Source organism: Streptomyces sp. NPDC005962 (assembly GCF_040629205.1).
Taxonomy (GTDB): Bacteria; Actinomycetota; Actinomycetes; order Streptomycetales; family Streptomycetaceae; genus Streptomyces.
The window spans coordinates 55,356-97,146 of sequence record NZ_JBEXVE010000037.1; the positions used below are offsets into that span (position 1 = coordinate 55,356).

Genomic DNA, 41,791 nt, shown 5'->3' on the forward strand with positions numbered 1-41,791 from the left:
GCCGCGCGGCGCGACGGGGAAGGGCGACCTGGTCGTTCCGGCCGGGAAGCGCGGCGCCCCGGCCACGCTGACCGTCTACGAGGACTTCCGCTGCCCCGGCTGCAAGCAGTTCGAGGACGTCTTCCACCGGACCGTGAACCAGCTGGAGGACCGCGGCCGGATGCGGGTGGAATACCACGTCGTCGCCATCATCGACGGCAATCTGGGCGGCACCGGTTCGGTGCGCGCGGGGAACGCGGCCGCCTGCGCCCAGGACGCGGGGAAGTTCCGCGCCTACCACGACGTGCTCTTCCGGAACCAGCCGGAGGAGACCCGGGACGCCTACGCGAAGAACGCCCGGCTGATCCGGCTGGCGGACAAGGTCCCCGGGCTGAACACGGCGGCGTTCCGTAAGTGCGTCGAGGACGGCCGGCACGACGGCTGGGTCAGGAAGTCCCACGCCGACTTCAACCGATCCGGTTTCGCCTCGACGCCGACCGTGCTGCTCGACGGGAAGTCGATTTACGGTCCGAAGACGCCACTGTCGAACAACAAGCTGAAGCGACTGGTCGCGGCGGCGGCGAGGGGCTGAGACCCGTTATCCACACGTTGTGCCGGGCAGTTGCCGCATCCACCGCCCGGCACGGTAGCGTCGACCCTGTCATGGAACTCGCTTACATTCCCAGCCCGTCCTCCGGCGTGATCTACCTCGGTCCGATCCCGTTGCGCGGCTACGCGTTCTGCATCATCATCGGCGTCTTCGTGGCCGTCTGGCTCGGCGGGCGGCGCTGGGTCGCCCGCGGCGGCCAGGTCGGCACCGTTGCCGACATCGCCGTGTGGGCGGTGCCCTTCGGCCTGGTGGGAGGTCGGCTCTACCACGTCATCACCGACTACGAGCTGTACTTCACCGACGGCCAGAACTGGGTCGACGCCTTCAAGATCTGGCAGGGCGGCCTGGGGATCTGGGGGGCCATCGCGCTCGGCGCGGTGGGTGCCTGGATCGGCTGCCGCCGCCGGGGAATCCCGCTCCCGGCGTACGCGGACGCGATCGCGCCCGGTATCGCCTTCGCCCAGGCGATCGGCCGCTGGGGCAACTGGTTCAACCAGGAGCTGTACGGCAAGCCGACCACGCTGCCGTGGGCGCTGAAGATCGACGCCGACCCGGACATCGGGCGCGTCGCCGGTACGTACCACCCGACGTTCCTGTACGAGTCGCTGTGGTGCGTCGGCGTGGCGCTGCTGGTGATGTGGGCGGACCGCCGCTTCAAGCTGGGCCATGGCCGGGCGTTCGCCCTCTACGTGGCTGCCTACACCGTCGGGCGCTTCTGGACCGAATACCTTCGGGTGGACGACGCCCACCACTTCCTGGGGCTGCGGCTCAACGGCTGGACGTCGATCGTCGTCTTCCTGGCGGCGGTGGCGTACCTGGTGATCTCCGCGAAGAAGGCCCCGGGCCGGGAAGAGGTCGTCGAGCCGGTACCGGTGGAGGACGGCCCGGCGGCGGAGGACGGCCCCGCGGTGGCGGCGGCCGAAAGTGAGAACGAGGCCGACAGCGAGGCCGAGGCCGAGGTCGGCGAGGCCGGCGGGGACGAGCCGAAGGCGAAGGCTTCCGCCGAGCCGGAGGCGACCAAGAAACCCTGACGCATACGACCGAAGAGGCCGCCGGAACCATCGAGTTTCGGCGGCCTCTTTACGTTTCCGCAGGTCAGGCGGGTAAGTTCGGCCTTCCTTGCTGGCGGGACAGGGGATCGCGTGTCTACCTTCGAGTCATTGGGGTGCGGGCGGCAGGTCCGCGCCCGCGAAGGGAGCACGTAGACACATGTCCGTCATCGACACCATCGAGTCACCGCATATCGCACACCGCGACAACCACACCCACCGCGATGTGAACGGCGGCTGGCTGCGTCCGGCCGTCTTCGGGGCCATGGACGGGCTGGTCTCCAACCTCGCGCTGATGACCGGCGTCGCGGGCGGGGCCGTGGACCGGCAGACCATCGTGATCACCGGGCTGGCGGGGCTCGCCGCCGGTGCGTTCTCGATGGCGGCCGGTGAGTACACCTCCGTCGCCTCCCAGCGCGAGCTGGTCGAGGCCGAGCTGGAGGTCGAGCGGCGTGAGCTGCGCAAGCATCCGGCGGACGAGATGGCGGAGCTGGCCGCGCTGTACGAGTCGCGGGGCGTGAAGCCGGCGCTGGCCCGCGAGGTGGCCGCGCAGCTGTCGAAGGACCCGGAGCAGGCGCTGGAGATACACGCCCGCGAGGAGCTGGGCGTGGACCCGGACGATCTGCCGTCGCCGCTGGTCGCCGCGGTGTCCTCGTTCGGTTCGTTCGCCCTGGGCGCGCTGCTGCCGGTGCTGCCGTATCTGCTGGGCGCGGTGGCCATGTGGCCGGCGGTGCTGCTGGCGCTGGTGGGGCTGTTCGCCTGCGGTGCGGTGGTGGCCCGGGTGACGGCCCGGTCCTGGTGGTACAGCGGACTGCGGCAGCTCGCGCTGGGTGGTGCGGCGGCGGGTGTGACCTACGCCCTGGGCGTCTTCTTCGGTACGGCCGTAGGCTGACCTCTCCTACGGCTTCTCCCCACGGCCTCTCGTGCGCCCTCCCATGCGAGTAACCGCATAACTACGCTGTTACTCGGCGGTTTCGATCCGTTTACAGCGGGCATAAAGCCGAAGCGCTCGGGCAATGTAGCCCGCTTCGCGCCGGGGCGACGGTGGCCGATCCGTCCCCATCGCCCGACATCACCCCGTGCAGGGGTGTCCGCATGGTGAAACGGAATATCCACTTCCCGAGAACCACCTCATCATGTAACCTGCACGAAATTCTCGCGGAGGGCCAACGTCGTCCCTCGGCACACGCAAAATGCCATGACGACGACGGGAGAGCCGATGCGTTCCGCATCCCACCCCGCCCGCCAGGGGATGTACGACCCGCGCAATGAGCACGACGCCTGTGGCGTCGGCTTCGTGGCGACCCTCACCGGCGAGGCCAGCCACCAGCTCGTTGAGCAGGCTCTCACCGTACTGAGGAACCTGGAGCACCGCGGGGCCACCGGCTCCGAGCCCGACTCGGGCGACGGCGCGGGCATCCTCGTACAGGTCCCGGACGCCTTCCTGCGGGACGTGACCGACTTCGATCTTCCCGAGGCCGGTTCGTACGCCGTGGGTATCGCGTTCCTCCCCGAGAGCGAGGACGACGCGGCCGCGGAGCACATCGAGCGGATCGCCGCCGAGGAGGAACTGACCGTCCTCGGCTGGCGCGCGGTACCGGTCGCGCCCGAGCTGCTGGGCAACGGCGCCCGCGCCACCATGCCCGCCTTCCGCCAGCTGTTCGTCGCGGACGGCACCAGCGACGGCCTGGCCCTGGACCGCAAGGCGTTCGTGCTGCGCAAGCGCGCCGAGCGCGAGGCGGGTGTGTACTTCCCGTCGCTGTCCTCCCGCACCCTCGTATACAAGGGCATGCTGACCACCGGTCAGCTGGAGCCGTTCTTCCCGGATCTGTCCGACCGCCGGTTCGCCACCGCGATCTCGCTGGTCCACTCCCGGTTCTCCACGAACACCTTCCCGAGCTGGCCGCTGGCCCACCCGTACCGCTTCGTCGCCCACAACGGCGAGATCAACACGGTCAAGGGTAACCGCAACTGGATGCGGGCACGCGAATCCCAGCTGGTCAGCGACCTGTTCGGGGAGAAGGGGCTGGACCGGATCTTCCCGCTCTGCACCCCGGACGCCTCCGACTCCGCGACCTTCGACGAGGTGCTGGAGCTGCTGCACCTCGGCGGCCGCTCGCTGCCGCACTCGGTGCTGATGATGGTCCCCGAGGCGTGGGAGAACCACCCCTCGATGGACGCGACCCGGCGCGCCTTCTACCAGTACCACTCCACGATGATGGAGCCCTGGGACGGCCCGGCCTGTGTCACCTTCACCGACGGCACCCAGGTCGGCGCCGTGCTGGACCGCAACGGTCTGCGGCCGGGGCGCTACTGGGTCACCGACGACGGGCTCGTCGTGCTGTCCTCCGAGGTCGGCGTCCTGGACATCGACCCCGCCCGGGTGGTCCGCAAGGGCCGGCTGCAGCCGGGCCGGATGTTCCTGGTGGACACCGCCGAGCACCGGATCATCGAGGACGACGAGATCAAGGCCGAGCTGGCCACCGAGCAGCCGTACGGCGACTGGCTGGAGGCCGGGCTCATCGACCTGGCGGACCTGCCCGAGCGTGAGCACATCGTGCACACCCACGCCTCGGTCACCCGCCGCCAGCAGACCTTCGGCTACACCGAGGAGGAGCTGCGGGTCCTGCTCGCGCCGATGGCCAAGGCCGGCGCCGAGCCGATCGGCTCGATGGGCACCGACTCGCCGATCGCCGCGCTCTCCGAGCGGCCGCGGCTGCTGTTCGACTACTTCACCCAGCTGTTCGCGCAGGTCACGAACCCGCCGCTGGACGCGATCCGCGAAGAGCTGGTCACCTCGCTGATCTCCTCGCTGGGCCCGCAGGGCAACCTGCTGGAGCCGACCTCGGCCTCCTGTCGCAGCGTCAGCCTGCCCTTCCCGGTGATCGACAACGATGAGCTGGCCAAGCTCATCCACATCAACGCCGACGGCGACATGCCGGGGCTCAAGGCCGCCAACCTCTCCGGTCTCTACCGGGTCGGCGGCGGCGGGGACGCGCTCGCCGCGCGGCTGGCCGAGATCTGCGCCGAGGCGGACGCCGCCATCGAGGACGGCGCCCGGCTGATCGTGCTCTCCGACCGCCACTCGGACGCCGAGCACGCGCCGATCCCCTCCCTGCTGCTCACCTCCGCCGTCCACCACCACCTCATCGGCACCAAGCAGCGCACCCAGGTGGGGCTGCTGGTCGAGGCGGGCGACGTCCGCGAGGTGCACCATGTCGCGCTGCTGATCGGCTACGGCGCCGCGGCCGTCAACCCGTACCTGGCGATGGAGTCGGTCGAGGACCTGGTCCGGGCCGGAACGTTCCTCCCGGGCATGGAGGGCGAGACCGCGATCAAGAACCTGATCAAGGCGCTCGGCAAGGGCGTCCTGAAGGTGATGTCCAAGATGGGCATCTCCACCGTGGCCTCCTACCGCGGCGCCCAGGTCTTCGAGGCCGTCGGTCTCGACGAGTCCTTCGTGGACTCCTACTTCCACGGCACCACCACCAAGATCGGTGGCGCGGGCCTGGACATCGTCGCCAAGGAGGTCGCCGCCCGGCACGCCAAGGCGTACCCGGCCACCGGCATCCCCTCCGCGCACCGCGCGCTGGACATCGGCGGCGAGTACCAGTGGCGCCGCGAGGGCGAGCCGCACCTGTTCGACCCGGAGACGGTCTTCCGGCTCCAGCACTCCACCCGCGCGCGCCGCTACGACATCTTCAAGAAGTACACCGAGCGGGTGAACGAGCAGTCCGAGCGGCTGATGACGCTGCGCGGCCTGTTCAACTTCAAGGACGGTGAGCGGCCCTCGATCCCGATCGAGGAGGTCGAGTCGGTCGAGGAGATCGTCAAGCGGTTCTCGACCGGCGCCATGTCGTACGGCTCCATCTCCCAGGAGGCGCACGAGACGCTGGCCATCGCCATGAACCAGCTGGGCGGTAAGTCCAACACCGGTGAGGGCGGCGAGGACTCGGACCGGCTGCACGACCCGGCGCGGCGCTCCTCCATCAAGCAGGTCGCCTCCGGCCGCTTCGGCGTGACCAGTGAATACCTGGTCAACTCCGATGACATCCAGATCAAGATGGCGCAGGGCGCCAAGCCCGGCGAGGGCGGCCAGCTGCCCGGCCACAAGGTGTACCCGTGGGTGGCCAAGACCCGGCACTCGACGCCCGGCGTCGGCCTGATCTCCCCGCCGCCGCACCACGACATCTACTCCATCGAGGACCTCGCCCAGCTGATCCACGACCTGAAGAACGCCAACCCCAAGGCGCGTATTCACGTCAAGCTGGTCTCCGAGGTCGGCGTCGGCACCGTCGCCGCGGGTGTCTCCAAGGCGCACGCCGATGTCGTACTGATCTCCGGCCACGACGGCGGCACCGGCGCCTCGCCGCTCACCTCGCTCAAGCACGCGGGCGGCCCCTGGGAGCTGGGCCTCGCCGAGACCCAGCAGACGCTGCTGCTCAACGGGTTGCGCGACCGCATCGTCGTGCAGACCGACGGCCAGCTCAAGACCGGCCGCGACGTGGTGATCGCCGCGCTGCTCGGCGCCGAGGAGTTCGGCTTCGCGACCGCGCCGCTGGTCGTCTCCGGCTGCGTCATGATGCGCGTATGCCACCTGGACACCTGCCCGGTCGGCATCGCCACCCAGAACCCGGTGCTGCGCGAGCGCTACAACGGCCAGGCCGAGTACGTGGTCAACTTCTTCCAGTTCATCGCCGAGGAGGTCCGCGAACTCCTCGCCGAGCTGGGCTTCCGTACGCTGGACGAGGCCATCGGCCGCGCCGAGCTGCTGGACACCAGCCAGGCCGTGCAGCACTGGAAGGCGCAGGGTCTGGACCTCGCCCCGCTGCTCTACGTCCCCGAGCTGCCGGACGGCGCCGTCCGCCACCAGATGATCGAGCAGGACCACGGTCTGGCGAAGGCCCTGGACAACGAGCTGATCAAGCTCGCGGCGGACGCGCTGAACGCCGACTCCGCCGAGGCCGCCCAGCCGGTCCGGGCCCAGGTCGCGATCCGCAACATCAACCGGACCGTCGGCACGATGCTCGGCCACGAGGTGACACGGAAGTTCGGCGGCGCGGGCCTGCCCGACGACACCATCGACATCACCTTCACCGGCTCGGCCGGTCAGTCCTTCGGCGCGTTCTCGCCCCGCGGCGTCACGCTGCGGCTGGAGGGCGACGCCAACGACTACGTCGGCAAGGGCCTCTCCGGCGGCCGCGTCATCGTCCGCCCGGACCGGGGCGCCGACCACCTCGCCGAGTACTCCACCATCGCGGGCAACACCCTCGCCTACGGTGCGACCGGCGGCGAGATGTATCTGCGCGGCAAGGTCGGCGAGCGGTTCTGCGTCCGCAACTCGGGCGCGACCGTGGTCTCCGAGGGCGTGGGCGACCACGGCTGCGAGTACATGACCGGCGGCCAGGCCATCGTCCTCGGCCCGACCGGGCGCAACTTCGCGGCCGGGATGTCCGGTGGCGTCGCGTACGTCATCGACCTCGACCGGGACAACGTCAACGGCGCTCTCCTCGACGCCGTCGGTGAGCTGGACGACACCGACAAGCAGGCGCTGCACGACGCCGTGCGCCGCCACCAGGAGGAGACCGGCTCCACCGTCGCGGCCGCGCTGCTCGACGACTGGGACCGCGCCCTCGCCCGCTTCAGCAAGATCATCCCCGCTACGTACCAGGCCGTGCTCGCCGCCAAGGACGCCGCCGAGCGAGCCGGACTCTCCGAGTCCGAGACCCACGAGAAGATGATGGAGGCGGCGACCAATGGCTGACCCCAAGGGCTTCCTGACCACCGACCGTGAGGTGGCCGAGACCCGTCCGGTGGACGAGCGGGTCAAGGACTGGAACGAGGTCTACGTCCCCGGCTCGCTGCTGCCGATCATCAGCAAGCAGGCCGGCCGGTGCATGGACTGCGGCATCCCGTTCTGCCACAACGGCTGTCCGCTCGGAAACCTCATCCCCGAGTGGAACGACTACGCCTACCGCCAGGACTGGCGCGAGGCCAGCGAGCGGCTGCACGCGACCAACAACTTCCCGGAGTTCACCGGGCGGCTGTGCCCCGCCCCGTGCGAGTCCGCGTGTGTCCTCGGCATCAACCAGCCCGCGGTGACCATCAAGAACGTCGAGGTCACCATCATCGACAAGGCGTGGGACTCGGGCGACGTCACCCCGCAGCCCCCCGAGCGGCTCAGCGGCAAGACCGTCGCCGTCATCGGCTCGGGCCCGGCCGGGCTCGCCGCCGCCCAGCAGCTGACCCGCGCCGGACACACGGTGGCTGTCTACGAGCGGGCCGACCGCATCGGCGGGCTGCTGCGCTACGGCATCCCCGAGTTCAAGATGGAGAAGCGGCACATCAACCGCCGCATCGAGCAGATGCGCGCGGAGGGCACCAAGTTCCGCACCGAGACCGAGATCGGGCGCGACATCGACGCGGCCAAGCTGCGCAAGCGGTACGACGCGGTCGTCATCGCGGCCGGTGCCACCACCTCCCGCGACCTGCCCGCCCCGGGCCGCGAGCTGAACGGCATCCACTTCGCGATGGAGTACCTGCCGCTCGCCAACAAGGTGCAGGAGGGCGACCTGACGGCGCCCCCCATCAGCGCCGAGGGCAAGCACGTCGTGGTGATCGGCGGCGGCGACACCGGCGCCGACTGCGTCGGCACCGCCCACCGGCAGGGCGCCGCCTCCGTCACCCAGCTGGAGATCATGCCCAAGCCGGGCGAGGACCGCGCGCCGGGCCAGCCCTGGCCCACCTTCCCGATGCTCTACAAGGTCACCTCCGCGCACGAGGAGGGCGGCGAGCGGGTCTACTCCGTCTCCACCACCCACTTCGAGGGCGACGAGGACGGCAACGTCCAGTGGCTGCACCTGATCGAGGTGGAGTTCAAGGACGGCAAGCTGGAGCAGAAGCCGGGCACCGAGCGCAAGATCCCGGCCCAGCTGGTCACCCTGGCCATGGGCTTCACCGGCACCGACCGGGCGAACGGCCTCGTCGAGCAGTTCGGCCTGGAGCTGGACGAGCGCGGCAATGTCGCCCGCGACGCCGACTTCGCCACCAACGTCACCGGCGTCTACGTCGCCGGTGACGCGGGCCGCGGCCAGTCGCTGATCGTCTGGGCCATCGCCGAGGGCCGCTCCGCGGCGCGCGGCGTGGACCGCTACCTGGCCGGGGCCAGCGCCCTGCCCGCCCCGATCCGCCCCACCGACCGGTCCCTCATGGTCTGACCCTTCCACCGGTCCGACACCCGGAACTCCGTCCGTACAACGGCGTACGGACCGGCCGCGCGGCGCCCTCCCCCACCCGACCGGGGGCGGGCGCCGCGTGGCGTTCCCGACCGCTTCAGCCTTCGGGGGAGTCCTCCACCAGCCGGGCGGGGAAGCCGCCGGTGGCGATCGGGCCCCAGCGTTCGGGGGTGACCCGGATCAGGGACTTGCCCTGCTTGCGCATGGCCGAGCGGTACTCGTCCCAGTCGGGGTGCTCACCGGCGATGTTGCGGTAGTACTCGACGAGCGGTTCGACCGAGTCGGGGGTGTCGATCACCTCGGCGGCGCCGTCGATCTGGACCCATGGGCCATTCCACTCGTCGGACAGCACGATCAGGCTGACGGCCGTGTCGCGCTTGGCGTTGCGGACCTTGGCGCGCTCGGGGTAGGTGGACATGACGATACGGCCCGAGTCGTCGACGCCGCAGGTCAGCGGGGACGCCTGCGGGGTGCCGTCGGTCCGGCGGGTCATCAGGATGGCGCGGTGGCGGGGGCGGACGAACTCCAGCAGCTCGTCGAGGGCGACACGGGTGTTGGTGGCGATGGAGGGGCTCATGCACGCGAGGGTACGACGTGGAGCGTGCTCGAACGGCGCCCCGGTCCCGCCCCGGCCGTCAGGTGTCGCACTCCAGGACCGTACGGCACAGTCCGCAGCGTGCCCGCACCCTGCCGCGCACCGGGAGCCGGATGCGCTGGCGGCAGGTAGGACAGGGGAAGGACACGCTGAACGGCGGACCGCTCTCGAAGACGTAGTCGCCACCGGTGGGGGAGGGGTGGCCGGACTGCGCCGAACGGCGGTCCCTGGCGTACCGGCGGCGGCCGGTCCAGCCGGCCGCGGTGAGCGGTGGCTGCCGTTCGTCGCGCAGGGCCAGCTCCCGGCCCTTGGTGTACGCCTCGTACGCCTGCGGGCTGGTGAACCAGGGGGACGGGTCCTCGTCGAAGAGCCGGGCCCGTTTGGCGAGGACGTAGCCGAACTCCTCCGGCGTCAGATAGCCCAGCTTCTGGCTGGTCACCGCGGACTGGCGGTACGCGTCGAGCAGCAGCCAGCCGGTGCCGAGGTAGGCGGCGGTGGTGTCGGTGAGGATCTCGTTGTCGCGGGTGCCGGGGAAGGCCAGATCGAGTCGGTGCAGATAGACGTGGGTGACCTCGTGGGCGAGGGCCGCCCCGATGTCGCGGCGGTGGGTCTTGAAGCGGGAGTTCAGCTCGATGAAGTACTCCGGCCCGGCGGCCAGTTCGACGTTCCCCGCGTGCCGCATCTCGCGGAAGCTCACGATCATCCGGGCGTCCGGCAGCCGCATGTGCCGCACCATCACCCGGGCCACCCGCTGGACGCCCAGGTGCAGGTCGTCCTGGTCGGAGAAGGCCACGTCGGCGGGGACCACGCTGAGCCCGAAGGTGTCCACCGTGTCGCGCGACAGCCGCCGGTAGAGCGCGGTGATCGCGGCCCGGACCATGTCCAGGTGCGGATAGCCGTGTTCGATGTCGCTGCCCGGTGCCGCCACGAGCCCACTGTACGGGCGGGCGGGTGCGGGGGCACGGAGGCCGCGCGGGCCGGTGCCCATGGCCGGAAAGCGGCTCTTGTCATGCCGTTCGCGGACTTCACATAATCGCAGGGCATACGCAGGTCCTTGTCATGTGGGCGGTCATTCGGCGGTCATTTGGCATGGGCCTGACATTTTTGCGCAACCCCCCACGAGAGGACTTCCGTTGCGAAACGCACTGAAGCACCTGAAGAGATCCACGGCCCTCGGCGCCGTCGCCCTCGCCGCGTTCAGCCTCATGCCGGGCACCGCCACAGCCCAGCCCACCGGCCCCGAGCCCGGCCCCTCCGTCGTCGGCGGCACCCGCGCCGCCCAGGGTGAATTCCCCTTCATGGTCCGGCTCTCCATGGGCTGTGGCGGCGCGCTCTACACCCAGGACATCGTGCTCACCGCCGCCCACTGTGTGGACGGCAGCGGCGCCAACACCTCCATCACCGCCACCGCGGGCGTCGTCGACCTCCAGAGCTCCAGCGCCGTCAAGGTCAAGTCCACCCGGGTGCTCCAGGCCCCGGGCTACAACGGCACCGGCAAGGACTGGGCGCTCATCAAGCTCGCGAAGCCCATCAACCAGCCCACCCTGAAGATCGCCGAGACCACGGCGTACAACAAGGGCGACTTCACCGTCGCCGGGTGGGGCGCCGCCAGCGAAGGCGGCAGCCAGCAGCGCTACCTGCTGAAGGCCACCGTGCCGTTCGTCGACGACGCCACCTGCAAGTCGGCGTACAGCGAACTCGTCGCCGGTGAGGAGATCTGCGCGGGCAAGATGGCCCAGGGCGGCGTCGACACCTGCCAGGGCGACTCCGGCGGCCCGATGTTCCGCAAGGACGACGCCGGGCAGTGGACTCAGGTCGGCATCGTCAGCTGGGGCGAGGGCTGCGCCCGGCCCGGCAAGCCCGGTGTCTACACCGAGGTGAGCACCTTCGCCCAGAACATCAAGACCGCCGCGGCCCAGCTCGGCGGCTGACCCGGCACACCACGGCAGGAACGGGACCCGGCGCGGCGGTGCGCGCCGGGTCCGCGTCATGCCCGGGTCCGCGTCATGCCCGGCGCGTCCGTCACGTCCGGCCGTAGTGGTTACCGTGCGTCAGATCTGGCCGTAGCAGATGCAGAACGGGTGCCCGGCCGGATCTCCGATCGCTCCAGAACTAGCGTTCTGGAGGAACCCCGGTCATGGCGGCATCAACGCTGGTCGGCGAGGCAGAGCACCCTGTGCGCTCCCCGGAGGGCATGGGTACGACTACGCGGCTGAGGGGCGTTCGAGCCGTGCGCCTCTCTGTGCACACGGACGAGACCACCTCACCGGAGCGTCAGCGCGACGCAGACGACCGGGCAGCCGAAGCGCTCGGCATCGACTTCGACGGGCGGGAAGCTGTCGACCTGGACGTGAGTGCGTCCAAGGTGGGCCCCTTCGACCGTCCGGAACTGGGCACGTGGCTGGCCAAGCCTGACGAGTTCGATGCCCTCGTCTGGTGGCGCTTCGATCGCGCGTTGCGATCCATGAGCGATATGCACGACCTTGCCAAATGGGCCCGTGAACACCGGAAAATGCTGGTGTTCGCTGAGGGGGTCGGCGGCGGGAGGCTCGTTTTCGACTTCCGGAACCCGATGGACCCGGTTTCGGAACTCATGATGCTCATGTTCGCCTTCGCCGCCCAGGTCGAGGCGATGAGCATCAAAGAGCGTGTTATCGGGGCTCAGGCTGCTCTGCGCATGATGCCGCTCCGCTGGAAGGGCGGGCGGCCCAAGTACGGATACATGATCGCCGACATGCCGCAGGAACACGGCGGAATCGGCAAGACGCTGGTTCCTGACCCCGATGCGGTCAAGGTCATTGAGCGAATCATCCGGGATCTGCTGGATGGGAAGACGATCAACAAGCTGTGCCAGGAACTCAGGGCGGAGAAGGTTCCGACACCGCGCGATAATTGGTCCCTTAAGGCTGGGCGAAAGACCGGAGGAAAGACCGGCGGGGCCAAGGGTGAGACCACGGTACGGGAGCGCTTCAACTGGGTGCCGTCTGTGATCCGTAAGGTACTCACTTCACCGAGCCTTATCGGCTGGAAGATGCACGACGGCAAGCCGGTACGAGACAGTGAGGGCGCGCCGGTCATGCTGACCACTCAGCCCATTCTCACCCGTGCGGAGTTCGATCGTATCGGGGCGCTCTTTGAGGACAGGAAGCTTGGGCCGCACGACCGTCATGATCAGAAATCCAAGCTGTTGCGCGTCATCCACTGCGCGGGGTGTGAAAGCCGTATGTATCACATGGCCAACAAGCGGAAGGGCGTGCAGCGTGCCAGCTATAAATGCACGGCGCACCTGACGGGCATTGTGTGCCCCGCTCCTGTCGTCATTCGGGCGGACTGGGTTGAAGGATACGTAGAGCGGGAGTTCTTGGCGGCGGTTGGCGGTCTTGAGGTCAAAAAGACTGTGATCACGCCCGGCTACGATCCTGCCCCGGAGATTGCGGCCACGCTGGCGGAGTACAAGGAACACCAGCAGCAGGAAGGGCGGCAGAAGTCCAAGGCGGCCCGGGAGGCTTGGCAGGAAAGGGCTGACGCTCTCGACAACAGGTTGGCGGTGCTGGAGAGCACACCGAAGGTTGAGGAGAAGCGCGCACTCACGCCGACTGGCCGCACCATCGCCGACGAATGGGCGGTGGCAGATGACCAGCGAAAGCGCCACATGCTCCTGGACGCGGGCGCCCGGTTGCTGGTGCGGAAGGGGACGCGGGGCGGATGGCGAACGCTGGACGAGTCCCGCGTGAGCTTCGAGATACGTGAAGAGTCCTTCCAGGAAGCAGCGGACGAACTGCGTGCGATCCGCGAAGAGTCCGAGAGCGAGAACCGACAGGTATCGGAGGGAGGCGTGACGCGCCTACGCAAGCGGGAGGTTGTCCTTCAGGCGGCGGCGTAAGCCCGTCTGAGTTCCGTTCGCGGCCCGCTGCTGGGGAAAGCCCCGTGGCGGGCCGTTCGTGCGTCTGGGTGCTGTTTAGGGCAGGGGAGGAGCGCCATACGAGACCCTGTGCCGGATAGGTCCCGGCGTGGGCTTTGAGTCACCCCCAGCCGAAACCGAGTCACGTGAACTGCGTCACAGCGGCTCACCAGCAGCGAAAAGCCGTGCCGGAGGCCAGTCGGCTTGATAGACGGGATCTTTTATACACAGCGTGGCTGTTCGGCCCACCCAGTGTCATTTAGGGGGTGACGAGTGACGAAATGACGGTAGGTCCCAATCGACTCAACAGGAGTCGCACCCTCGGTCTGTGTGAACTCAACCCCGACCCCACCTCTGTTCCGTCACTCGTCACCACTTCCGTCACCAGGTGCCGCATTCCCGTGAACCCCTCCCGCTCCCTCATGAGTGAGGGCAGCAGTCATGCGCCGAACCACTGAGTCAGTCGTGACTGCTGCCATAACCCCACGCGAGAGGAGAGCGAATGTCGGAATACGACGACTTGGATAGGCATGTCTCGCGCATGCTGGCCAGCGTTATCAATGTTGTCGACCGTCGATGGCATCCCGAGTCTGCCCCGAAATCTGCACATGATGCGTGGGACGAGTGGCAGGAGGCCGTAGAGCATTGCGAGGATCTTCATGCCGAATTCATCGAACTCGGCTGGAAGGTGAAAAATCAGGAGGAGGGGCAGCGCAGGGCGCATCTTGAGCACGCCCGAGGCGGACCGAAGCCTAAGGCATATAAGCCTGTCGACTATCAAGCCATGCGGAAGGACAAGGCTTTCGAGATAGAGGCCGCCCGATCAGTAGCTGAGCATGCACGTCGCGCATACCGGCAGTTGGCGGATGATCCGGAGATGCTGCGCGAATGGCGGACCAGCTTGCTTGCCCGGTTCGAAGGGATGCAAGAGGAAGCAAAGATCCACCTGGAGGCAGCCCGGCAGACGTTCAAATCATGGCGGGGAACAATTAACTTCCTTGGGATGACCGCACAGAAGCTGGGGTTTACTGGCCAGCGCGGCGCACCTCCTAATGGGGAGTTCTACCGTTACATAACGGAAGTAGAGAATGCATGGGACTCGCTATTTCGTGTCGTCAACACCAACGACCCCGTTCATTCAGGGCGCTGGGTCACCATGACGGAGGAACAGTTGAGTGTGCATCCCCCGATGTGGGAACGCGAACGCATGTCATTGGGCTATTTCGACGGTGAGGAACGGTGCAAGCTGCGATCCACCGAACTGCGCGAGCGTCGTGAAGGAAAGGTGATCTCTTCCTATGAAGTTCCCGCCGGTATGACCCCAGAGGCAGCGCGCAAGCTGGTGCCGACTTCTCGGGGACTCGTCGAAGGTAAGTAGGAACGGTCGGGGGTGGGGCATACCCCCCCTCGGCCGACCAGCCGGACCGCAAGCGTATAGCAGCCGGAAAACGATGCGGTGCTTAGAAGTCCGTTTTCCCGCTGTCGAAGGGAGTGGCTGAATTGACCAGCGACGACGCTTCAGAATCACTCGGCCAGGGAGGGCGAGCACTCTGGGAGTCGATCACGCGCAATCTGGAATTGCGACCCGACGAACGCGCGCTGTTGAAAGAGGCCGCGCGCACTCAAGATGTGGTCGATGCTCTGTCCGCTGCGTTGGATGAGCACGGTCCAATGACGGAAGGCTCGAAAGGGCAACTGCGCGTCTCGCCTATCGTGGGGGAGTTGAGGCAACAACGGCTCACACTGGTACGTCTGTTGGGTGCGCTGGGCATTCCAGAGAGCGATGACGAGGCGCGACCGGTGACCACAACCACGCGGGCGAGGAAGGCCGCTGCTGCGCGATGGGCAGGGCGCCATGGCTAGACAGAAGAGACGCCGGACGCCCGTCGCGCCGGAGGAAATCCCGGAGCGCTTCCGGAACCTCAATATGGCCGACTACCGCGATGTAGCGGAACAGAGCCTTGTCGAGTGCCCTGGGGACACATTCAGTGCGGGAGTGGCGGTATTCCTCGCGCACTGCCGCGACAAGCACGCATGGGCGGATGCTGTCGGAATACCCAACGACAGGGAGACCCGTTCGCATCTGCTGCCTGCTCGCGCTCCGGATTTCCAGTGGATCGCTGAGGAGTTCGATACGAAAAAGGTACCCATAGCGGCCGGCCGCGAAATGATCAATCCGGTTTAATGGAGAGAGCCCCGCATCATGGCCACTATGGCGCATGGTGCGGGGCTTACTTGTGTGGTTCAGGCTGCCAGTGATGGCGCCGCAAGACGTGCCCGCTCGTAGAGGTCGCGTGCGGTTGAGTTCTTGAGGTGCGGGCGGATCAGTCGAATCATCTCCGTGATGCGCCTATCGACTTTCCAGGATTGGATGGATGGGTACTCGTCCACTACCTTGCCCCAGGTAGCGCACGCTGCATCCAAATGGCCAATTCCTAGCTGGCGCTCGGCCAGCAGTGCACCGAATTGCAAATCACCCCGGCGGGAATCATATTTCGGGTCGCGCAAACTGAAACACAGTTCCAGTGAATCCACGCTTCCGGCCACATCCCCCAGGTAGTACCGGACTTGCGCGGTGTGATATGCCAGCGTAGCCGAATTGTAACCGCCGAAGGTTCCCTGTCGGCTCTGCGCTTTGCTTAGGGCAACCTCAGTTTCAGTGATGCATCGGAGCGCATTGACGCGATCCTTGGCGACGGCGTATGAGTGAGCCTGTTGCCCGCCCATGAAGGCCAGCATTCTGGGGCCAGCGGCAGGAGTCGCCTCACTGATAGCTGCATTGGCCAGGTTCACCGCTGTTGAACCATGTTCCAAATCTACCGATTGAACGGACATCCCACGGAGAATGTGACAGTAAGTCATATGGTCGGCGCTTGCGCCCGCAAGTTCCAGACCCTTCACGTAGTACTGCTGAGCCAGGCCGTGAAATCCTTCATCAACCGCCATCCAGCCTGTGAGGTAACTCAGAAAGGAAGCGGCAGACGTCATAGCTTTACGTACTTCGCTCGGAGCATCCGCTTTGAGGCAGGGGGCAACGACGTTCACCATAAAAGCCGCAGCCATTGGGCGCGCATAGCGTCCACCGAATTCATCGTCAAGGTCGGAAAGTCGATCCGTCATAGCAATGACGGATTCCACTTCCGGCATGCCGATATGTTGCATTCGGCCAGTCTGGACAGCTTCTATGCGACCTACGACGTCCTGCCACCCCGGAATAGCCAAAGCCACAGAGAATAGTTTTGCTCCGGCTCCGATGACGCTGCGGCGTGAAGGGTCCATGTCTTGCATGCCGAGATCTACTAACCCTTCAACTGTGCCGATGCTGCACCCGTCATGAACAGGTGCAGGGAAGCCAGCCTCTCTGTGCGTGACGGGATGCTTGAGGTGACGGGATAGGGCCTCCAAGATCAATGGGCGTACTTCTTCCCTGGGCATGTGCCCGCCCAGCCACTGATGGACCGACGCTGGCTGATACCGCGTCGGCTTCCCCCGCTCGGTCGCGATCTTGTTGACCTCCTGGGCGAACTGACGCAGCGTCCAGTCCGTTGCGGTGTACAGCCTCGTCAGACCCTTGTTCGGTTGTCGGTCGCCCATGCGTGCCACACCTCCGCAGCGCTTAAAGCTCTTAAAAGCCCCGTGCGCTTCAACGGTACCGCTGTGCGTGACGCGCCGGTTGCCTAGAGCAAGACAGACCCCTGACGCGACCGTGCGACCGGTCCGCGATCGGGCCGAGCTGCGGTTTTCTGGGGGAACAAAGACCCCCGCGACCGTGCGACCGGCCCGGGGGCATGGCTAACGCTGGATTGGAGCGTCAACATGCGGAAGAGTACCGCCCGATCGGTGCTGCGGAGACTGCGGCAACTGATCGTCACGTCTCCGGGGAGGCACAGCGCGGCCTACCTCGCTGCCAGCGCCCGGGACTTATCCCCTGGGTTCATGCGGTCGGAGTCGGAGGCTTACCACTCCTGGACCTCCTCAACCGGGGTGCCGCTTGTGCCCATTCCGCCGCCGGCGTCCTACCTGATGCGTGCCCCTCGCGCATGGTTTGACGTGAACGATGACCGTCCCACCGTCCCGCTCCCGCGCGTCCCGGTTGAGGATCGCGTTCCGATCTTTTGGGACACCGACCCTGCACCGCCGTACGTGCCCCGCTTCTTCCACGCACATAGGGGGACGGACCGGTGATGGTGGACTACCCCGAGAACGGCGAGCCACCGATTCGGTCTGTTCTCTCCTGGCCCGCGTGCAACTGCGGTCACCCGAAGTGCCCTGACGCCGCCGGTCCCGACGGCGGCATCAGGGCAGACCAGGACGAGGACGGCGAGAGTCCCCTGATGGCTCAGCTTCGGGAGCGTATGCGCGAGGACATCAGGCGGCGACATCAATTCGGCCCGATGGGGCGGATGCTATGACCGAAGAGACGAGTAAGAGCGCCGCAAACCAGTTCGCGGACACGCCGTATGAGGACTCACCGAAGGGTTGGTGGACAGAGTACGGCGGTGTGAAAGACCGGGAGACCGGGGTTGTTTACCTGCCTCGCGCTGAACACCCGCACTGTCCTTTCGAGTGTCACATCTGCGAGGCCAGCGAAGAACTGCGCATTGCAAGACGCCAGTTGTTCAGGCGGTTTCAACGGGCCTTGGGTGGCCACAGTAGCCGTCATGCTGGCCAGTGATTAGCTCCGTCCCTGCCGGACGTACTGAATTTGGGGCTCCCCCGTCCTATTCAGAATCCCGGCAGGGACGGTTACCACCAGAAAGGATCTCGCGCAGTGCACTCCCCGTCCGGTCTGCTCGAACCCCAAAGCGGTCCCATTGATCCCAACTCTTGCGAGCAGTGCGCCGCGCTGGTGTCCAGGCTTGAGGAATCTGGCCGCAAGAAAAGTCTTGAGCTGCTTCATGTGGTCATAAATGACATGGACCTTCACGCGACCTTCGGACACCCAGAGGACTCCCGGTATCCGAGGCAGGGCGCTTCCAGTGCAGGGGTAGAGGTGCATTCGCAGGCAAAAAAGAGGAAGTTGATTCATCGCGCCGCCCGATGGCGCAGGGTCTTCCGATGCAAGGTGTTACCTCGTCGGCAATGAGGCCCTTCCGATCGACCGTTGCTGGTAAGTGAGTAAGGAAGGGCTGACGTGCTGGAGTGCACTGGTGTGAATCCCCTCCCGTTGGAGGGTGTTTTGGTGGAATTGGTGAAGTCCAGTTATCCGCCCGAGAAGCCGCTCGAAACGCTGCGCGACCTTGGTCCGTACGCCATGTGCGAGTTAGGCGAAGGCCACGAAGGTGAGCACGCCGACCACATTTGGTCTGAGGACCGGGACGGTGCAGCCATCTGGATGCTGTGGGACGACGACGGGCATCGGTTCGAGCATCCGCAATGGTGCGCTGTCGCCACGGATGACGGGAATGACACCTGCCACCTGTACCTGGGTCATCCCGTCAACCACTCATGGGAAATCACCGATCCGTCACGCGAAGCACTGCGGGAACAGGTAATGCGCGATTTCGGGCACTGGTTTCGCTAGACCACCCAGAGTCACCGACCGAGCATTCCGACGAATGGCCGAATAGGCCACAACGCACTGAAGACGAACAGGAACGAAGTACATGACCACCAGGCGACACACTCTCAATGCGGCCACGAACAGCAGGGACGTGCGCCCGTCGAGCACTCCGGCGACACGTCAAGGTGACTTGGCCGATCGGCACGTGCGCCAGAACACGCACAACTGTGACGACAGTTGCGAGAACCCCTGCGTGCACGCCGACGGCAACCCGTAGGCCCCCGCTCTGGGCGACCGCCCCCCCCGAAGCGGGACGAGGAAAGCCGGGCCCCTCAACTCCTGCCCGCGCGCATCCCCCGTATCGCCGGGTAGGGAAATCCCGTCCTGGTCGCCCGTGCTACAGGAAGGGCTGGGCGATCAGGGCGGGTCCACAACGATGAATAGCGCGCCATGGCGGCCGTCGTGTTGAGGCCGTGGAGAACCAGTAGATTCCCGTCCGGGCCTGACCCTGGGTGGTCCCAGTGGCCCTGTGGGTCCGACACTCAAACTCTTGGGAGCTGTCATGCGCGCTCTGCCACTGCGTCCGCAATTCGCATGGTTAGAGATCACCGGTTTCTGTAACTTGAACTGTCGTCACTGCTACGCCAGTTCGTCGCCGCAGGGTGATCACGGGGACATGGTGGATTCTGATTGGACTCGCGTAATCGATCAGCTCAACGCCCTGGGTGTACGGGACGTGCAATTCATCGGTGGGGAGCCGACGCTTCACCCGGGCCTGCCCGCGTTCATCCGGCATGCGCACAAGTACGACATGCGCATCGAGGTATTCAGCAACATGACCCACATCAGGCCGGAAGTCTGGGAAGTCCTCAAACTGCCCGGGGTCCGTCTCGCGTTCAGCTACTACAGCGACGATGAAGTCGACCACGACGAAGTGACCGAGGTGCGAGGATCTCACGCGCACACGCGGGCCAACGTCGAAAAGGCGCGGGAACTCGGAATCAAAATGCGTGGAAGCGTGATCCACGTCCTTGACGGACAGCGCGAGGCGGGTGCGCATCACGAGCTTCTGCAACTCGGAATCCGAGACGTGCGAACCGACCGCATCCGACCGTTCGGGCGAGGTGCTGAGGGGGCATTTCCGAGTATCGGAAGGCTCTGCGGCAGGTGTGGGCGCGCAAAGTTCGCCGTACTGCCCAACGGGCAAGTCACCCCGTGCGTATTCTCGCGCTGGATGAACCTGGGAAATGTGCACGAACAGAGCCTTGAGGAGATCTATCAGGGTGAAGCGATGCGGGAAGCTCGCACCGAACTGGAGAGGGTTTTTCCGCACACCACTGTGAGTTCCGCGCCGGTCTGCAACCCAGACTGCAATCCGGCATTTGATACGTGCTCTCCTCAACTGGCTTGCGCCCCGGATGCGGAATGCGGTCCCACGAATAGCGGAGACGACGTTGCTCGCAGCAGCGTGGCCCCGCGTATGTCCCCGCGCCGTTCCGTCCGGTATGCGAATCCCGCTGTATCCGGCACTGACTGTTGACCACACAAACGGGGGGACATATGGCTTTCGGGGACAGGCGCGGGGTTTGAGTGAGTAGCGTGGCGTTGCTGGACTTCAACGGATGGAGTAGCGCCATGCACGATGCGTCTGTGATCTCGCTCTACCTTGCACGTCGTGACGCGTTCGCTGAGTTGCTGAACGCAGTTGACGCTGAATCCCAGGTCGCTTGGCACCGCAGCGACGGGCGGTTCACGACGGCGGACGGGAAACCTGACGAGGTAGCGGCGGTGAGTGCTGTGGACGCGGCATACCTCGCCAGTCGCGCCGCGTTCAATGTCATCGACCTGATGGGAGTCGGCCCCGTGAAGGAGGCTCGCGCCCTGGTAGAGCGTGCCTCAGCGCTGCACAAGGGCGGTGGCTCCGATCCGAACTGGTACGACTTCAAGAAGGCTCGGGAAGAGTTCCTAGCCGCTGCCACTGGCTACCTCAAGGGGATGTTGGGCGAAGAGTGAGCACAGCAGCGAGCTCCCGCCATCCGACTCCGGACGGCGGGGGCTCCCTACTGCCCTGGCCTGCGGATACGCTAGAACGGTAAGTCAGGAGCGATCGGGTCGTTGAAGACCCGGAAGCCGGACCGCTCCCCGCGGCTGTCGTGCAGGAACGTCGCACCCAGCGCGATCACCTCCTGCTGGGCCCGCTCCGCGTCCTCGATCGTCGGCACGTCGAAGTCCAGATGCATCTGCTGCGGACGCGCCGGGTCCGGCCAGCGCGGCGGCTGGTGGTCCGGCGCCAGCTGGAAGGCGAACCGCTGCCCGTCCGCCGAGGTGAGGGTCGCCCATTCCGGGTCGCTGTCATCCACCCGCCACCCCAGGACCGCGCCGTAGAAGGCGGCCAGCGCGGCCGGGTCCGGACAGTCGATGACAGTGCACTGAAGCGTCGCGATCATGCCGGGAGCCTAGGGCCTGTATGACCGGGCGGGGCGAAAAATTGCGATGCCGAAGGGGAACCTCGTCTCGCGTTTACGGCTCCTCCACGGTGGAGGCGCTGCTACCGGGGGCAGCCCTCCCCGGGAGACCGTCCCGTCCCCTTCTTGAACCCCCCACCGGGGGCGGGGCGGTCCCGGAGCCTGAGGCGGTGGCCCACTGACATAGGGTCGGGGGCCATGACGCACCGCGAGACCGACCCCGCCGACCGCCCCGACCAGCCGGGCCCGGCCGGCACGACCGACGAGGCCGAGAACGCCGTACGCGCCGAGCTCGCCCGGCTCCGCGACAGCATCGACAATATCGACGCGGCCGTGGTCCACATGCTCGCCGAGCGCTTCAAATGCACCCAGCAGGTCGGTCACCTCAAGGCCGAACACAAGCTTCCCCCGGCCGACCCCGCCCGCGAGGCCAGCCAGATCACCCGGCTCCGCGAACTGGCGGAAAACGCCAAACTCGACCCCGCCTTCGCCGAGAAGCTGCTCAACTTCATCATCGCCGAGGTCATCCGGCACCACGAGACGATCGCGCGCTCCTGAGCTACGCCCGCAGGCGTGCGTAGCGGCGTACGTAAGGGGCGCGCCTCTTCGGTACACGCGCGCCGTGTGCCGCCCACCGCCCGTAGGGCAGCATGTCCCCATGTCCGTACTGACGCGCGAGGAAGCGCAGATCCGAGCCCGCCTCATCGAGGTCCATCGCTACACGATCGACCTCGACCTCACCCGCGGCGACCAGCTCTTCGGCTCCACCACGACCATCCGCTTCAGCGCCCGCGAGGCCGGGGCGGACACCTTCGTGGAACTGCACCCCGCCGCCCTGCACCGGGCGGTGCTCGACGGACACGACCTCGCGCTCGACCCGGCCCAGGTCGTCGCCGACCACCGGCTCCCGCTCACCGGCCTCGCCGAGGGCGAGCACGAGCTGCGCGTCGAGACGGACATGACGTACTCCCACACCGGCGAGGGCATGCACCGCTTCACCGACCCCGCCGACGGTGAGACCTACCTCTACACCATGTGCGCCATGTCCGACGCCCCCCGCGTCTTCACGGCCTTCGACCAGCCCGACCTCAAGGCCGTCTTCGACGTCCGCGTCACCGCCCCGCCCCGGTGGACCGTCCTCGGCAATGGCATCGCCACCCGCGACGCCGACCCCACGGGCGGCCGCTGGAACCTCGCCCCCACCCCGCCCATCAGCACCTACCTGGTCGCGCTGGCCGCGGGCCCGTACCACTCCGTGCACACCGAGCACGCCGGACTGCCCTTCGGACTGCACGTCCGCCGCTCGCTCGCACCCCACCTCGAAGCCGACGCCGACGAACTGTTCGACCTCACCCGGCGCTGCTTCGACCGCTACCACGAGATCTTCGACGAGCCGTACCCCTTCGACTCCTACGACCAGGCGTTCGTCCCCGAGTTCAACATGGGCGCCATGGAGAACCCCGGCCTCGTCACCTTCCGCGACGAGTTCGTCTTCCGCTCCGCCGTCACCGACGCCGAACGCCAGACCCGCGCCATGGTCATCGCCCACGAGATGGCCCACATGTGGTTCGGCGACCTCACCACCATGACCTGGTGGGACGATCTCTGGCTCAACGAGTCCTTCGCCGAGTACATGGGCTTCCAGATCCTCACCGAAACCACCCGCTACACCGGCACCTGGGCCGACTTCGGCATCCGCCACAAGGGCTGGGGCTACGACGCCGACCAGCGCCCCTCCACCCACCCCGTCGCCCCCGCGCCCGAACTCGTCCCCGACACCGCCGCCGCCCGCCTCAACATCGACGGCATCTCCTACGCCAAGGGCGCCTCCGCGCTGCGCCAGCTCGTCACCTGGCTGGGCGAGAAGGACTTCCTCGCCGGGATCAACGAACACTTCACCCGTCACCGCTTCGGCAACGCCACCCTCGCCGACTTCCTCGACTCCCTCGCCCGCTCCACCGACCGCGACGTCCACGCCTGGGCCCACGCCTGGCTGCGCACCACCGGAGCGGACACCCTCACCCCCGCCCTCACCACCCACGGCGACCGGTGGAGCGCCGAGATCCGCCACGACGGCGGCGGCCACGACGGACAGAGCCCCGCCCCCCGGCGCCCGCACCGCCTCGCCGTCGGCCTCTACGACCACGCACCGGCCGCCCCCCACCAACTCGTGCTGCGCGACCGCGTCGAGGTCGAACTGAACGGCGCCGACCCCACCCTCACCCTCTCCTTCACCGGCCCCCGCCCCGACCTGCTCCTCCTCAACGACGGCGACCTCACCTACGCCAAGATCCGCCTCGATCCCGGCTCCTGGGACGCCGCCGTACGCGCCCTCTCCGGCCTCCCCGACGCCGTCAGCCGCGCCACCCTCTGGAACGCCGCCCGCGACATGGTGCGCGACGGCGACCTCCCGGGCACCGACTACCTCGACGCCGCCCGCACCCACCTCCCGCACGAGACCGACATAGCGATCGTCCAGGGCGTCCTCGCCTTCGCCCGCACCCAGATCGCCGACCGCTACCTCCCCGCGGACCAGCGCCCCGCCGCCCTCAACACCATCGCCGCCACCTGCCGCGACCTGCTGCGCCGCACCGAGGACGGCTCGGGGCCCGGGCTGCGGCTCTCCGCCGTACGCACCTACATCGCCAGCGCCACCGCCCCCGCCGAACTGAGCGACTGGCTCGACGGCGACACCGTCCCCGGCGGTCCCGACCTCGACCCCGAACTGCGCTGGCAGATCCTCGGCCGACTCGCCGTCCTCGGCGCCGCGAGCCCCGCCGGCATCGACGCCGAACTCGCCCGCGACCCCAGCGCCACCGGGCAGGAGGGCGCCGCCCGCTGCCGCGCCGCGCTCCCCGACCCGGACGCCAAACAGGCCGCCTGGGACGCTCTGTTCGGCGAGACCGCCGCACAGTCCAACTACCTCGTCACCGCGACCGCCACCGGCTTCTGGCAGCCCGAACACCACGACCCGCTCACCGACTACGTACCGCGCTACTTCACCGCCGCCGCGACCACCGCCGCCCGCCGCGGCCCCGCCATCGCCGACACCATCGCCCGCTTCGGCTTCCCGACGACGGTCGACGCGAGGACCCTGCGGCTCGGCGAGGAATGCCTCGCCACCCCCGGCCTCCTCCCCGCCCTGCGCCGCCGCCTCGAAGACCAGCTCGACGACCTGCGACGCGCCCTGCGCGTACGCGAGAAAGGGGACGCGTAGCCGCCGGAAAAAGGGGGAAAATGGATGTTCGGGGTAGTTCTTCCCGCCACTGCTCCCCTTTCCCGGCCGGTTCCGCGGTCCGTCGGCTATCGGAACGGTCTGCGGAGCGTCAAGCGCCGACCAAGCCGTAGTGGTGATGCCGTGGGGGAGCGGTGGCCGAAGCCGCCACCGTCCGGGCCCGCCGCGCTCGGGCCCGGGGCGCCCGGCGCCGGTTGCGGTGGCAGCCTGCTTCCGTGATCCAGACGATGGCGCGGGCCAGGGCCCGCAATCTGCCACCGGGGGCCTTCGCCCCGGTGATGGCGACCGGAATCGTGTCGCAGGGAGTGGCGGGGCTGGGCGCGCGAGGACCGGCGGACGCCCTGCTCGCGGTGGCCGTGGTGGCCTACGCGGGGTTGCTGGCGGGCCTGGTGTGGCGGACGGCACCGACGCCATGTACCGGCTGCTGGCCCTCGCCAAATATGAGGAGCGGTACGTCATCCCCACCACCTACACCGCCGGATCAGGCGGCGGCACCCCCACCGACTCCTGCAGCCTCGACGGCGACGGACTGCCCGGCATGATGCCGTACGACCTCCCCGGCATCGACACCTTCCACACGCCCCCGGCACCCGAACCCGCCGGAGCCGGAAGCGGGCCCGCCGGCCGGGTCAACCTGCTGAACTGGAACGGCCGCGGACGCCCCGCCGGGCTCTTCCCCCGCCGTGACGAGGAGACCCGGTGAACCCGGCCACCCCCGCGGTCCACCAGGCCGCCGCCCTCCTCCTCGGCTACCCCGGCCCCGACTGGCCCGCCCGCCACGCCCTCGTCCGGGACTCCCTCACCGAACTCGCCACCCCCGCCGCCGCACCCCTCCTCCGGTTCCGCGCCGCCGTCGACGGCGCCTCGGTGCTCGACCTGGCCTCCGCCTACGTCACCACCTTCGACCGCAGCCGCCGCCGCACCCTCCACCTCACCTACTACACCGACGGCGACACCCGCCGCCGCGGCGGCACCCTCGCCGACCTCAAGGCCCGCTACCGCGCCCACGGCCTCGAACCACCCGAGGACGAACTCCCCGACCACCTGCCCCTGGTACTGGAGTTCGCCGCCCGCTGCCCCGCCCCCGGCCACCAGCTCCTCGGCGACCACCGCGCCGCCCTCGAACTCCTCCGGATCGCCCTCACCGACCACCGCAGCCCCTACGCCGACATCCTGCGCGCCGTCTGCGACACCCTCCCCGGAGCCTCACCCGCCGACCGCGCCGCCGCCCTCGCCCTCGCCCTCGGCCTCTTCACCGCGGGCACCGCCTGGCGCTACCACTACGACCGCTTCGGCTTCACCACCCGCTCCAGCCAACTCCACGAACACCGCCTCCTCGGCATCGGCGGGCCCCTGTTCCACTACGGGCTGCTCTTCGTGATCGCCTGACACGTCGTCGGCCTGATCGTCCCCGAAACCCTCACCGAACGACTCCACGTCAGCGAAACCCTGTACCACGCCAACGCCCTCCTCGTCGGCGGCACCGCCGGTCTCGCCACCGCCACCGGCCTCGGCATCCTCCTGTACCGGCGGCTGCGCGTCCCCGCCGTACGCGCCGCCACCAGCCGCAGCGACCGCGCCGTCTACCCGCTGCTCGCCACCGTCCTGCTCGCCGGACTCACCGCCACCGCCACCGGCGCCGGACCCCACGCCTACGACTACCGGCAAGGCGTCTCCCTCTGGTTCCGCAGCCTGTTCACCCTCGCCCCCGACGTATCCGCCATGGCCGGCGCACCCTGATCTACCGGGTCCACGCGGCGCTCGCCATGGCCCTGTTCGCCCTCTGGCCCTTCAGCCGCCTCGTCCACGCCTTCACCGCACCCCTCGGCTACCTCGCCCGGCCCTACGTCGTCTACCGCTCCCGCACCCCCTCCCGCCCCTACCACCACCCCGCCCTCACGGACACGCCTCCCCGGCGGGACCGGCGGACACCCCGCTGAGACCGGCGGCCCCGGCACCGATCAACCCACACGACGCGCCCGTACCACGTACGGGTGCACTTCCGGGCAACGCGGTCCAAGCCGCTTGCGGGCGAAGTAGCTTGAGGCAGCTCTGACATCCGCCCGACACCCACACACCTCCTAGGGGCACCGCCCATGCCCGCTTCCGGCACCGCCCGCCTCCTCGCCGGGGGGAGCGAGGGACCAGGCGCGCTCCGCCCGCTGCTCGACACCGTCCTCGACGCCCTCACCCACGGCGCCGCCGACCGCGGCGGACCCCTCCCCGCCGGAGGGCCCGCCGCCGTGGCCCACCGCGTCCACGCCGCCGCCCGGCCCGTCATCCCCGACCACGGCGAAGGGCCGCACCACGCGCTGCGCACCCTCGTCCAGGCCCTCACCGCCGGGGCCGCCGACCCGGCCGACCCGCACTGCGCCGCCCATCTGCACTGTCCGCCGCTCGCCGTCGCGGCCGCCGCCGACCTCGCCGTCTCCGCCCTCAACCCCTCCCTCGACTCCTGGGACCAGGCCCCCGCCGCGGCCGAGCTGGAGGCGCTGACCTGCCGCGCCCTCGCCGAGCTGGTGTACCCCCACGGCCCCGCCCCCGACGCCCTCGTCACCACCGGCGGCACCGAATCCAACCAGCTCGCCCTGCTCCTGGCCCGCGAAGCCGCCCACGGCGCACCCCTGCGCATCGTCTGCGGCGCCAACGCCCACCACAGCGTCCACCGCGCCGCCTGGCTGCTCGGCCTGCACCCACCCCACACCCTCCCCACCCCCACCGGCGTCCTCGACCCGGCCCGGGTCCACGACGCCCTCACCGCACAGCCACCACGCCCCACCCTCCTCATCGCCACCGCGGGCACCACCGACACCGGCGCCCTCGACCCCCTCCCGTACCTTGCCGACCTCTGCGACGACCACGCGGCGACCCTCCACATCGACGCCGCCTACGGCGGACCGCTCCTGTTCAGCGACACCCTGAACAAACGGCTCGACGGACTCGACCGCGCCCACACCGTCGCCCTCGACCTGCACAAACTCGGCTGGCAGCCCGCCGCCGCCGGACTCCTCGCCGTACCCGACACCACCGCCCTGACCCCCCTCGGCCACCGCGCCGACTACCTCAACGCCGACGACGACACCGACGCGGGCCTCCCCGACCTGCTCGGCCGCTCCCTGCGCACCACCCGCCGCGCCGACATCCTCAAAATCGCCGTCACCCTGCGCGCCCTCGGCCGCCACGGCCTCGGCGACCTCGTCGACCAGGTCTGCGCACACGCCGCCGCCCTCGCCGACCTCATCCAGGCCCACCCCGCCCTGGAGCTCTACGCCCGCCCCACCCTTTCGACCGTCCTCTTCCGCCCCACGGGAGCCGGACCGGCCACCGTCGCCGCGCTGCGCCGCGACCTCCTGCACCACGGCACCGCCGTCCTCGGCCGCGCGGCCACCCCCGAGGGGCTATGGCTCAAGGCCACCCTCCTCAACCCGCACATCCAGCCCGGCGATCTGCGCCGGCTGCTCGACCTCGTGGAAGGCAACACCACCCCATGAGCACCGCACAGCCCCCCACGCGACCGTCCGCCCCCGAACCCGACCCCACCACCCCGCACGAACCCCTGGACCTCGCGGGCATCGGCATCGGCCCGTTCAACCTCTCCCTCGCCGCCCTCGCCCACGGCGTCCCCGCCCTGCGCACCGCCTTCTACGAACAGCGGCCCGCCTTCCACTGGCACCCCGGCCTCCTCATCGACGGCGCCACCGTCCAAGTGCCCTTCCTCGCCGACCTCGTCACCCTCGCCGACCCCGCCAGCCCCTGGAGCTTCCTCAGCTACCTCAAGGCCCGCGAACGGCTCTTCCCCTTCTACGTCGCCGAGCGCTTCCACATCGAGCGCACCGAATACGACGCCTACTGCCGCTGGGTCAGCGAACAACTCCCCGGCCTCCACTTCGGCCACCGCATCGACGCCGTCCGCTGGGACCACGACCACCAGCTGTTCGAAATCGACTTCAGCAGGCTCGGACCCGACGGCGAGGCCGCCTCCCCCGGCCGCGCCCACGCCCGCCACCTCGTCCTCGGCGTCGGCACCGAACCCCACGTCCCGGAAACCCTGCGCCCCCTCGCCGACGCCCCCAACGTCCCCGTCCTCCACTCCGCCGACTACCTGGAACACCGGACACGGCTGCTGAACACCGGCCACGTCACCGTCGTCGGCTCCGGCCAGTCCGGCGCCGAGGTCTTCCTCGACCTGCTGCGCAACCGGCCGCTCGGCGCCGAGGGGCTCCACTGGCTCGCCCGTACGCCCTCCTTCGCGCCCATGGAGTACAGCAAGCTCGGCCTGGAGCAGTTCAGCCCCGACTACACCCGCTACTTCCACGCCCTCCCCGAGGCCGTCCGCGACCAGCTCCTCCCCGGACAGTGGCAGCTCTACAAGGGCATCGCACAGGAGACCATCACCGCCATCCACCACGAGCTGTACCGCCGCGCCCAGCAGGGCGGCGACTGGCCGGGCGCCGTCCTCACCCCCGGCGTCACCGTCCGCACCGCAGGACGCATCGCCGCCGCCCGGCTCGAACTCCACCTGGAACACGTCCACCAGGGCACCCGCGTCCGCCACACCACCGAGGCCGTCGTCCTCGCCACCGGCTACCGCGAACGCCGCGTCGACACCCTGCTCGCCGCCCTCGACCCCTACATCCGGCGCGACTCCTCCGAACGGCCCCGCGTCGACGACCGGCACCGGCTCGTCCTCGACCCCCTCATCACCGGCTCCGTTCACGTCCAGAACGCCGAGCGGCACACCCACGGCGTCGGCACCCCCGACCTCGGAATGGCCGCCTGGCGCTCCGCCGTCATCCTCAACTCGCTCAGCGCCGAACCGGTCTACCCCCTGCCGTCCCGCACCGCCTTCACCACCTTCGGCCTCCAGGCCACGCGGCCGGGCGCCACCGCCCCACCGCGGCCCGCCGCCCCCTCGGCACCGGTCGCCCGGGGCAGCGGACGCATGCACCTCCCCGACCAGCGCAACGGCCTGGCCCGCACCCGGACCTGACCGCCGCGCCCGTCCGTCCTTAGAACACCGGCGTGCCGTCGCGCGTCAGCTTCCAGTCCACCGACGCGAACCCGGCCCCGTCGATCGTCCCCTTCGCCTTCACCCACGCGATGATCGTGTTACGGATCTCCTCCGAGTTGGCCCACACCTGCTGGGCGGCGGCCACATGCGGGAAGTTGCCCCCGCCGCTCGCCCGGTAGTTGTTCACCGCCAGCACGAACCGCGCCGACCCCTCGACCGGCTTGCCGTCGAAGCGCAGCGCGGCGATCCGCGAACCCACCGGCTTCGCGATGTCGATCTCGTACGTCAGACCGCTCACCGCGTCGTAGTTGTAGTCCGGGGTGTCACCGGCGTTCGTCAGCTTCGACGGATCGACATCACCGCCCGCCGGGGTCTGCGCGTAATACCGCGCCGAGAACTCCAGATAGTCCTTGACCTGGGCGCCCGTCAGCACCCGCGCCTCCAGCGTGTTCTCGAACGGATACAACCCCGCCACCTGCCGGATCGTGACCTCCCCGGCCGGAATCCGCGCCGTCCGCGAGAAGCACGACGCCTGCGACAGCACCGGCAGCCCCGCGTGCTCCGTGCCCGCCAGCGCCGCCTTCACCGTCTTCGCCTGCACATGGTTGATGAAGTCGATGATCGGCGCGTCCTTGTACGGCGCCTCCGTGGCCGCCATCGCCGCCGTCGACGTACCGATGACCTGATTGACGTACCCGACGACCTTCCGGTGCTCATCGCCGAGCAGCCGCACGATCCGCTCATCCTCCGCCACCGCCGCCGAGTTCAGCACCTTCGACGACACCGACTCCACCTGCCAGCGCCCCCGCGCCCACTCCAGCCCGATGTCGAACAGCGTCAGCCGCTGACCCCACTTGAGCGGTTCGGACAGCACGACCTCCCGGCCCGTCTCCTTGTTCACCACCCGGCGCTCGGGGATCTCCACATGCGCGTGCCCGACCAGGATCGCGTCGATCCCCGCCACCCGCTCGGCCACCAGCGCCGCCGCGTTCTCCACATACGGCAGCTGATCGCCGTAACTCGACGTCCCGCTGCTGCCCGAATGCGCCGCGACGAGCACCACGTCCGCACCCATCGAACGCAGCCGCGGCACCCACTTCGCCGCCTGCTCCTCCAGACCCGGGAACACCATCTTCCCCTGCACATTCGCCTTGTCCCAGATCGCGATCCCCGGGTTCGTCAGCCCCAGCACCGCCACCTTCACCCCGCGCCCGCACGGCGTGCGCAGCCGCGTCATCCAGTACGGCGCGAACGCGGGCCGCTGCGTCTTCGCGTCCAGCGCGTTCGCACCCAGCAGCGGAAAGTCGCACTGCTCCTCGAACTTCCGCAGCACCGGGATGCCGTAGTTGAACTCATGGTTGCCGAGCGCCGCCGCGTCATAGCCGATGAGGTTCATCGCCTGCGCCATCGGATGCACCGGGCCGCCGCTGCCGGTGATCGGGTCGACCTTGGCGTAGTAGTACGACAACTGGGTGCCCTGGATGGTGTCACCCGCGTCGATCAGCAGCGTATTGCGCCGCCCCTTCTCCTTCCGCACCTGCTCGACCAGGGTCGAGATCTTCGCGAGACCGACATCGTTGTGCGCCGCGTCGTCGAACTCGGCGTCCGTGAAGTAGTCCCAGTTGAAGACGTTGCCGTGCAGATCGGTGGTGCCCATGACGGTGAACTCGTACCGCTCACGGCCCGCATGGCCCCGCGCCTCGGCCGGAGCGGCGGCAGCGCCCGAGGCGAGCGCGACCCCCGCGCTGGTGGCCGCGGTGCGGCCCAGAAACGTCCGACGGTTGAGCGGCATGGCTGAACTCCCCTGGGATACCTGCGAAATGAGCACAACGCGCGTAGATTCTGGCGTAGCCGCACCCGCCCGCAACACCCCCGACAGGTTGCGATCAGAGCACGCCGGGCGCCCGGCGCAGGGCAGGATCAAGCCACGTCCGCGAGCCGGCGAACAGGAGCCCTCCATGGATCGGCACGTCCCGTACGGCACCCCCGACACCCCGCGCGTCGCGGTGCTCGGCGAGGCACGGCTGGAGGTCGACCCCGAGATCGCCCGCCTCTCCGTCACCGTCAGCGCGCGCGGCGCCGACCGGCGCGCCGCACTGGACGACCTCACCCGCCGCAACCAGCGGGCGCTGGACCTGGTGAAGTCCTACGGCGAGGCGATCGAAAAGGTGGAGACCGGCGCCTTCGCGATCAACCCGGAGCTGTCCAGAGGCCGCCAGGAGCGGGTGCGGGCCTACCACGGCCGGGTGCACATCGCCGTGACCACCACCGACTTCACCACCCTCGGCGAACTCACCACCCGCCTCGCCGACCTCGAACTGACCCGGGTCGACGGCCCCTGGTGGGGGCTGCGCCCCGACTCACCCGTCCACGGCCGGGCCCGGCAGCAGGCGGTACGGGAGGCCGTGCAGCGCGCCCGCGAGTACGCGGGCGCGCTCGGCTCCCGGCTCGTCGCCCTCGTCGAGCTGGCCGACCTGGCCGCGGAGGGGGAGCCGGGCCCGCCGATGCCGTTCGCGGCCGCGCGCAGCCGCTCCGCCCACCCCGGCCCGGGGGAGGCGGCCGCGCTCGACCTGGAACCCGAACGCCAGACCGTATACGCGCACGTCACGGCGCGCTTCACGATCACCCGCCCGGAGCTGTGAAACGACCCGGTGTATCGACCCCGAATCGCTCATCGGAGCACCCCTATGCACGTTTCATTAGTTGTCGATTACCTGCCATGCAAAGGCCATGGGGCAGTGTCCACTTCTCGGCTCTTTACCCATGAGTAAGTCATAGGCTCGGCAGCATGCGCCGAGCAAAAATCGTCTGTACTTTGGGACCCGCGACCGACTCGTACGAGCAGATCAAGGCGCTCGTCGAAGCCGGAATGGACGTGGCCCGCTTCAACCTCAGCCACGGCACCTACGCCGAGCACGAGGAGCGTTACCGGCGAGTCCGCAAGGCCTCGCTGGAAACCGGTCGCAGCGTCGGCATCCTCGCCGACCTTCAAGGTCCGAAGATCCGACTCGGCCGCTTCCGCGAGGGGCCCGTACTCCTTGAACGCGGAGACGAGTTCACCATCACCGTCGAGCCGATCGAAGGCGACCGCTTTCGCTGCGGCACCACCTACGAGGGGCTGGCCTCCGACGTCAACAAGGGCGAGCGCATCCTCGTCGACGACGGCCGCGTCACCCTCGAGGTCGTCGACGTCGACGGGCCCCGCGTGCACACGATCGTCATCGAAGGCGGGATGATCTCCGACCACAAGGGCCTCAACCTGCCCGGCGTGGCCGTCTCCGTCCCCGCCCTCTCCCGTAAGGACATCGAGGACCTGCGCTGGGCGCTGCGCACCGGGGCCGACGTCATCGCCCTGTCCTTCGTCCGCAACGGGGACGACGTCGTGGATGTGCACCGGGTGATGCGGGAGGAGGACTGCCACCTCCCCGTCATCGCCAAGATCGAGAAGCCGCAGGCGGTCGAGAACCTGGAGAAGATCGTCGACGCCTTCGACGGCATCATGGTCGCCCGTGGCGACCTCGGCGTCGAAATGCCGCTCGAACAAGTGCCGATCGTCCAGAAGCGCGCGGTCAAGCTGGCGAAGCGGAACGCGAAGCCGGTGATCGTCGCGACCCAGATGCTCGACTCGATGATCGACAACTCCCGCCCCACCCGGGCGGAGGCCTCCGACGTCGCCAACGCCGTCATCGACGGCACGGACGCGGTGATGCTCTCCGGCGAGACCAGCGTCGGCAAATACCCCATCGCCACGGTCAGGACCATGGGCCGCATCGTCACCGCCGCCGAGGAGGACATCCTCGCCAAGGGGCTCCCGCCGCTCACCGAGCGCAACAAGCCCCGCACCCAGGGCGGCGCGGTCGCCCGCGCGGCGGCCGAGATGGGCGACTTCCTCGGCGCCAAGTTCCTGGTCGCCTTCACCCAGTCCGGCGACACCGTCCGCCGCCTGTCCCGCTACCGCTCCCCGATCCCCCTGCTGGCCTTCACCCCGGACCCGGGCACCCGCTCCCAGCTCAACCTGACCTGGGGCGTCGAGACCTTCCTCGGCCCGATGGTCGAGTCCACGGACGAGATGGTCCGCCAGGTCGACGAGGAGCTGCTCCGGCTGGGCCGCTGCCGCCGGGGCGACCTCGTCGTCATCACGGCGGGCTCCCCGCCCGGAGTCTCCGGCTCCACCAACCTGGTCCGCGTCCACCACATCGGCGCGGACGACCTCCGCTAGCCCCGTTTCGCCTTCCTGGGCCGGAGTACTGCGTTCAGTACTTCGGCCCGACGTGCGTATCCATGAGCGCGACGGAGGCCCGGCGGGCGACGGAGATGTTCCACGCGTTGGTCTGCCTCCAAGCGACCCCGAGCTGGTCGAGCGTGTCGGTGTAGAGCCTCCGGATGTCGTCGGACCGGTTGGTGAAGAAGTACCGGGGATACTCATAGCGCTTGCGCTCCCCGGCGACGATCTTCGTGGTCCAGTTGGTGATACGGCAGCCGTCGGAGTGCACCAGCCCTCGGACGAACTCCCAGGGGTGGGTGACGACGATCTCCTGCTGCCAGGGCTCCAGGGCGATCGGCCGCTCATGTTTCTTGCCGGGCCCGTGTTGGGGCAGCAGGCACGGCCAGTGCTTGCTGTAGCCGGTCACCATGACGCAGCCCTGACGCTGGACGCGGCAGACACTGTTGTCAGGGCGCACGGCGCGCATCGCCCCGGCGCAGGCGTCGATGAGGCCCGGCCAGGCATCCGCACACGCGACGCGCAGGAAGTAGACGCCTTTTCGCAGGCGGCTTACACATCCGTCACCGAGATACAGCCCGAGCAGATAGGCGTAGGCGGCGATGTCTTCCGGCGGCCGTGGTTCGGGGGCGCATCGGGGGCAATCCGTCGTATGGGGTGCCGGCTCCAGGCGGACCTGCCAGGCGCGAATCGCGTAACGGGATATCCCCGTCTGTTTGCTTACGGAGTTGAGGCTTCGGCCTTGGGCGACGAGAGTCAGGGCACGTTTTCGCGTTTCGAGGTCGTACACGATTGCGAGCTTGGCCGGGAAACGCCCGCCTGTTACGCGTTCGAAAGGACGTTCACTTCATCGAGTGAAAGCTTCTGAGTCCCCAGTGACCTTGGAATCGAAGGAAAAGTGCCCCGGGTCGGACTCGAACCGACACTGTATGGGTTTTGAATCCATTGCCTGCTGCCAAATTGGGCTACCGGGGCCAACGGATCGAAGGTCATCGGCGACCCGCTGCGCGTCTACCTTACCGCAGCTCGGTAGGCTCGGGGTGCCCCCACCTGTAGAGGAACCCGAGGAGCACAGTGAGCACCGCTGACGCCCCCGACGCGCAGTCGCACGTCCCGCCGCATACGACCCGCGTCGTCATCGCCGAGGACGAGGCCCTCATCCGCCTCGACCTGAAGGAGATGCTGGAAGAGGAGGGGTACTCCGTCGTCGGCGAGGCGGGAGACGGTGAGACGGCCGTCGCGCTCGCTCGGGAGCACCGGCCCGACCTCGTCATCCTCGATGTGAAGATGCCCGTCCTCGACGGGATTTCCGCCGCCGAGCGCATCGCCGCCGACCGCATCGCGCCCGTCCTGATGCTGACCGCGTTCTCGCAGCGCGAACTGGTCGACCGGGCCCGGGACGCCGGGGCGATGGCGTATCTCGTCAAGCCGTTCAGCAAGAGCGACGTGGTGCCCGCCATCGAGATGGCCGTGTCCCGCTTCACCGAGCTGAAGACGCTGGAGCAGGAGGTCGCCGACCTCTCCCTGCGGCTGGAGACCCGCAAGCTGGTGGACCGGGCCAAGAGCGTTCTGCAGACGGAGTACGGGCTGACCGAACCGGCCGCGTTCCGCTGGATTCAGAAGACCTCGATGGACCGGCGGCTGTCGATGCAGCAGGTGGCCGAGGCGGTCATCGAGGACGCGGCGGAGAAGAAGGCCAAGGAGCAGTGAGGGGAGGGGAGGCCGCCGGTGGCGGCCTCCCCTCACGGCGAGCGGGGTCAGTCCTCGCCGAGGTACGCCTTCCGCACGGACTCGTCGTGCAGCAGCGCTTCCCCGGTCCCGGACAGCACGATCTTGCCGATCTCCATCACATGGCCGTGATCGGCCAGCGACAGTGCCGCCTGGGCGTTCTGTTCGACGAGCAGAATCGTGGTGCCCTGCGCCTTCAGTTCCGCGATGGTCTGCATGATCTTCTGCATCATGATCGGCGAGAGGCCCATCGACGGTTCGTCGAGCATCAGCAGCTTGGGGCGGGACATCAGCGCGCGGCCCATGGCGAGCATCTGCTGTTCGCCGCCGGAGAGGGTACCGGCGGCCTGGGCGCGGCGTTCACCGAGGATGGGGAAGAGGTCGTACACCTTCCGGATGTCGGCGGCGATCCCGTCGGCGTCCTTGCGGAGAAACCCTCCGAGCTGGAGGTTCTCGGCGATCGTCAGCCGGGGGAAGATATGCCGCCCCTCGGGGGAGTGGGCCAGCCCCAGGGCGACGATCTTGTGTGCGGGGACGCCGCTCAGCGGTTTGCCGTCGAAGCGGATGGTGCCGCCGAGCGGGGTGAGCAGCCCGGAGAGGGTGCGCAGGGTGGTCGTCTTGCCCGCGCCGTTGGTGCCGATGAGGGTGACCACCTGGCCGGCCTCGACGCTGAACGAGATCCCCTTGACGGCCTCGATCTTGCCGTAGGCGACCCGGAGGTCCTCGACTTCGAGCAGTGCGGTCACTGTCCGTCCTCCGTACGTGCGCTGGTGCTCTGCTGGGCGGCCTGGTCCTCGGCTGCCTCGACCGCCGCGGCCTCCTCCGCGCCCGGCGCGCCCTCGAAGGGGGTGCCGAGGTAGGCGGCGATGACGCGTTCGTCGCTCTGGACGACCTCGGAGCTGCCCTCGACCAGCTTCTCGCCCTGGACGAGTACGGCGACCCGGTCGCACAGGTTGAAGATGAAGCGCATGTCGTGCTCGATGACGAGGACGGCGGTGCCCGTCTCCCGGATGGCGAAGACGAGTTCCTCGGTGGCCCGGGTCTCCTGGGGGTTCATGCCCGCGGTCGGCTCGTCGAGGAGCAGCAGTCCGGGGTCGCTGGCCAGGGCGCGGGCGATCTCCAGCTTGCGCTGTTCGCCGTAGGGGAGGTTGCGGGAGAGGTGGTCGGCCTTGTCGGCGAGGCCGGTGAACTCCAGGAGTTGCATGGCCCGTTGTTTGGAGGCGGCTTCGGCGCGTTTGAAGCCGGGGCCGCGCAGGAGGGCGGACCAGAGTCCTTCCTTGGTGCGGGTGTGCCGTCCGACCAGGACGTTTTCCAGGACGGTCATGTTGGCGAAGAGGCGGATGTTCTGGAAGGTGCGGGCGACTCCGGCCTGGGTGACGAGATGGGGCTTCGGTGGCAGGACGGTGCCGCGGTAGGAGACGCGGCCCTCGGTGGGGATGTAGAGGCCGGTGAGGCAGTTGAAGAAGGTGGTCTTGCCCGCGCCGTTGGGGCCGATGAGGCCGACGATCTCGCCGGGGTGGACGTCGAGGTCGACGGAGCGTACGGCGGTGAGTCCGCCGAAGCGCATGGTGACGCCGGTGGCGGTGAGGACGGGGGCGGCCTTCGCCACTGTGGTCGTGGTCATGTCTGTCATGCCTCCGCCTTCGTGACGCCGACGGTGCTGCCGCTGAGGGCGGCCTGGTCGGGCACGTCGAGCTGTCCCGTCTCGTGGTATTCGAGCTGCTGCCGCCGGTTGGGGATGATCCCTTCGGGGCGGAAGCGCATCAGCAGGATGAGCGCGATGCCGAAGGCGAGGAGCTGGTAGTCCTGGAGGAATTCGAGCTTCTCGGGGATGAGGAAGAGCAGCGCCGCGCCCAGCAGGGGGCCGCCGATGGTGCCCATGCCGCCGAGGATCACGGCGGCGAGCAGGAAGGTGGAGTTGGGCGGGACGGGTCCGGCGAAGACGTACTGCTCGGGGACGACGGTGGTCTGGACGTGGGCCCAGATGGTGCCGGCGACTCCGGCGAGGGTGGCGCCGAGGGCGAAGGCGATGAGTTTGACGCGGAAGCCGTTGATGCCCATGGCGGTGGCGGCGGTCTCGTCTTCGCGGATGGCGACCCAGGCGCGGCCGATGCGGGAGTTTCCGGCCCGGCTGAAGATGAGGACGACGATGACGGTGACGAGCAGCATCAGCAGGTAGTAGTTGCTGTTGGAGTCGAGGGTGAGTCCGGCGAAGCTGTGGTCGTCGTCGAAGCTGAAGCCGAAGATCTTCAGCGGTGGGATGTTGGGGACGCCGTTGGGGCCGTTGGTCACGGAGGGTCCGGAGGTGCCATCGAGGTTGCTGACGGCGATGCGGAAGATCTCGCCGAAGCCGAGGGTGACGATGGCGAGGTAGTCGCCGCGCAGCCGCAGGGTGGGGGCGCCGATGACGACGCCGAAGATGAGGGAGACCAGGGCTCCGGTGAGCATGGCGGCCCAGAACGGGAACGTCACGTGGATGGTGGAGGCGGCGCTTCCGGAGACCAGGGCGGCGGAGTAGGCGCCGACGCCGAGGAAGGCGACGTAGCCGAGGTCGAGGAGTCCGGCGAGTCCGACGACGATGTTCAGGCCGAGGGCGACGGTCGCGAAGATGGCGATGTTGACGCCGAGTTCGGTGTAGCTGGCCTTGTCCTGGGTGAAGGGGAAGACGATCGCCGTCACCAGGGCCGCGACCAGGGTGAGGGAGCGGTAGGCGCTGGTGAGTCCGCTGAGCCGGGTGATGAGTCCGGCCCGGAGGAGCGCGGTGGCGGCGAAGCACAGGGCGATGAGGTAGCCGATGAAGGGTTCGGGGTTGTCCTCGTCGGTCTGGATGCCGTAGTTGACGACGTAGAGGCCGAGGGTGAAGACGGCCGCGATGATGAGGATGTCGGCCCAGGAGGGGAGCGGCACCGGGCGGCAGAGGGGCCGGGTGTCGTCCGGGAGCACGAGTGTCGTGGCGACGGGTACGGCGGTGGCGACGGCGGCGACCCAGCCGCCCGGTTCCAGGTTGACCAGGCCGCCTTGGCTGACGGCGATGGCGATGAGGGTGAACCAGGTGGTGGCGAAGGTGCCGAGGGCCAGCAGCCGCAGGGGTTTGGTGGAGCCGGTGGGGGTGAGCCAGCGCAGTCCGCGGACGTTCAGGGCGGCGAGCGCGAACGCGAGGGTGGCAAGTCCCAGGGCGAGGGTGAGGATCTGGAGGCCGCCGGGGTAGCCGTAGACGGTGAGGTCGCCGGGGAAGTCGGAGGTCCAGGTCCAGGCGAGGAAGGTGGAGGCCATGGCGGCGAGGCCGCCGGCCGCGGTGAGCGCGCGGAGCAGGGTGGTGCGCGGGGCCGGGGCAGTGCCGGTGGCCTTGCTGGTGTCGGTGGTCATCGGTTCCCTCCCTCAGGCCCGGTCCGCTACGCGTTCGCCGAGCAGCCCCTGGGGCCTGAGCAGCAGGACGACGATGAGCAGGGTGAAGGCCCAGACGTCCTTCCAGGCTCCGCCGCCGAGCTGGTCCATTCCGGGGATGTCCTGGATGTATTTGATGGCCAGGGCCTCGGCGATGCCGAGGACGACGCCGCCGAGCATGGCGCCGTAGATGTTGCCGATGCCGCCGAGTACGGCGGCGGTGAAGGCCTTGAGTCCGGCGATGAAGCCCATCTCGAAGTTGATCTGGCCGTACTTGAGGCCGTGGGAGAGGGCGGCGACGGCGGCGAACGCGCCGCCGATGGCGAAGGCCATCACGATGATGCGGTCGGTGTTGATGCCCATCAGCTTGGCGGTGTCGGGGTCCTGCGCGGTCGCCTGCATGGCGCGGCCGGCCCGGCTCTTGGAGACGAACAGCCCCAGGGCGAGCATGCACAGCGGTGCGGCTATCAGCAGGAAGGCGTCGCCGCGCTGGATGTGCAGGCTGTTGGTGATCGCGAATGAGCTGCCCTCGAACTGGGGGAAGCTGCGGGCTTTCTTGGCGTCGGGGTAGAAGGCCCAGACGGCCTGCTGGAGTGCGATGGACAGGCCGATCGCGGTGATCAGGGGGGCCAGCCGTGGTCCGCCGCGCAGGGGCCGGTAGGCGAAGCGTTCGGCGGCGGTGGCGATGGCGACGGAGGCGAGGATGCCGCCGACGAGCATGAGCGGCAGGGCAAGGGCGAGCGCAGTGCCGCTGGGCAGCCAGAGATAGACGGTGAGGGAGCCGAAGCCCCCGATCATGAAGATCTCGCCATGGGCGAAGTTGATGAGCTGGACGATGCCGTAGACCATGGTGTACCCGATGGCGATCAAGCCGTAGAGAGCGCCGAGGGTCAGGCCGTTGACCAGCGTTTGCGGCAGTTCGTGCACCGCAGGGCCTCCGATGAGCGTGTCGGATATGACGCCGCGCGAGGGCGCTGGTGAACGCCCTCGCGCGGTTGCGTTGCCTCAGTGGGCGGGGGTGTTGCCCCGGGGTCAGTCCTTGAAGGTCTCGCTGTGGACGGCCTTCCAGGCGCCGTTCTTGACCTGGTAGACGGTCAGCTGCTTGTTGGTGGTGTCGCCGTACTGGTCGAAGGAGACCTTGCCGGTCACGCCGTCGAAGGAGACCTTGCCGAGCGCCTCGGTGATCTTGGCGCGGGCGTCGTCGGGGAGCTTGCCGTCGTTGTCGGCGGCGACGGTCTTGACGGCCTGGATGATGGACCAGGCGGCGTCGTAGGAGTAGCCGCCGTACGCCCCGTACGGGTCCTTGTAGTGCTCGGCCCCGTAGTTCTTGACGAACGTCTTGGCCGAGGGGAGCTGCTCGACGGGGTAGCCGACGGAGGTCGAGAGGTCGCCGTCGTTGCTGGTGCCGGACGCCTTGATGAAGGCGGGGTCGTAGATGCCGTCGCCGCCCATGACCGGGACCTGCGCCCCGGCCTGCTTGACCTGGTCGGACAGCAGGCCGCCCTCGGGGTACTGGCCGCCGAAGTAGACGGAGTCGGCGCCGCTGGACTTGACCTTGCCCGCGATGCCGGAGAAGTCGGTCTCCTTGACGGTGAGGTGGTCGGTGCCGACCACGGTGCCGCCGAGGCGCTTGAACTCCTGGGCGAAGATCTTGGCGAGCCCGGCGCCGTAGGTCTGCTTGTCGTCGACGACGAAGACCTTCCGCTTCTTCGCGTTCTTGTAGTAGTACTGCGCGGCGAAGCGGCCCTGGATGATGTCCGTGGTCGCGGTGCGGAAGTAGGTCTTGAAGGGGCGGGACTTCTTGCCCGAGGCCCACGCGTCGCCCTGGCTCAGCGCCGGGTTGGTGTTGGCGGGGGAGACCTCGGCCAGGTCCGCCTTGGCGAAGACGCCCTGCATGGACTGGGCGACGCCGGAGTTCAGCGGGCCGACCGTGCCGAGGATGGTGTCCTCGTCGACCATCGAGGTGGCGTTCTGCTTGCCGGAGGACGGCACCGCCTGGTCGTCATAGGACTTGATCTTGAACGTGACGCCGGGGACCTCTTTCTGCCGGTTGGCCACCTTGGCGGCGAGGTCGACGGAGTTCTTGATGCCCTGGCCGAGCGCCGACAGCGATCCGGTGAGCGGGGCGTCGACACCGATGACGACGGTGGTCTTCTTGTCCTTGTCCCCGCTGTCGTTCTGGCCGCGCGAACCGCAGGCGGTGAGGGTGAGGGCTCCCGCGGTGATCGCGGTCGTCAGGATGAGCAAGGAGCGCTGTCGCACGAAGAATCCTTTCCCTGGCCCGGCCGTCCCTCTGGATGGGACGCCGTGTCCGCGCCGGTGGAGCTGGAACACAGCCGTACGGGTGCTGGCGAACACCCGTCGGGGGTCGTGACTGGCTGTGAATGTAAGCGTGGGACGGACCGGGTGGCAGAGGTGCAGACCATGATGTGACTGTCTTGTTATGACTCAGGTCACGTTCTTGTGTCGGTGTAGCGGAACGGAAGGGACAAAGAGGGTGTTTACGGACAATCCATAAGGTCCGGATAGTGAGAAGGTGCAGTTCCGCTAAGGAGTGAGGGGAACACGCGAACGAAGCGTGGAGTGGCGTGCCCATGACCGCGCGGGGAGATCATCATGGATGACGTCGGGGAGCGAAAGCGCCTGATCTTGTATTGCACACGTATTACGGAGTGTTACAACCGGGGCGAGGGATTCCGGCCGACTTCGCTCAGGTCGCCGGGTAGCGGTTTGCGGGCGCCGATATGCAAACCGCAGGCACATCGCGGACAAATCGCAGACACATCGCAGAAGCAAGAAGCGCCACCCCCCAGGCCCCGGGGGTGCCGAGCCGAACGCCGAAGTCCTGGCGGAGCGGTTGCTCTGATCCACGCA

The 41,791-nt window shown here is 68.4% G+C and carries 32 protein-coding genes, 1 tRNA gene and 2 pseudogenes (1 of these 35 running past the window's edge); 23 read left to right on the forward strand and 12 right to left on the reverse strand.

The window, feature by feature from the left end:
- The 5 genes from ABZ370_RS38510 to ABZ370_RS38530 all read left to right on the forward strand — a co-directional run.
- Positions 1-571, forward strand: the 3' portion of a protein-coding gene (locus ABZ370_RS38510; RefSeq protein WP_358631329.1) for a thioredoxin domain-containing protein. 206 nt of this gene lie to the left of the window's left edge; only the last 571 of its 777 coding nucleotides appear in the window; its start codon lies beyond the left edge, outside the window; it ends in the stop codon at positions 569-571.
- Positions 572-642: 71 nt separating this feature from the next.
- Positions 643-1,620 (forward strand): prolipoprotein diacylglyceryl transferase, encoded by a 978-nt coding sequence (lgt, locus tag ABZ370_RS38515; RefSeq protein ID WP_358631332.1) that lies wholly within the window; start codon positions 643-645, stop codon positions 1,618-1,620.
- A gap of 178 nt (positions 1,621-1,798) precedes the next feature.
- Entirely contained in the window at positions 1,799-2,530 is a 732-nt protein-coding gene (locus tag ABZ370_RS38520; RefSeq protein ID WP_358631335.1) for a VIT1/CCC1 transporter family protein, read from the forward strand.
- A 327-nt stretch (positions 2,531-2,857) separates the two neighbouring features.
- A complete protein-coding gene (gltB, locus tag ABZ370_RS38525) occupies positions 2,858-7,402 on the forward strand; it encodes a glutamate synthase large subunit (protein WP_358631421.1) in 4,545 nt (1,514 codons plus the stop codon).
- Complete coding sequence (locus tag ABZ370_RS38530; RefSeq protein WP_358631337.1) at positions 7,395-8,855, forward strand: glutamate synthase subunit beta; 1,461 nt, start codon at positions 7,395-7,397, stop codon at positions 8,853-8,855. Before gltB ends, ABZ370_RS38530 begins: the two co-directional genes overlap by 8 nt.
- A gap of 115 nt (positions 8,856-8,970) precedes the next feature.
- On the opposite strand, the gene ABZ370_RS38535 is transcribed toward ABZ370_RS38530, so the two are convergent.
- Both ABZ370_RS38535 and ABZ370_RS38540 read right to left on the reverse strand, forming a co-directional pair.
- Positions 8,971-9,450 (reverse strand): PPOX class F420-dependent oxidoreductase, encoded by a 480-nt coding sequence (locus ABZ370_RS38535; RefSeq protein WP_358631340.1) that lies wholly within the window; start codon positions 9,448-9,450, stop codon positions 8,971-8,973.
- A 58-nt stretch (positions 9,451-9,508) separates the two neighbouring features.
- A complete protein-coding gene (locus tag ABZ370_RS38540; protein ID WP_358631424.1) occupies positions 9,509-10,348 on the reverse strand; it encodes a hypothetical protein in 840 nt (279 codons plus the stop codon).
- Between the two features lie 253 nt (positions 10,349-10,601).
- Between ABZ370_RS38540 and ABZ370_RS38545 the strand changes: the two genes are divergently transcribed.
- The 5 genes from ABZ370_RS38545 to ABZ370_RS38565 all read left to right on the forward strand — a co-directional run bounded on the left by ABZ370_RS38545 (position 10,602) and on the right by ABZ370_RS38565 (position 15,554).
- Positions 10,602-11,399 (forward strand): serine protease, encoded by a 798-nt coding sequence (locus ABZ370_RS38545; protein ID WP_358631343.1) that lies wholly within the window; start codon positions 10,602-10,604, stop codon positions 11,397-11,399.
- Positions 11,400-11,605: 206 nt separating this feature from the next.
- Positions 11,606-13,351 (forward strand): recombinase family protein, encoded by a 1,746-nt coding sequence (locus ABZ370_RS38550; protein WP_358631346.1) that lies wholly within the window; start codon positions 11,606-11,608, stop codon positions 13,349-13,351.
- A 520-nt stretch (positions 13,352-13,871) separates the two neighbouring features.
- Positions 13,872-14,747, forward strand: a complete 876-nt coding sequence (locus ABZ370_RS38555; protein ID WP_358631349.1) for a hypothetical protein — start codon at positions 13,872-13,874, stop codon at positions 14,745-14,747.
- 122 nt (positions 14,748-14,869) lie between these two features.
- Positions 14,870-15,232, forward strand: coding sequence for a hypothetical protein (locus tag ABZ370_RS38560; protein WP_358631352.1), 363 nt, complete (start codon positions 14,870-14,872; stop codon positions 15,230-15,232).
- 64 nt (positions 15,233-15,296) lie between these two features.
- Positions 15,297-15,554: a hypothetical protein gene (locus tag ABZ370_RS38565; protein WP_358631355.1), complete on the forward strand. Its 258-nt coding sequence runs from the start codon at positions 15,297-15,299 to the stop codon at positions 15,552-15,554.
- Between the two features lie 59 nt (positions 15,555-15,613).
- On the opposite strand, the gene ABZ370_RS38570 is transcribed toward ABZ370_RS38565, so the two are convergent.
- On the reverse strand, positions 15,614-16,963 hold the full coding sequence (locus ABZ370_RS38570; RefSeq protein WP_358631358.1) for a tetratricopeptide repeat protein: 1,350 nt from the start codon (positions 16,961-16,963) through the stop codon (positions 15,614-15,616).
- A gap of 1,588 nt (positions 16,964-18,551) precedes the next feature.
- Here ABZ370_RS38570 and ABZ370_RS38575 point away from each other — a divergent pair.
- The 3 genes from ABZ370_RS38575 (at position 18,552) to ABZ370_RS38585 (ending at position 20,885) form a co-directional block, all read left to right on the forward strand.
- The gene (locus ABZ370_RS38575; RefSeq protein ID WP_358631360.1) at positions 18,552-18,893 is read left to right on the forward strand and encodes a hypothetical protein; all 342 of its coding nucleotides are present in this window, start codon (positions 18,552-18,554) and stop codon (positions 18,891-18,893) included.
- A gap of 541 nt (positions 18,894-19,434) precedes the next feature.
- The gene (locus tag ABZ370_RS38580; RefSeq protein ID WP_358631363.1) at positions 19,435-20,412 is read left to right on the forward strand and encodes a radical SAM/SPASM domain-containing protein; all 978 of its coding nucleotides are present in this window, start codon (positions 19,435-19,437) and stop codon (positions 20,410-20,412) included.
- Positions 20,413-20,471: 59 nt separating this feature from the next.
- Complete coding sequence (locus tag ABZ370_RS38585) at positions 20,472-20,885, forward strand: hypothetical protein (protein WP_358631366.1); 414 nt, start codon at positions 20,472-20,474, stop codon at positions 20,883-20,885.
- A gap of 71 nt (positions 20,886-20,956) precedes the next feature.
- Here the strand turns inward: ABZ370_RS38585 and ABZ370_RS38590 are convergent, their stop codons facing one another.
- Positions 20,957-21,319 carry a VOC family protein gene (locus tag ABZ370_RS38590; protein ID WP_358631369.1) on the reverse strand — a complete coding sequence of 121 codons (363 nt, stop codon included), beginning with the start codon at positions 21,317-21,319 and terminating at the stop codon, positions 20,957-20,959.
- Positions 21,320-21,535: 216 nt separating this feature from the next.
- On the opposite strand from ABZ370_RS38590, the gene ABZ370_RS38595 reads away from it, so the two are divergent.
- The 7 genes and pseudogenes from ABZ370_RS38595 (at position 21,536) to ABZ370_RS38625 (ending at position 29,562) form a co-directional block, all read left to right on the forward strand.
- Positions 21,536-21,895, forward strand: coding sequence for a chorismate mutase (locus tag ABZ370_RS38595; RefSeq protein WP_358631371.1), 360 nt, complete (start codon positions 21,536-21,538; stop codon positions 21,893-21,895).
- A 100-nt stretch (positions 21,896-21,995) separates the two neighbouring features.
- Positions 21,996-24,554, forward strand: a complete 2,559-nt coding sequence (gene pepN / locus ABZ370_RS38600) for an aminopeptidase N (RefSeq protein ID WP_358631374.1) — start codon at positions 21,996-21,998, stop codon at positions 24,552-24,554.
- Positions 24,555-24,963: 409 nt separating this feature from the next.
- On the forward strand, positions 24,964-25,275 hold the full coding sequence (locus tag ABZ370_RS38605; protein WP_358631377.1) for a hypothetical protein: 312 nt from the start codon (positions 24,964-24,966) through the stop codon (positions 25,273-25,275).
- Positions 25,272-25,694, forward strand: a pseudogene (gene narJ / locus ABZ370_RS38610) (nitrate reductase molybdenum cofactor assembly chaperone); the annotation flags it as partial. The gene ABZ370_RS38605 and the pseudogene narJ, both read left to right, overlap by 4 nt.
- A gap of 135 nt (positions 25,695-25,829) precedes the next feature.
- Positions 25,830-26,512, forward strand: a pseudogene (gene narI, locus ABZ370_RS38615) (respiratory nitrate reductase subunit gamma); the annotation flags it as partial.
- A 156-nt stretch (positions 26,513-26,668) separates the two neighbouring features.
- Positions 26,669-28,063 carry an aminotransferase class V-fold PLP-dependent enzyme gene (locus ABZ370_RS38620; RefSeq protein WP_358631380.1) on the forward strand — a complete coding sequence of 465 codons (1,395 nt, stop codon included), beginning with the start codon at positions 26,669-26,671 and terminating at the stop codon, positions 28,061-28,063.
- On the forward strand, positions 28,060-29,562 hold the full coding sequence (locus tag ABZ370_RS38625) for a SidA/IucD/PvdA family monooxygenase (protein ID WP_358631383.1): 1,503 nt from the start codon (positions 28,060-28,062) through the stop codon (positions 29,560-29,562). Before ABZ370_RS38620 ends, ABZ370_RS38625 begins: the two co-directional genes overlap by 4 nt.
- A 19-nt stretch (positions 29,563-29,581) precedes the next feature.
- On the opposite strand, the gene ABZ370_RS38630 is transcribed toward ABZ370_RS38625, so the two are convergent.
- Complete coding sequence (locus tag ABZ370_RS38630; RefSeq protein WP_358631385.1) at positions 29,582-31,375, reverse strand: 5'-nucleotidase C-terminal domain-containing protein; 1,794 nt, start codon at positions 31,373-31,375, stop codon at positions 29,582-29,584.
- Between the two features lie 166 nt (positions 31,376-31,541).
- Here ABZ370_RS38630 and ABZ370_RS38635 point away from each other — a divergent pair, with 166 nt between their 5' ends.
- Positions 31,542-32,225, forward strand: a complete 684-nt coding sequence (locus ABZ370_RS38635; RefSeq protein ID WP_358631388.1) for an SIMPL domain-containing protein — start codon at positions 31,542-31,544, stop codon at positions 32,223-32,225.
- Positions 32,226-32,371: 146 nt separating this feature from the next.
- Positions 32,372-33,802 (forward strand): pyruvate kinase, encoded by a 1,431-nt coding sequence (gene pyk, locus ABZ370_RS38640; protein WP_358631391.1) that lies wholly within the window; start codon positions 32,372-32,374, stop codon positions 33,800-33,802.
- Between the two features lie 34 nt (positions 33,803-33,836).
- On the opposite strand, the gene ABZ370_RS38645 is transcribed toward pyk, so the two are convergent.
- Together ABZ370_RS38645 and ABZ370_RS38650 are read right to left on the reverse strand one after the other, a co-directional pair.
- The gene (locus ABZ370_RS38645) at positions 33,837-34,595 is read right to left on the reverse strand and encodes a transcriptional regulator (protein ID WP_358631394.1); all 759 of its coding nucleotides are present in this window, start codon (positions 34,593-34,595) and stop codon (positions 33,837-33,839) included.
- Positions 34,596-34,704: 109 nt separating this feature from the next.
- Positions 34,705-34,780 (reverse strand) — tRNA-Leu (locus ABZ370_RS38650).
- A 99-nt stretch (positions 34,781-34,879) separates the two neighbouring features.
- On the opposite strand from ABZ370_RS38650, the gene ABZ370_RS38655 reads away from it, so the two are divergent.
- Entirely contained in the window at positions 34,880-35,515 is a 636-nt protein-coding gene (locus ABZ370_RS38655; protein WP_358631397.1) for a response regulator, read from the forward strand.
- Positions 35,516-35,562: 47 nt separating this feature from the next.
- Here ABZ370_RS38655 and ABZ370_RS38660 read toward each other — a convergent pair whose 3' ends face one another.
- The 5 genes from ABZ370_RS38660 to ABZ370_RS38680 form a co-directional block, all read right to left on the reverse strand.
- Positions 35,563-36,279, reverse strand: a complete 717-nt coding sequence (locus ABZ370_RS38660; RefSeq protein WP_358631400.1) for an ABC transporter ATP-binding protein — start codon at positions 36,277-36,279, stop codon at positions 35,563-35,565.
- Complete coding sequence (locus ABZ370_RS38665) at positions 36,276-37,166, reverse strand: ABC transporter ATP-binding protein (protein WP_358631403.1); 891 nt, start codon at positions 37,164-37,166, stop codon at positions 36,276-36,278. The genes ABZ370_RS38660 and ABZ370_RS38665 overlap by 4 nt, the downstream gene beginning before the upstream one ends.
- Positions 37,163-38,899, reverse strand: a complete 1,737-nt coding sequence (locus ABZ370_RS38670; protein WP_358631406.1) for a branched-chain amino acid ABC transporter permease — start codon at positions 38,897-38,899, stop codon at positions 37,163-37,165. Before ABZ370_RS38670 ends, ABZ370_RS38665 begins: the two co-directional genes overlap by 4 nt.
- Positions 38,900-38,911: 12 nt before the next feature.
- On the reverse strand, positions 38,912-39,844 hold the full coding sequence (locus ABZ370_RS38675) for a branched-chain amino acid ABC transporter permease (protein WP_358631409.1): 933 nt from the start codon (positions 39,842-39,844) through the stop codon (positions 38,912-38,914).
- Positions 39,845-39,949: 105 nt separating this feature from the next.
- Positions 39,950-41,179: a branched-chain amino acid ABC transporter substrate-binding protein gene (locus ABZ370_RS38680; RefSeq protein ID WP_358631412.1), complete on the reverse strand. Its 1,230-nt coding sequence runs from the start codon at positions 41,177-41,179 to the stop codon at positions 39,950-39,952.
- Positions 41,180-41,791 lie beyond the last annotated feature (612 nt).

Bases quoted from the DNA above. Each gene is read 5' to 3' on its own strand.
- lgt (WP_358631332.1), top strand. From the start codon at position 643: ATGGAACTCGCTTACATTCCCAGCCCGTCCTCCGGCGTGATCTACCTC.
- ABZ370_RS38520 (WP_358631335.1), top strand. From the start codon at position 1,799: ATGTCCGTCATCGACACCATCGAGTCACCGCATATCGCACACCGCGAC.
- gltB (WP_358631421.1), top strand. From the start codon at position 2,858: ATGCGTTCCGCATCCCACCCCGCCCGCCAGGGGATGTACGACCCGCGC.
- ABZ370_RS38530 (WP_358631337.1), top strand. From the start codon at position 7,395: ATGGCTGACCCCAAGGGCTTCCTGACCACCGACCGTGAGGTGGCCGAG.
- ABZ370_RS38535 (WP_358631340.1), bottom strand. From the start codon at position 9,450: ATGAGCCCCTCCATCGCCACCAACACCCGTGTCGCCCTCGACGAGCTG.
- ABZ370_RS38540 (WP_358631424.1), bottom strand. From the start codon at position 10,348: ATGGTCCGGGCCGCGATCACCGCGCTCTACCGGCGGCTGTCGCGCGAC.
- ABZ370_RS38550 (WP_358631346.1), top strand. From the start codon at position 11,606: ATGGCGGCATCAACGCTGGTCGGCGAGGCAGAGCACCCTGTGCGCTCC.
- ABZ370_RS38555 (WP_358631349.1), top strand. From the start codon at position 13,872: ATGTCGGAATACGACGACTTGGATAGGCATGTCTCGCGCATGCTGGCC.
- ABZ370_RS38565 (WP_358631355.1), top strand. From the start codon at position 15,297: ATGGCCGACTACCGCGATGTAGCGGAACAGAGCCTTGTCGAGTGCCCT.
- ABZ370_RS38570 (WP_358631358.1), bottom strand. From the start codon at position 16,963: ATGGGCGACCGACAACCGAACAAGGGTCTGACGAGGCTGTACACCGCA.
- ABZ370_RS38580 (WP_358631363.1), top strand. From the start codon at position 19,435: ATGCGCGCTCTGCCACTGCGTCCGCAATTCGCATGGTTAGAGATCACC.
- ABZ370_RS38590 (WP_358631369.1), bottom strand. From the start codon at position 21,319: ATGATCGCGACGCTTCAGTGCACTGTCATCGACTGTCCGGACCCGGCC.
- ABZ370_RS38595 (WP_358631371.1), top strand. From the start codon at position 21,536: ATGACGCACCGCGAGACCGACCCCGCCGACCGCCCCGACCAGCCGGGC.
- pepN (WP_358631374.1), top strand. From the start codon at position 21,996: ATGTCCGTACTGACGCGCGAGGAAGCGCAGATCCGAGCCCGCCTCATC.
- ABZ370_RS38620 (WP_358631380.1), top strand. From the start codon at position 26,669: ATGCCCGCTTCCGGCACCGCCCGCCTCCTCGCCGGGGGGAGCGAGGGA.
- ABZ370_RS38625 (WP_358631383.1), top strand. From the start codon at position 28,060: ATGAGCACCGCACAGCCCCCCACGCGACCGTCCGCCCCCGAACCCGAC.
- ABZ370_RS38630 (WP_358631385.1), bottom strand. From the start codon at position 31,375: ATGCCGCTCAACCGTCGGACGTTTCTGGGCCGCACCGCGGCCACCAGC.
- ABZ370_RS38635 (WP_358631388.1), top strand. From the start codon at position 31,542: ATGGATCGGCACGTCCCGTACGGCACCCCCGACACCCCGCGCGTCGCG.
- pyk (WP_358631391.1), top strand. From the start codon at position 32,372: ATGCGCCGAGCAAAAATCGTCTGTACTTTGGGACCCGCGACCGACTCG.
- ABZ370_RS38665 (WP_358631403.1), bottom strand. From the start codon at position 37,166: ATGACAGACATGACCACGACCACAGTGGCGAAGGCCGCCCCCGTCCTC.
- ABZ370_RS38670 (WP_358631406.1), bottom strand. From the start codon at position 38,899: ATGACCACCGACACCAGCAAGGCCACCGGCACTGCCCCGGCCCCGCGC.